Origin of the sequence: Streptomyces shaanxiensis, assembly GCF_039537145.1 — a bacterium.
Classification (GTDB): Bacteria; Actinomycetota; Actinomycetes; order Streptomycetales; family Streptomycetaceae; genus Streptomyces; species Streptomyces shaanxiensis.
This window is the reverse complement of sequence record NZ_BAAAZY010000022.1, coordinates 55,219-112,889: the sequence shown is the minus strand read 5'-3', so window position 1 is coordinate 112,889 and position 57,671 is coordinate 55,219. Positions and strand designations below refer to the sequence as shown.

At 70.7% G+C, this 57,671-nt stretch carries 47 protein-coding genes, 1 tRNA gene, 1 pseudogene and 1 riboswitch (2 of these 50 only partly in view); of the genes and pseudogenes, 31 read left to right on the top strand and 18 right to left on the bottom strand.

Translation table 11 applies throughout. The features are described from left to right. The 3 genes from ABD932_RS33350 to ABD932_RS44110 all read left to right on the top strand — a co-directional run. A protein-coding gene (locus ABD932_RS33350; protein WP_345018560.1) for an SUKH-4 family immunity protein crosses the window boundary here: on the top strand, nucleotides 1-631 show its 3' portion. 2,348 nt of this gene lie to the left of the window's left edge; only the last 631 of its 2,979 coding nucleotides appear in the window; the start codon falls outside the window, past its left edge; it ends in the stop codon at nucleotides 629-631. Nucleotides 632-1,233: 602 nt separating this feature from the next. Beyond that, a complete protein-coding gene (locus ABD932_RS33345; protein ID WP_345018559.1) occupies nucleotides 1,234-2,121 on the top strand; it encodes a cellulose-binding protein in 888 nt (295 codons plus the stop codon). A gap of 79 nt (nucleotides 2,122-2,200) precedes the next feature. Continuing rightward, nucleotides 2,201-3,322 carry a hypothetical protein gene (locus ABD932_RS44110; RefSeq protein WP_425587553.1) on the top strand — a complete coding sequence of 374 codons (1,122 nt, stop codon included), beginning with the start codon at nucleotides 2,201-2,203 and terminating at the stop codon, nucleotides 3,320-3,322. A 431-nt stretch (nucleotides 3,323-3,753) separates the two neighbouring features. On the opposite strand, the gene ABD932_RS33335 is transcribed toward ABD932_RS44110, so the two are convergent. The 3 genes from ABD932_RS33335 to ABD932_RS33325 all read right to left on the bottom strand — a co-directional run bounded on the left by ABD932_RS33335 (nucleotide 3,754) and on the right by ABD932_RS33325 (nucleotide 6,263). Then, on the bottom strand, nucleotides 3,754-5,364 hold the full coding sequence (locus ABD932_RS33335) for a sodium/solute symporter (protein ID WP_345018557.1): 1,611 nt from the start codon (nucleotides 5,362-5,364) through the stop codon (nucleotides 3,754-3,756). Beyond that, a complete protein-coding gene (locus ABD932_RS33330) occupies nucleotides 5,361-5,870 on the bottom strand; it encodes a DUF485 domain-containing protein (protein ID WP_345018555.1) in 510 nt (169 codons plus the stop codon). Before ABD932_RS33330 ends, ABD932_RS33335 begins: the two co-directional genes overlap by 4 nt. A gap of 228 nt (nucleotides 5,871-6,098) precedes the next feature. Beyond that, a complete protein-coding gene (locus ABD932_RS33325) occupies nucleotides 6,099-6,263 on the bottom strand; it encodes a hypothetical protein (RefSeq protein WP_345018552.1) in 165 nt (54 codons plus the stop codon). Nucleotides 6,264-6,407: 144 nt separating this feature from the next. Between ABD932_RS33325 and ABD932_RS33320 the strand changes: the two genes are divergently transcribed. Beyond that, the gene (locus ABD932_RS33320) at nucleotides 6,408-6,803 is read left to right on the top strand and encodes a hypothetical protein (RefSeq protein WP_345018550.1); all 396 of its coding nucleotides are present in this window, start codon (nucleotides 6,408-6,410) and stop codon (nucleotides 6,801-6,803) included. On the opposite strand, the gene ABD932_RS33315 is transcribed toward ABD932_RS33320, so the two are convergent. Beyond that, entirely contained in the window at nucleotides 6,784-8,292 is a 1,509-nt protein-coding gene (locus ABD932_RS33315) for an MFS transporter (protein ID WP_345018548.1), read from the bottom strand. The two genes, ABD932_RS33320 and ABD932_RS33315, sit on opposite strands and share 20 nt — an antisense overlap. Nucleotides 8,293-8,684: 392 nt before the next feature. Between ABD932_RS33315 and ABD932_RS33310 the strand changes: the two genes are divergently transcribed. Then, nucleotides 8,685-9,524, top strand: a complete 840-nt coding sequence (locus ABD932_RS33310; RefSeq protein WP_425587552.1) for an ABC transporter ATP-binding protein — start codon at nucleotides 8,685-8,687, stop codon at nucleotides 9,522-9,524. Continuing rightward, nucleotides 9,521-12,103 carry an ABC transporter permease gene (locus tag ABD932_RS33305; RefSeq protein WP_345018544.1) on the top strand — a complete coding sequence of 861 codons (2,583 nt, stop codon included), beginning with the start codon at nucleotides 9,521-9,523 and terminating at the stop codon, nucleotides 12,101-12,103. The genes ABD932_RS33310 and ABD932_RS33305 overlap by 4 nt, the downstream gene beginning before the upstream one ends. 106 nt (nucleotides 12,104-12,209) lie before the next feature. Here ABD932_RS33305 and ABD932_RS33300 read toward each other — a convergent pair whose 3' ends face one another. Beyond that, a complete protein-coding gene (locus ABD932_RS33300; protein ID WP_345018542.1) occupies nucleotides 12,210-13,670 on the bottom strand; it encodes a DUF2079 domain-containing protein in 1,461 nt (486 codons plus the stop codon). Between the two features lie 452 nt (nucleotides 13,671-14,122). Here ABD932_RS33300 and mfd point away from each other — a divergent pair, with 452 nt between their 5' ends. Next, nucleotides 14,123-17,653, top strand: coding sequence for a transcription-repair coupling factor (gene mfd / locus ABD932_RS33295; protein WP_345018540.1), 3,531 nt, complete (start codon nucleotides 14,123-14,125; stop codon nucleotides 17,651-17,653). A gap of 5 nt (nucleotides 17,654-17,658) precedes the next feature. Here the strand turns inward: mfd and ABD932_RS33290 are convergent, their stop codons facing one another. Next, nucleotides 17,659-18,075: an SgcJ/EcaC family oxidoreductase gene (locus ABD932_RS33290; RefSeq protein WP_345018538.1), complete on the bottom strand. Its 417-nt coding sequence runs from the start codon at nucleotides 18,073-18,075 to the stop codon at nucleotides 17,659-17,661. Between the two features lie 144 nt (nucleotides 18,076-18,219). Beyond that, a complete protein-coding gene (locus tag ABD932_RS33285) occupies nucleotides 18,220-18,402 on the bottom strand; it encodes an Rv0909 family putative TA system antitoxin (RefSeq protein WP_345018535.1) in 183 nt (60 codons plus the stop codon). Between the two features lie 205 nt (nucleotides 18,403-18,607). Here ABD932_RS33285 and ABD932_RS33280 point away from each other — a divergent pair, with 205 nt between their 5' ends. Next, complete coding sequence (locus tag ABD932_RS33280) at nucleotides 18,608-19,375, top strand: HNH endonuclease family protein (RefSeq protein ID WP_345018819.1); 768 nt, start codon at nucleotides 18,608-18,610, stop codon at nucleotides 19,373-19,375. A 101-nt stretch (nucleotides 19,376-19,476) separates the two neighbouring features. Then, the gene (locus ABD932_RS33275; protein WP_345018532.1) at nucleotides 19,477-20,220 is read left to right on the top strand and encodes an N-acetyltransferase; all 744 of its coding nucleotides are present in this window, start codon (nucleotides 19,477-19,479) and stop codon (nucleotides 20,218-20,220) included. Nucleotides 20,221-20,321: 101 nt separating this feature from the next. Here ABD932_RS33275 and ABD932_RS33270 read toward each other — a convergent pair whose 3' ends face one another. Further along, nucleotides 20,322-21,011: an Rv1352/Rv1906c domain-containing protein gene (locus ABD932_RS33270; protein ID WP_345018528.1), complete on the bottom strand. Its 690-nt coding sequence runs from the start codon at nucleotides 21,009-21,011 to the stop codon at nucleotides 20,322-20,324. Between the two features lie 155 nt (nucleotides 21,012-21,166). Here ABD932_RS33270 and ABD932_RS33265 point away from each other — a divergent pair, with 155 nt between their 5' ends. From ABD932_RS33265 to ABD932_RS33195, 15 genes and pseudogenes are all read left to right on the top strand, one after another. Continuing rightward, complete coding sequence (locus tag ABD932_RS33265) at nucleotides 21,167-23,329, top strand: N-6 DNA methylase (protein ID WP_345018526.1); 2,163 nt, start codon at nucleotides 21,167-21,169, stop codon at nucleotides 23,327-23,329. 191 nt (nucleotides 23,330-23,520) lie between these two features. Further along, nucleotides 23,521-24,174, top strand: a complete 654-nt coding sequence (locus ABD932_RS33260; RefSeq protein WP_345018524.1) for a hypothetical protein — start codon at nucleotides 23,521-23,523, stop codon at nucleotides 24,172-24,174. A gap of 38 nt (nucleotides 24,175-24,212) precedes the next feature. After that, nucleotides 24,213-25,709 carry a serine/threonine-protein kinase gene (locus ABD932_RS33255; RefSeq protein ID WP_345018817.1) on the top strand — a complete coding sequence of 499 codons (1,497 nt, stop codon included), beginning with the start codon at nucleotides 24,213-24,215 and terminating at the stop codon, nucleotides 25,707-25,709. A gap of 102 nt (nucleotides 25,710-25,811) precedes the next feature. Next, nucleotides 25,812-25,898 (top strand): annotated as a pseudogene (locus ABD932_RS33250) (glycoside hydrolase domain-containing protein); the annotation flags it as partial. A gap of 180 nt (nucleotides 25,899-26,078) precedes the next feature. Continuing rightward, entirely contained in the window at nucleotides 26,079-26,723 is a 645-nt protein-coding gene (locus ABD932_RS33245; RefSeq protein WP_345018522.1) for a SurA N-terminal domain-containing protein, read from the top strand. A gap of 151 nt (nucleotides 26,724-26,874) precedes the next feature. Then, a complete protein-coding gene (locus ABD932_RS33240) occupies nucleotides 26,875-27,867 on the top strand; it encodes a nucleoside triphosphate pyrophosphohydrolase (RefSeq protein WP_345018520.1) in 993 nt (330 codons plus the stop codon). Nucleotides 27,868-27,909: 42 nt separating this feature from the next. Next, complete coding sequence (locus ABD932_RS33235) at nucleotides 27,910-30,189, top strand: tetratricopeptide repeat protein (protein WP_345018518.1); 2,280 nt, start codon at nucleotides 27,910-27,912, stop codon at nucleotides 30,187-30,189. After that, the gene (locus tag ABD932_RS33230; RefSeq protein ID WP_345018516.1) at nucleotides 30,186-31,466 is read left to right on the top strand and encodes a cytochrome P450 family protein; all 1,281 of its coding nucleotides are present in this window, start codon (nucleotides 30,186-30,188) and stop codon (nucleotides 31,464-31,466) included. The genes ABD932_RS33235 and ABD932_RS33230 overlap by 4 nt, the downstream gene beginning before the upstream one ends. A 167-nt stretch (nucleotides 31,467-31,633) precedes the next feature. Continuing rightward, nucleotides 31,634-32,683: a transglycosylase family protein gene (locus ABD932_RS33225; protein WP_345018514.1), complete on the top strand. Its 1,050-nt coding sequence runs from the start codon at nucleotides 31,634-31,636 to the stop codon at nucleotides 32,681-32,683. Nucleotides 32,684-32,878: 195 nt separating this feature from the next. After that, nucleotides 32,879-33,071, top strand: a riboswitch (cyclic di-AMP (ydaO/yuaA leader). A 4-nt stretch (nucleotides 33,072-33,075) separates the two neighbouring features. Next, the gene (locus tag ABD932_RS33220; RefSeq protein ID WP_345018512.1) at nucleotides 33,076-33,765 is read left to right on the top strand and encodes a transglycosylase family protein; all 690 of its coding nucleotides are present in this window, start codon (nucleotides 33,076-33,078) and stop codon (nucleotides 33,763-33,765) included. 322 nt (nucleotides 33,766-34,087) lie between these two features. After that, entirely contained in the window at nucleotides 34,088-35,377 is a 1,290-nt protein-coding gene (gene eno / locus ABD932_RS33215; protein ID WP_345018510.1) for a phosphopyruvate hydratase, read from the top strand. Nucleotides 35,378-35,501: 124 nt separating this feature from the next. Beyond that, nucleotides 35,502-35,978, top strand: coding sequence for an FtsB family cell division protein (locus tag ABD932_RS33210; RefSeq protein ID WP_345018508.1), 477 nt, complete (start codon nucleotides 35,502-35,504; stop codon nucleotides 35,976-35,978). A gap of 46 nt (nucleotides 35,979-36,024) precedes the next feature. Then, on the top strand, nucleotides 36,025-36,624 hold the full coding sequence (locus ABD932_RS33205; protein WP_345018506.1) for a DUF501 domain-containing protein: 600 nt from the start codon (nucleotides 36,025-36,027) through the stop codon (nucleotides 36,622-36,624). Then, nucleotides 36,621-37,592: a Ppx/GppA phosphatase family protein gene (locus tag ABD932_RS33200; RefSeq protein ID WP_345018504.1), complete on the top strand. Its 972-nt coding sequence runs from the start codon at nucleotides 36,621-36,623 to the stop codon at nucleotides 37,590-37,592. Before ABD932_RS33205 ends, ABD932_RS33200 begins: the two co-directional genes overlap by 4 nt. 884 nt (nucleotides 37,593-38,476) lie before the next feature. Next, complete coding sequence (locus tag ABD932_RS33195; RefSeq protein WP_345018502.1) at nucleotides 38,477-39,880, top strand: NAD(P)/FAD-dependent oxidoreductase; 1,404 nt, start codon at nucleotides 38,477-38,479, stop codon at nucleotides 39,878-39,880. A gap of 7 nt (nucleotides 39,881-39,887) precedes the next feature. Here ABD932_RS33195 and ABD932_RS33190 read toward each other — a convergent pair whose 3' ends face one another. Then, a complete protein-coding gene (locus tag ABD932_RS33190; protein WP_345018500.1) occupies nucleotides 39,888-40,661 on the bottom strand; it encodes a hypothetical protein in 774 nt (257 codons plus the stop codon). 209 nt (nucleotides 40,662-40,870) lie between these two features. Here ABD932_RS33190 and ABD932_RS33185 point away from each other — a divergent pair, with 209 nt between their 5' ends. Continuing rightward, entirely contained in the window at nucleotides 40,871-42,181 is a 1,311-nt protein-coding gene (locus ABD932_RS33185; protein ID WP_345018498.1) for a class I SAM-dependent methyltransferase, read from the top strand. Between the two features lie 72 nt (nucleotides 42,182-42,253). Here the strand turns inward: ABD932_RS33185 and ABD932_RS33180 are convergent, their stop codons facing one another. Together ABD932_RS33180 and ABD932_RS33175 are read right to left on the bottom strand one after the other, a co-directional pair. Next, on the bottom strand, nucleotides 42,254-44,788 hold the full coding sequence (locus ABD932_RS33180) for an ABC transporter permease (protein ID WP_345018496.1): 2,535 nt from the start codon (nucleotides 44,786-44,788) through the stop codon (nucleotides 42,254-42,256). Continuing rightward, nucleotides 44,788-45,558, bottom strand: a complete 771-nt coding sequence (locus ABD932_RS33175; protein WP_345018494.1) for an ABC transporter ATP-binding protein — start codon at nucleotides 45,556-45,558, stop codon at nucleotides 44,788-44,790. Before ABD932_RS33175 ends, ABD932_RS33180 begins: the two co-directional genes overlap by 1 nt. Before the next feature lie 393 nt (nucleotides 45,559-45,951). Here ABD932_RS33175 and ABD932_RS33170 point away from each other — a divergent pair. The 3 genes from ABD932_RS33170 (at nucleotide 45,952) to ABD932_RS33160 (ending at nucleotide 48,435) form a co-directional block, all read left to right on the top strand. Further along, nucleotides 45,952-46,035, top strand: a tRNA-Leu gene (locus ABD932_RS33170). 115 nt (nucleotides 46,036-46,150) lie between these two features. After that, on the top strand, nucleotides 46,151-47,326 hold the full coding sequence (locus tag ABD932_RS33165; RefSeq protein WP_345018492.1) for a 4-hydroxybenzoate 3-monooxygenase: 1,176 nt from the start codon (nucleotides 46,151-46,153) through the stop codon (nucleotides 47,324-47,326). A 212-nt stretch (nucleotides 47,327-47,538) separates the two neighbouring features. After that, nucleotides 47,539-48,435, top strand: coding sequence for a Bax inhibitor-1/YccA family protein (locus ABD932_RS33160; protein ID WP_345018490.1), 897 nt, complete (start codon nucleotides 47,539-47,541; stop codon nucleotides 48,433-48,435). A 91-nt stretch (nucleotides 48,436-48,526) separates the two neighbouring features. Here the strand turns inward: ABD932_RS33160 and ABD932_RS33155 are convergent, their stop codons facing one another. After that, complete coding sequence (locus ABD932_RS33155) at nucleotides 48,527-48,757, bottom strand: DUF4287 domain-containing protein (protein WP_030049879.1); 231 nt, start codon at nucleotides 48,755-48,757, stop codon at nucleotides 48,527-48,529. Between the two features lie 94 nt (nucleotides 48,758-48,851). Between ABD932_RS33155 and ABD932_RS33150 the strand changes: the two genes are divergently transcribed. Then, a complete protein-coding gene (locus ABD932_RS33150) occupies nucleotides 48,852-49,163 on the top strand; it encodes a hypothetical protein (protein ID WP_345018485.1) in 312 nt (103 codons plus the stop codon). A 30-nt stretch (nucleotides 49,164-49,193) separates the two neighbouring features. Here the strand turns inward: ABD932_RS33150 and ABD932_RS33145 are convergent, their stop codons facing one another. From ABD932_RS33145 to ABD932_RS33135, 3 genes are all read right to left on the bottom strand, one after another. Then, complete coding sequence (locus ABD932_RS33145) at nucleotides 49,194-49,985, bottom strand: hypothetical protein (protein WP_345018815.1); 792 nt, start codon at nucleotides 49,983-49,985, stop codon at nucleotides 49,194-49,196. 295 nt (nucleotides 49,986-50,280) lie between these two features. Further along, complete coding sequence (locus tag ABD932_RS33140) at nucleotides 50,281-51,501, bottom strand: acetyl-CoA C-acetyltransferase (RefSeq protein ID WP_345018483.1); 1,221 nt, start codon at nucleotides 51,499-51,501, stop codon at nucleotides 50,281-50,283. A gap of 393 nt (nucleotides 51,502-51,894) precedes the next feature. After that, the gene (locus tag ABD932_RS33135; protein WP_345018480.1) at nucleotides 51,895-52,920 is read right to left on the bottom strand and encodes an SGNH/GDSL hydrolase family protein; all 1,026 of its coding nucleotides are present in this window, start codon (nucleotides 52,918-52,920) and stop codon (nucleotides 51,895-51,897) included. 166 nt (nucleotides 52,921-53,086) lie between these two features. Here ABD932_RS33135 and ABD932_RS33130 point away from each other — a divergent pair, with 166 nt between their 5' ends. Further along, nucleotides 53,087-54,475 carry a cystathionine beta-synthase gene (locus ABD932_RS33130; RefSeq protein WP_345018478.1) on the top strand — a complete coding sequence of 463 codons (1,389 nt, stop codon included), beginning with the start codon at nucleotides 53,087-53,089 and terminating at the stop codon, nucleotides 54,473-54,475. Nucleotides 54,476-54,818: 343 nt separating this feature from the next. Here ABD932_RS33130 and ABD932_RS33125 read toward each other — a convergent pair whose 3' ends face one another. Beyond that, nucleotides 54,819-55,646, bottom strand: coding sequence for a helix-turn-helix transcriptional regulator (locus ABD932_RS33125; protein ID WP_345018476.1), 828 nt, complete (start codon nucleotides 55,644-55,646; stop codon nucleotides 54,819-54,821). Nucleotides 55,647-55,803: 157 nt separating this feature from the next. Between ABD932_RS33125 and ABD932_RS33120 the strand changes: the two genes are divergently transcribed. Further along, the gene (locus tag ABD932_RS33120; RefSeq protein ID WP_345018474.1) at nucleotides 55,804-56,565 is read left to right on the top strand and encodes an SDR family oxidoreductase; all 762 of its coding nucleotides are present in this window, start codon (nucleotides 55,804-55,806) and stop codon (nucleotides 56,563-56,565) included. Between the two features lie 30 nt (nucleotides 56,566-56,595). Here ABD932_RS33120 and ABD932_RS33115 read toward each other — a convergent pair whose 3' ends face one another. Together ABD932_RS33115 and ABD932_RS33110 are read right to left on the bottom strand one after the other, a co-directional pair. Further along, on the bottom strand, nucleotides 56,596-57,027 hold the full coding sequence (locus ABD932_RS33115; RefSeq protein ID WP_425587558.1) for a hypothetical protein: 432 nt from the start codon (nucleotides 57,025-57,027) through the stop codon (nucleotides 56,596-56,598). Nucleotides 57,028-57,117: 90 nt separating this feature from the next. After that, on the bottom strand, nucleotides 57,118-57,671 hold the 3' portion of the coding sequence (locus tag ABD932_RS33110) for an ABC transporter substrate-binding protein (RefSeq protein WP_345018470.1). 379 nt of this gene lie beyond the right edge of the window; 554 of the gene's 933 nt are visible here — the last part of the coding sequence; its start codon lies beyond the right edge, outside the window; the stop codon is at nucleotides 57,118-57,120.

Sequence of the window (57,671 nt, the reverse complement as noted above, 5' to 3'; positions counted from 1 at the left end):
CGGGCCCGCCCGCCCGGCGCCGGTGCGCGCCCCGCTGCCGCAGGTGCAGCCGGCGCCGCCGATTCCGCCGGAGGGCGTGGCGCAGGAGCTGGCGGGGGCGTTCGGGCCGGGGATCTTCCGGTTCGAGCAGGCCGCCGTGTCCCGGCAGGGCGTGCCGCCGGTCGTGGCGCACAGTCTGGTCGTCGGCGGTCTGCCGATGGACGTCGGTCCGTTCTTCTGGGCGCAGGCCCAGCCGGGGCGGCCGGTTCCGACGCTGGCGGAGTTGGCGCAGGAGCGCGGGGTGCAGCCGGCCTCGGACGCGGGCTCGTACCTCGTCATGGGCAGCGACTTCGGCAAGGCGCTCTGTGTGCAGTACGGGACGGCGAACATCGTCGCCGTGCCGGTGGAGGCGGGGCCGGGCGGTGCGCCCGTACCGCCGCAGTTCGTGAACACGGGCCTGCCCGAGTTCCAGCGCTGCCTGGCGCTGCTCGGCCGCATGTGGCGTCTTCGCTTCGGCCTGACCCAGGAACAGGCGGGCCGCTGGACCGTCGACTTCCAGGCCCAGCTCGCCTCCCTCGACCCGGCGGCACTCGGCTCGCCGGAGAGCTGGTGGTCGGTGCTGTTGGAGCAGATGTGGGACGGGTTGCTGTGACAGCGCGGGGCTGCCGCGGCGGCTGGCCGTGAGGTGGCCCTGTCGGGTGGCTGTGGCGGCTGGCCGTGAGGTGGTCCCGTCGGGTCGCTGAGGCTGCTCGCCGCAAGGTGGCACGACTCGGCTGCCCCGACTGCTGGCTGTGAGGTGCCACTGTCGGGTGGCTGTGGCTGTGGCTGTGGATGCGGCTGGGCCTGTTGGCTGCGTGTGGGCGCTGCCTGGCTGCTGCGCTGCTTGCCGTGAGGGGCCACCGTCCGGTGGCCCCAGCTGCTCGCCGCAAGGCGACACCACCCGGCGACACCACCCGACGGCTCCGGCCGCTCGCCGGCGTGCTGACGTCACCCGGCCGCTCGTCGTGACGTGACGTGACGTGACATCACCCGGCTGCCGCTGACGGCGGCGTGCGGGGGTGAAAGGGCCGGCTCCCGGTTGTGCGACGGGGAGCCGGCCCCTTCGTATGCGCCCGTATGCGCTTTTCCTGCGGGGCTCAGTGCCTCCGCCCGTGTCCCCCGTGCGGAGTGTCGCGTTATGAACGCTTCCGCCCCATACATCAAGATGTGCGCTAAATCATCATTTTCGTATCCCCGGCGGAGAGGGGTTCCAGGATGAGCAGCGCACCCGGCTCGTTCCACGACTTCGTGGTCGTACGAGGGCGTGGCTACCGTCCCGACCAGGTCGATGCCTATGTCGACGCCCTTTTCCGGAACCGTGACGCCGCCTGGGAGCGGGCCGCCCGGCTCACCGTGCTCGCCAGGGAGATGGACGAGGAGGCGGAGCGGCTGCGGGAGACGGTGGCGCAGCTGGCCCCGCAGACGTACGAGACGCTCGGTGAGGGCGCGCGGCGGATCTTCGAGTTGGTGGAGGAGGAGGCCGCGGCCGTGCGGGAGGCGGCGCGGCAGGAGGCGCGGCGCATGGTGGAGGAGGCGCAGACGTACGCGGAGGGCGTGCGGGAGGCGGCGCAGGCGCACGCCGATGCCGTGGGCGCCGAGGCCGACGAATACGCCCGTCAGCGGTTGCTCGCGGCCCGAAGTGAGGCGGGGGAGATTCGTATCGCTGCCAAGCGCGCGCTGAAGGAGGGGCGCGGGGAGGTGCTCGGCCCGTTGCGGGAGACGCGGCAGCGCACCAACGGTCTGCTCACCGACCAGGCGAAGGAGCACGCCGAGCGGTGGGCCGACGCCGAGCGGGAGGCCGAGGAGCAGCTGGCCGCGCTGAGGGCGTCGGAGGTGGAGCGGGTGGCGCTGGCCGAGGCATCGGTGGCCGAGGCGGAGCTGGTGCTCGCGGACGCGGAGGCCTCGGCGAAACGGCTCCAGGAGGAGGCGCAGGCGCACGCGACCGAGGTGCTCGCGGCGGCCCACAAGCGCGCGGACGAGATCGCCCGGGAGACGGAGCAGGTACTCCACGAGCACGGCAAGAAGTGGGACGAGGTCCGCACGCACATGAACCAGTTGCGCAACAGTCTGACGACGCTGACCCGGCAGGCCGCCCTGGAGTGAGCGACGCCGGTTGCGGGCCGGTGCGTTCGGGCAGGGTGGGATCGGGAACCGCCCTGCATCGGACGTGAGTTGAGGCACCGTGGACTGGCTGAGCGCGCAGGATGTCGTAGCCGTGGTGGCGGTCGTCGTGGGTGTCGTCGCCTCGGTGGCCACGGTCTGGTACGACCGCCGGGTGCCGCGGCGCAAGCGGATCGGCTACCGGGTGCAGCTGGACAGCCCGATCGACGACGACGCGTGGCGCAGACCGGCCGGTGTCCGCCTGGGCCTGTTCGACGAGGCACCCGGCATGGACGACGCGACCCTCGTGCTGCTGCGCGTCGAGAACGACGGCACACAGAGCATCGGAGGCGACGACTACACGGGCCCCGAATCCCATGGCCTGACCGTGGTGTTCGCCGACCGCACCGTCCGGGGCGTCTCGGTCACCCAGCCGCCCTGCCTTGATCACCTGATGGACCACTTCACCTCGCCCCGGGGCTTTGGCTACCAGGCCGACCAGCTGCGCCTGCCGCGCGTGCCGCTCCACCAGGGCGACCATTTCAAGGTGCTGGTGCTGCTGTCGGGCGGCCGTGTGGGCAGCCCGGTACGGCTGCTCGGCGGCATCCGGGACGGCGAGGTGCACCCCAACCGCGCCGCGACGCCGGACGACAGGCCGCCGCTGTTCAACAACGCCGCCCGGCTGGTCGCCTTCGCGCTGACGTTCTGCGTCCTGGTTCTCGCCGGGGTGGTCCTCACCCGCGACGGCGTGTCCGGCGGCGGGGACGTGCCCGCGGCGCAGGTGGTCGGCGCCACCGTGGCGGCCGCCGCGCTGGGTGCCTTCGCGGGGGCGGTGCTGAGACACCGAGGACGCCACCATGTCCCCAGCGCCTCCGTGCAGGTCGCCGACCCCGTCCGGCGCTTCCGTGAGGTGATCCTCCTGGCCGCGGTGGCCCTGCTCGGATACGCCATCGCCTTCCTGGCCGGCCGGCCCCTGCTGGACGAGCCCCACCCCCTCGGCTTCGACGCCTCCGAGACCGCGCAGGTCATCGTGGCGATCGCGGGCCTCACCTCGGGCGTCACCGCGGGCGCGGCCGCGATCATCAAGGCGGTGGCTCATCTCACCTACGCCCGGGCGGACCTGCTGCGCGCCCGCGGCAATCAACCGCGGTCGGAGACGGGCGAGGACCCGGACGCCGAGATGCAGCCTGCCTCCGGCGAGTGACGCGAAGGTTGGGGTGCCGGGAGGTAGCCCGGTCCCGGTGAGTGGCCCGAAGGTCCGGACGCGAGGGTGTGGTTGGCCGCGTGGTGAGTGGTGCGAAGGTCGTCTGGCCGCTGGGAGGTAGTTGTCCGCCAGGTGAGCGGCGCGGGTTCGGACGCGGGGATGTCGTTGGCTGCCCGGTGAGTGGGGCGAAGGTCTGGCCGTCGGGATGTAGCTGTCGCCAGGTGAGCGGCGCGGGTCTCCGGCCGCCGGGATGCAGTTGGCCGCTCGGCGCGTGATCCGAAGGCCCGGACGCCGAAAAGTAGTCGCCCCCCCCGCGCGTGCCCCGAAGGCCCGGACGCCGAAATGCAGCCCGCCCCGGCGAGTGACTCGAAGCCCGGGTCACTCCCGCGGCTCCCGCCGCACCCAGCGCCCCCCCGCTCAATTCCCCCCGCTCAATTCCCCCTCCGCACCGCCCCCGCCAAAATCCACCCCTCCACGGCCTCGTACTGCCGCCGCTGCTCCTCCGTCTTGCCCCGTCCCGACATGACCGTCCCCAACCACCCGAAGAGGAAGCCGGCCGGTATCGACACGAGCCCGGGTGTCGTGAAGGGGAACCAGTTGAAGTCGGCGTCGGGGAAGGCGGAGATCGGTGAGCCGGACACCAGGTTGGTTCCCGGCATCAGGACCAGCACCACCGCCGAGCCGCCGATCAGGGTCCACAGCAGGCCGGCGCGGGTGTACCTGCGCCAGAAGAGGCTGTAGACGAGCGCCGGGGCGATGGCGGAGGCGCCGAGGGTGAAGGACAGGGTCACCAGCGGTTGCAGGCTGCGGTGCTGGACCATGGTCGCCAGCACGATCGCCGGGACGCCCACCGCCAGCGCCGACAGCCGGGCCAGCGCCATCTCTCGGCGGGCGGACAGCTCCCGCAGCCGGGTGGCGAACACGTCATGGGCGAGGGAGTTCGCGCAGGCGAGGATCATGCCGGCGACCGAGGCGAGCACGGTCAGGAAGATGGCCGTGGTGACCGCCGTGAAGACGAGCGTCTCCGTGGTGGAGACGTCGGCGCCGAACGCGGCCCTGGTACCCAGCAGATAGGCCGTGTTGCCCTGCGAGTCCGCCCCGGCGATCACCTCCCGCCCGATCAGCGCCGTCGCACCGAAGCCGACCACCGTGATCACCAGCACGAACACCGCCACGCTGGACACCGCCCAGGACATGGACCGCCGCACCTGACGCGCGCCGCTCGCCGTGTACATACGCATGGTGATGTGCGGCAGAACCGCACCGCCGAGGACGACGGCCATCTGGGAGCTGATCATGTCGAGGCTTGGATGCGGGCCGCCCGCGAACTGCAGCCCCGACTCCAGGAAGGCCGAGCCGACCCCGCTCTGCGCCGCCGCCGCGTCGAACAGCGCGCCCGGATCCCAGTCGAACCGCCGCAGCACCAGTACGGCCACCACGGCGCCCGATCCGAGCAGCATCACCATCTTCAGGATCTGGATGAGGGCCGTGCCCTTCATCCCGCCGATCGCCGCGTAGCTGATCATCAGCACGCCCAGCCCGACGATGCATCCCGTCTTCAGGGAGTCGCCCGAGAACCCCAGGATGAACGCCAGCAGCTGCCCGGTCCCTGCCAACTGCACCAGCATCAGCGGCATCAGTGCGGCCAGCGTCACCGCGCACGCCGCGACCCGCACGCCCCGACCCGGCATCCGGCGCGCCAGCGCGTCGCCCATCGTGAACCGGCCCGCGTTGCGCAGCGGTTCGGCCAGCAGGAACATCAGCAGCATCAGGGACAGGGCCGTGCTCAGCGCCAGCACGATGCCGTCGTAGCCGCACAGCGCGATCACGCCGGTCGTGCCCAGCACGGTCGCCGCGCTGATGTAGTCGCCCGCGATCGCCAGGCCGTTGCGCATGGGGGACAGCGAGCTGTAGCCGGTGTAGAACTCGTCGAGGTCGTCCCGGTCCGGGCCCATCATCACGCACAGCAGCAGCGTGATCGTGGCCACGGTGCAGAACGCGACGAGCGACCAGGCCTGCGCGTCCGAGCTGAAGTCCGTCATCGCCCGGCCTCCCTCTTGCCCGCCTCGCGCTTGGCGTCCACCGCGGCCTCCTTGCGGATACGGTCCGCGAGCGGGTCGACGTATCGGCTGGCCGTGTGCTCGTACAGCCATATCGCCAGCCAGGTGACCGGCAGTTGGAGCAGCGCGAGGAGCAGGCCGACGGGCAGCCCGTCGGTGACCGTGCTCGTCATGAACCCGGGCGCGCCGGCGGACAGGATCAGGAAGAGGGTGAAGTACCCGAGCGCGGTGAGCGTCGCCACGCGCCGCTGCCAGCGGTAGGCGGTGCGCAGGATCCGCAGGTCGCTGTGGTGCCCGAGGGGCGGGTGGTCCGGGGTCCGGTGGCGCGGGGGTGCGGTCGGTTCCGGCGGGATGGGGGGCTGCCAGGGGTAGGTGGCGTACGACGGGGACGGAGTCGCCGGGGGCGCCGGGTACCGCGGGGACGGCGAGAACGGGTCGTGCGGGTGGTGCCGGTCGTGCGGGTCGTACGGGTGGTACGGGGAGGACATCCCGGTGCTCCTTGCGTGGCTCGGGTCCGGTGCGGCGGACCGCAGGGAGTGTGTGGGGGGCGGGCGAGCCACGCACGTTACTGCGCAGTACCGGGAGTGGTCGAGGGTTTCACCAAACTGAGTGGTCGGTATGCGCTTACTACGCAGAATGCCCCCTGACCTGGGGTGTTACCCCGGTTAACTCAGACCTTTGAATCGGCTGTAGGGCTACCCGAGGCGACCGGGGCACTACTTGAGGTGAACGAGGGCCACACTGCCGGGCACCTCGCCGCCCCCACCGGCCTTGACGCCCCCACCGGCCTCGCCGCCCCCGCCGTCGAGCCGCGCCCGGAAAGCCAGCCGCCGATCCACCCGCCGCCGCACCGCACGCCCCGCCACGACCACGAACTCCACACCGACCCACCCCCCCGGCCGGCACCCACACCCGCCTGCCCGCCACCGGCCGCACCGACCACCCCGCACCCATCGCCTCCGCCACGACCGTCACGTACTGCCCCGAGCCACCGAAGTACGGCGTCCGTACCTGGGCGCACACCGATGCCCGCCCCGCGCGCGGACGGTTCCCGCTCGTCGTTGGACGGCACGTTCCCGGTCCCGGTCCCGGACACAGGCCTCGACGGCCGCCCCTTCCTCATGCTCGGGCAGCAGACCAGGACCGATGACGACGACTGGAACGAGGCCTGGGCCCGCCTGGACGGCTGGAAGCGCTGGCTGAGCTTCGCCGGAGCGGGCCACAGCTCCTTCACCGACGTACCTCTCCTCGCGGAGCCGGCCGGGATCCCGGGCCCCGCGACGCTGCCCTACGAGCGCTCGCAGGTCCTCACGCGCGCGTACGTCACCGCCTTCTTCGACCTGCACCTGAAGGGCGTCCCGCAGCCGCTGCTCGACGGCCCGTCACCGGCCGAACCCGAGGTCACCGTTCGTCTTCCTTGAGGACGGGGAACCGCCTCGGCGCCAGCAGCAACAGCACCAGGAAGGCCAGCGCCGCCGCGCACGACGCCCCCAGATACACGGCGTGCACCGCGTCGGCGATGGCCCGCCGGGTGGCCTCCGGGGCCGTTCCGCCGGAATCCAGCGCCCGCGTCACCGAGTCCAGGTCGCTCGCCCCGCCGAGCCGCGACGCCAGCACGCCGTTCGCCACGGCACCGAAGAGCGCGGCGCCCAAGGTCTGGCCCGTCTGCCGGCAGAACAGCACCGACGCCGTCGTCGTCCCGCGCTCCGACCAGCCGACCGTCGACTGCACGCCGACGATCAGCGGCAGTTGGAACAGGCCCAGCGCCGCTCCCAGCAACAGCATCAGCAGTGTCGGCTGCCAGGCCTGCCCGGGGTAGGGCAGGAACAGGAACGCCAGCAGGATCAGGGACGCTGTGCCGATCCCGAGCATCGCCGTGTTGCGGAAGCCGATCCTTCGGTACACGTGCTGACTGAGCGCTGCCGACACCGGCCAGCTCAACGTCCATACGGACAGCACGAATCCGGCCGCCACCGGAGCCAGGCCGAGGACCGACTGGGCATAGGTGGGGAGGAACACCGCCGGGGCCACCATCAGCAGGCCCAGCGCGCCCAGCGCCAGGTTCACCGCCGCGATCGTCCGCCGGCGCCACACCCAGCCCGGGATGATCGGGTCGGCCGCCCGGCGTTCCACCACCACGACGACCGCCGCGAGCGCGAGTCCCGTGCCGAACAAGGCGATCGACGGTCCCGACAGCCACGGCCACGCCACCCCGCCCTGCACCAGCGCCGTCAGCAGCACGCCCCCGCACGCGAACACCGCCAGCGCGCCCGCCCAGTCGACACGCGCGCGCGTGCCCGTCGTCTCGCGCTTCGGCTCGTGCAGATGACGCACGATCAGCCACAACGCCACCGCCCCTATCGGCAGGTTGATGAGAAAGATCCAGCGCCAGTCCGCGTACGCCGCCAGGACTCCGCCCACCCCCGGTCCGGCCACCGCCGAAACCGCCCACACCGTGGACAACTTGGACTGGATCTTCGGGCGCTCGTCGAGCGGGTACAGGTCGGCGGCCAGGGTCTGGACGGTTCCCTGAAGGGCGCCGCCGCCCAGCCCCTGCACGATCCGGAACGCGATCAGCGCGGCCATGTTCCAGGCCACCGCGCACAGCAGCGACCCCAGCAGGAACACCGCCGCACCCGCGATCAGCACCGGCTTGCGGCCGAAGGTGTCGGAGAGCTTGCCGTAGACCGGGAGGGTCACGGTCACGGCCAGCAGGTATCCGGAGAAGAGCCAGGAGAAGACGGAGAAGCCGCCCAGGTCGCCGACGATCTGCGGTACGGCCGTGGAGACGATGGTGGAGTCGAGGGCGGCCAGCGCCATCGCGAGCATCAGGGCCGCGACCACCGCCGCGCGCTTCTCGGTTCCGGTGCGCTGTGCGGTGTCGCGTATCGCGGGTGTCGTACGGCCCACCGGGTTCCTTCCCCTTTGGTTTCCCCTTGCATCTATCTGCCGCCGAACAGCTTCCCACTTGACCCTGACGTTGCGGGAGGGTGGAGCCTGGATGCGTCCGACGGGGGAGACGACCCCGAGAAGGGCTCCACCGGTGGGAGGACAGCCCCTAGGGGGATCTCCGTACTAGGTCTCGGGGAGGGTTCGTACCGCCGGAGGACGAGACGGGGCACGGCTCGTCCTTAACCTGGCTTTACGCCGCTGGGGGGCGGCTGACCGAACCCATGGGGGTGGGGTTTTCCCCCGCACAAGACGGGGCCGCGCACCAGCGCGCCGGACCCTCTCCCGCCACGAGACTGACTGCCGTAGCAAGTTCTCGCGATTCACCTGCTGACCGACTTAGGAGACATACCGTGACATCGGCTGTGACCATTCCCGGGCACGGAGGCGATTCAGAAGGTGTGGCGCGAAGCGCCTCGATGAGGGGTGGTGGTCGGGCGGCGGGAGGGAGTACGGCCGTTGCCGCGCGGGCGCGGCAGGTCGTCAAGGCGTACGGGTCGGGGGAGACCCGTGTCGTCGCTCTCGACCATGTCGACGTGGACATCGCGCGTGGCCAGTTCACCGCGATCATGGGCCCCTCGGGCTCCGGCAAGTCCACGCTCATGCACTGCCTCGCCGGGCTCGACACCGTCACCAGCGGCCAGATCCACCTCGACGACACCGAGATCACCGGCCTGAAGGACAAGAAGCTCACGCGACTGCGCCGGGACCGGATCGGCTTCATCTTCCAGGCGTTCAACCTGCTGCCGACGCTCAACGCCCTCGAGAACATCACGCTGCCCATGGACATAGCGGGCCGTAAGCCGGACAAGCAGTGGCTCGGGCGCGTGGTCGACACCGTCGGTCTGTCCGACCGGCTCAAGCACCGGCCCACCCAGCTCTCCGGCGGCCAGCAGCAGCGCGTCGCCGTCGCCCGCGCCCTCGCCGCCCGCCCGGAGATCATCTTCGGCGACGAGCCGACGGGAAACCTCGACTCGCGCGCGGGCGCCGAAGTGCTCGGCTTCCTGCGGCGGTCCGTGGACGAGCTCGGCCAGACCATCGTGATGGTCACCCACGACCCCGTCGCCGCCTCGTACGCGGACCGGGTGCTGTACCTCGCCGACGGGCGCATCGTCGACGAGATGTACAAGCCGACCGCCGACGCCGTCCTGGACCGCATGAAGGACTTCGACGCCCGGGGGCGTACGTCATGACCGTCCTGAAGACCTCCATGCGCAACTTCTTCGCGCACAAGGGGCGCATGGCCCTGTCGGCCGTGGCGGTGCTCCTTTCCGTCGCCTTCGTGTGCGGCACGCTCGTGTTCACCGACACGATGAACACCACCTTCGACAAGCTCTTCGCGGTCACGTCGTCCGACGTCACCGTCAGCTCCAAGGACGCCGAGGCCGAGGACGACGGCGCCGGCACCGGCAAGCCCGCCTCGGTGCCCGCCTCGACCGTCGAGCAGGTCGCGGCCGTCGACGGCGTCGAGAAGGCGGAGGGCGCGGTCGCCTCGATGAGCGTGACCGTCGTCAACTCCGAGAACAAGAACATGGGTTCCTCCACCGGCGCCCCCACCTTCGCCGGCAACTGGACCCAGAACGACCTGAAGTCCATGGAGATCACCTCCGGGCACGCCCCGCGCGGGCCCACCGAGGTCATGGTCGACGCGGACACCGCCGACAAGCACGACCTGAAGCTCGGTGACGAGCTGCGCACCATCGCCGCCACAGGCGACATCCGCGCGCGGATCGTCGGTATCGCCTCCTGGAAGGTCACCAACCCGGGCGCGGCCGTCGTCTACTTCGACACCGAGACCGCCCAGCGCGCCCTGCTCGGCGCCACCGGACGGTTCACGCAGGTCTCCGTCACGGCGGCGGACGGCGTGAGCGACGCGCAGCTCAAGAAGAACGTCGCCGAGGCGCTGAACGGCACGTCCAACGGCGCGTACAAGATCCAGACGGCCAAGGAGACCGCTGACGAGAACCGCAAGGACGTCGGCGAGTTCATGAACGTCATGAAGTACGCCATGCTCGGCTTCGCCGGGATCGCGTTCCTGGTCGGCATCTTCCTGATCATCAACACCTTCTCGATGCTGGTCGCCCAGCGCACCCGCGAGATCGGCCTCATGCGGGCGATCGGCTCCTCGCGCCGACAGGTCAACCGGTCGGTTCTGGTGGAGGCGCTGCTGCTCGGCTTCGTCGGATCGATCCTCGGCGTCGGCGCCGGTGTCGGCATCGCGATCGGCCTCATGAAGCTCATGTCGATGGCCGGCATGAACCTCTCCACCGACGACCTGACGGTCAAGGTGACGACCCCCGTCGTCGGCCTCGTCCTCGGCGTCGTGGTGACGGTGCTGGCGGCCTACCTGCCCGCCCGCCGGGCCGGCAAGGTCTCCCCGATGGCCGCCCTGCGCGACGCCGGCACGCCGGCCGACGGCAAGGCGGGCTGGATACGCGGCCTGATCGGTCTGACGCTGACGGGCGCGGGCGCCTTCGCCCTCTACGCGGCGGCCACGGCCGACAAGGCGCGCGACGGTTCGCTGATGCTGGGCGGCGGCGTGGTGCTGACCCTGATCGGCTTCGTGGTCATCGGCCCGCTGCTCGCGGGCGGCGTGGTCCGGGTGATCAGCGCGGTGCTCCTGCGTGCCTTCGGCCCGGTCGGCCGCATGGCCGAGCGCAACGCCCTGCGCAACCCGCGCCGCACCGGCGCCACGGGCGCCGCCCTCATGATCGGCCTCGCGCTGGTGGCCTGCCTGTCGGTGGTCGGCTCCTCGATGGTCGCCTCGGCGACGAGCGAGCTGGACAAGTCGGTGGGCGCGGACTTCATCGTCATGCGCGGCCAGCAGATGATCGTCGCGGACGCCGAGGAGGCGATGCGGCAGACCCCGGGCCTGGAGCACGTCAGCCGCTCCAAGGACGTCAGCGCCACGCTGACCTCGCCGGACGGCAAGACCGATGACACCGGCATCACGGCCGCCGACCCGACGTACGCCGAGGACCTGCGCCGTACGACCACGGAGGGCACCCTGTCCGCCGCCTACGGCAAGGACGCCATGTCGGTCGGCTCCGACTACGCCACCAAGCACGGCGTGCACGTCGGCGACACCATCAGCGTCGCCTTCAAGGGCGGCGAGACGGCGAAACTGAAGGTCGCGGCCATCACGGACGACGACACCTCCTTCGACCAGGGCGCGCGCTACATCAGCATCGAGACGCTGCAGAAGTACCTCCCCGCCGACCGGATCCCGCAGAGCCAGATGCTGCTCGGCAAGGCGAAGGAAGGCCAGGAGGCGGCGGCGTACGCGGCCCTGAAGAAGTCGCTGCACGACTACCCGCAGTACCCGGTCCGCGATCAGACCGACTACAAGCAGGAGCTCAAGGACCAGATGGGCCAGCTCCTGAACATGATCTACGGTCTGCTGGCCCTGGCGATCATCGTCGCGGTCCTGGGCGTCGTGAACACCCTGGCCCTGTCGGTGGTCGAGCGGACGAGAGAGATCGGCCTGCTGCGCGCGATCGGCCTCTCCCGCCGCCAGCTGCGCCGCATGATCCGCATGGAGTCGGTCGTGATCGCCCTGTTCGGCGCCCTGCTGGGCCTGGGGCTGGGCATGGGCTGGGGCGCCACGGCCCACAAGCTGCTGGCGCTGGAAGGGATGAACGTCCTCGACATCCCCTGGCCGACGATCATCGGGGTCTTCATCGGCTCGGCGTTCGTGGGGCTGTTCGCGGCACTGATCCCGGCGTTCCGGGCGGGCCGGATGAACGTACTGAACGCGATAGCGACCGAATAGCCACCGCACACGGGGGTTGCGGGGGACGGGCCCGGTCCGGAGGGAAGACCTTCCGGGCCGGGCCCCCAGTCATGACCGCTGTACACCGCCGGCTGTCGGCTGTCGGCTATGGGCTCTGCCGCTTGAGGAGTACGACCCCGTAGGCGGTGCCGTGGACGGTGTACAGGGCGTCGGGGTGCAGGGTTTTGGCGTAGGCCTCGACGTCGCGGTAGCGCTTGCGGGAGTTGTCGAGGGCGATGAAGTCGGGGTTGATGCCGCGCGTATTGGTGATCCAGAAGACGCGACAACGCGAGGTGAGCCGGCTGATCGGAGCGATGTTCGCCTCGACGGAGGCCCCGTCCGGCACCTCGGCCAGCAGCCGCTCGACGGCGCTCACGCGCGCGGGCTTGCGATAGATCTCGCTCTCGGTCAGGGCGGACAGCGGCAGCGAGGTGGTCAGCGCGAGGGACGCGGCGGCGACGGCGGCGGGCAGGTGATGGGCGTACGACCGCAGCCACGCGCGCGTGCTGTGCCGGGCGCTGTCGAGGGCGTCGACGAGGGCGAGCGCGACGACGGGCATCAGGACGGCGTTGTAGTGCCAGTCGGTGCCCCAGTACTCCGAGTAGGAGGAGACGAACCGCCACCCCAGGGTGGGCAGGGCGATGAGCAGGATCGGGGACCGGAGGGCGAGCAGTCCGGTGGTGGGTATGAGCAGCCAGCCGAGCGTGCGGAGCTTGGTGTCGAGGCCGTCGAAGGGTCCGCCGCCGTCGCCCGACTCGCTGACCTTGTTCCAGTAGTCGTAGGTGCCCGCCGTGTTGAAGCTCGGTATGACGAGCAGGAGGGTGACGGCGACGGCCACCACGCCGAGGACGGCGACGCCGATCGCGTACCGGGCGGCGCGCGGTGAGCTCTTTCGGGCCTTCAGGGCGACGACCAGGGCGAGGACGGCGAGCGTCATCCCCAGGTCCTCCTTCACGAGGACGAGGGGCAGTGCCCAGAGCAGGGCGGCATGCCAGCGCCGGGCGAGCAGCGCCTCCAGGCTGAAGGCGATGAGCGGTACGGCGAAACAGATCTCGTGGAAGTCGAAGTCGACGGCCTGCTGCAGCCCCCACGACAGCCCGTACGCGATGCCGATCGCGAGCCCCCGCGGGCGCCCGAGCAGGCGGCCGGCCGCGCGGGTCACCGGAACGGCGGACAGGGCGAACAGCGCGGCCTGGGCGAGGAGCAGCGTGACCGGTGAGGGGAAGAGGCGGTAGAGAGGCGCGAGGAGCGCGGTGACCGGGCTGAAGTGATCGCCCAGGATGTTGAAGCCCGGTGCCTTGAGGTCGGCCACGGGTGCCTGCAGGTGCGCGTACGAGCGGATGACCTGCTCGAAGATGCCGAGGTCCCAGGACCGCTGGCCCAGATGCCGATAGCGCCCGACGGAGACAACCGCGTAGCCGACGAAGAGCGCCGCAGCGAGCAGCCACGGATCACGCCGGGCCGCGTCGGGCCGCCGCTCGGTCTCCGAGGACGGGGGCGTCGCCGGCGCCGGTATGTGGGGGTCGGCGGACGTGTTCGGCGTCGCGGAGGGAGTGGGGGTGGGCATGAGGGGACCTTACGCGGTGTACATGTTTGGCCTTCAGTCGCCCGGAGGGCGGGCGGGGCGGTTCGGGGCACTTCTTTCTTCGCCCCCGCCGCCCCTACCCGTCCCGTCCTTCTGGGGCTCCGCCCCAGACCCCGCTCCTCAAACGCCGGAGGGGCTGATTTTGGCATTTCAGCCCGTCCGGCGTTTGAGGACGAGGCCCTTCGGGCCGAAGCGGGGGTCTGGGGGCGGCAGCCCCCAGGGACGGGACGGGTAGGGGCGGCGGGGGCGAGAAAAGGCGAGCCCGCAGCACAGCGCGCCCCGCATCCCGCAGCAACGCCGCCCCCTGTATCAGAGAAACCGACGTTGTCCACAGCCCCCGGCACCCGCCCGCGCAGCGACGTACGCTGGAACCCCCGGCCCGTACCACGCGTCGGGCCCTTCGTGTTGCCCACCCCGGACGGAAGCGCCCCCGAATGAGCCTGCACGGTCTGCTCGACGCCGTAGTCAAGGACACCGCCCTCGCGGAAGCGATCACGGCGGCCGCAGACGGCAACCGCATGCACGTCGACCTGGTCGGCCCCCCGGCGGCCCGCCCGTTCGCGATCGCCGCCCTCGCCCGCGAGACCGACCGCCCGCTCCTCGCGGTGACGGCGACGGGCCGGGAGGCCGAGGACCTGGCGGCGGCCCTGCGCTCCCTCCTCCCCCCGGAGGGCGTCGTGGAGTACCCGTCCTGGGAGACCCTCCCGCACGAGCGCCTCAGCCCCCGCAGCGACACCGTGGGACGACGGCTCGCGGTGCTCCGCCGCCTGGCCCACCCCCGCCCCGACGACCCCGAGACGGGCCCGGTCTCCGTCGTCGTGGCACCGGTCCGCTCCGTACTCCAGCCCCAGGTCAAGGGCCTCGGCGACCTCGAACCGGTGGCCCTGAAGACCGGTCAGACGGCCGACCTGAACACCATCGTCGAGGATCTCGCCGCCGCCGCGTACGCGCGCGTGGAGCTCGTCGAGAAGCGCGGTGAGTTCGCCGTACGAGGCGGCATCCTGGACGTCTTCCCGCCCACCGAGGAACACCCCCTGCGCGTCGAGTTCTGGGGCGACGACGTCGAGGAGATCCGCTACTTCAAGGTCGCCGACCAGCGCTCCCTGGAGGTCGCCGAGCACGGCCTGTGGGCCCCGCCCTGCCGCGAACTCCTCCTCACCGACGACGTACGCACACGCGCGCGTGCCCTCGCCGAACAGCACCCCGAGCTCGGCGAACTGCTCGGCAAGATCGCCGAGGGCATCGCGGTCGAGGGCATGGAGTCCCTCGCCCCCGTCCTCGTCGACGACATGGAGCTGCTGCTCGACGTCCTGCCCAAGGGCGCCATGGCCGTCGTGTGCGACCCGGAGCGGGTACGCACGCGTGCCGCCGATCTCGTGGCCACCTCGCAGGAGTTCCTGCAGGCCTCCTGGGCCGCCACGGCCGGCGGCGGCGAGGCGCCCATCGACGTCGGCGCGGCCTCGCTGTGGTCCATCGCGGACGTCCGCGACCGCGCCCGCGAGCTGGACATGATGTGGTGGTCGGTCTCGCCGTTCGCGGCCGACGAGACGCTCGACGCGGACACCCTCAAGCTCGGCATGCACGCCCCCGAGTCCTACCGTGGCGACACCGCGAAGGCCCTCGCCGACACCAAGGGCTGGCTCGCCGAGGGCTGGCGCACGGTGTTCGTGACCGAGGGCCACGGCCCGGCGGCCCGCACGGTCGAGGTGCTCGGCGGCGAGGGCGTCGCGGCGCGCCTGGAGGCGGACCTGGGCGAGATCTCCCCGTCCGTCGTGCACGTGGCGTGCGGCTCGATCGACTACGGCTTCGTGGACCCGCTGCTCAAGCTGGCCGTCCTGACCGAGACCGACCTCACCGGACAGAAGGCGGCCGGCAAGGACGGCGCCCGGATGCCGGCCCGCCGCCGCAAGACCATCGACCCGCTCACCCTGGAGACGGGCGACTACATCGTCCACGAGCAGCACGGCGTCGGCCGCTACATCGAGATGGTGCAGCGCACCGTCCAGGGCGCCACGCGCGAGTACCTCGTCGTCGAGTACGCCCCCGCCAAGCGCGGCCAGCCCGGCGACCGGCTGTACATCCCCACCGACCAGCTGGAGCAGATCACCAAGTACGTCGGCGGCGAAGCGCCCACCCTGCACCGCCTGGGCGGCGCCGACTGGACGAAGACCAAGGCGCGGGCCAAGAAGGCCGTCAAGGAGATCGCGGCGGACCTGATCAAGCTGTACAGCGCGCGTATGGCGGCCCCCGGGCACGCCTTCGGCTCGGACACGCCCTGGCAGCGCGAGCTGGAGGACGCCTTCCCGTACGCCGAGACGCCCGACCAGCTGACAACCATCGCCGAGGTCAAGGAGGACATGGAGAAGTCGGTCCCGATGGACCGCCTGATCTGCGGCGACGTCGGCTACGGCAAGACGGAGATCGCGGTCCGCGCCGCCTTCAAGGCGGTCCAGGACGGCAAGCAGGTGGCCGTACTCGTCCCCACGACCCTCCTGGTGCAGCAGCACTTCGGGACGTTCTCCGAGCGCTACTCGCAGTTCCCGGTGAACACCCGGGCCCTGTCCCGCTTCCAGACCGACACCGAGGCGAAGGCGGTCCTGGAGGGGCTGCGCGAAGGCTCCGTGGACATCGTCATCGGCACCCACCGCCTGTTCTCGTCGGAGACCAAGTTCAAGGACCTGGGCCTGGTCATCGTCGACGAGGAACAGCGCTTCGGCGTCGAGCACAAGGAGCAGCTGAAGAAGCTGCGCGCGAACGTCGACGTCCTGACGATGTCCGCGACCCCGATCCCGAGGACCCTGGAGATGGCGGTCACGGGCATCAGGGAGATGTCGACGATCACGACCCCGCCCGAGGAGCGCCACCCGGTCCTGACCTTCGTCGGCCCGTACGAGGAGAAGCAGATCGGCGCCGCGATCCGCCGCGAACTGCTGCGCGAGGGCCAGGTCTTCTACATCCACAACCGGGTCGAGTCGATCGACCGGGCGGCCGCGCGGCTGCGCGAGATCGTCCCCGAGGCACGCATCGCGACGGCCCACGGCCAGATGTCGGAGCAGTCCCTGGAGCAGGTGGTCGTCGACTTCTGGGAGAAGAAGTTCGACGTCCTCGTGTCGACGACGATCGTCGAGTCCGGCATCGACATCTCCAACGCCAACACCCTGATCGTGGAGCGCGGCGACAACTTCGGCCTGTCCCAGCTGCACCAGCTGCGCGGCCGGGTCGGCCGAGGCAGGGAGCGCGGCTACGCCTACTTCCTCTACCCCCCGGAGAAGCCCCTCACGGAGACGGCCCACGAGCGCCTGGCCACCATCGCCCAGCACACGGAGATGGGCGCGGGCATGTACGTCGCCATGAAGGACCTGGAGATCCGGGGCGCCGGTAACCTGCTGGGCGGCGAGCAGTCCGGCCACATCGCGGGCGTCGGCTTCGACCTGTACGTCCGTATGGTCGGCGAGGCGGTCGCGGACTACCGGGCGTCCCTGGAGGGCGGCGTCGAGGAGGAGCCGCCGCTCGAGGTCAAGATCGAGCTCCCCGTCGACGCGCACGTCCCGCACGACTACGCGCCGGGCGAGCGGCTCCGGCTCCAGGCCTACCGCTCCATCGCCTCCGCCAACACGGAGGAGGACGTCAAGGCCGTACGAGAGGAACTCACCGACCGCTACGGCAAGTTGCCGGAGCCCGTCGAGAACCTCCTCCTGGTGGCGGGCCTGCGCATGCTGGCACGCGCGTGCGGCGTCGGCGAGATCGTCCTGCAGGGCAACAACATCCGCTTCGCGCCGGTGGAGTTGCGGGAATCGCAGGAGCTCAGGCTCAAGCGCCTGTACCCGGGCACCGTCATCAAGCCGGCGGTGCACCAGGTGCTGGTGCCGCGTCCGAAGACCGCGAAGGTGGGCGGGAAGCCGCTGGTCGGGCGGGAGTTGCTCGGGTGGGTCGGGGAGTTCCTGGCGTCGATTCTGGGGTCCTGACCTCCCTACTCGCCCCGCACCTCGGTGTTCTGGCAGGCCTGCAGCAGCCACCTGCCGTCGTCCTGCTTCGTCATGACGTACAGCGGCGCGCCCTCCGTGTCGCCCTCCGGTGAGTGGTAGACCTGCCGGACCTTGACGGCCGCCACGTCGGGCCGCAGGAACTGCGTGTGCGTCACCTCGTAGGTGACCTCGCCGTCGAAGGTGGCGGTGGGCAGGACGGCACGGGTGAACTCGGCGATGGCGTCGAAGCCGATGAGGACCTTGCCGTGGCCGGTCGTCCACAGGGAGTCGGGGTGGAAGAGGGCGAGGAAGCCGTCGGGGTCCTTGGCGCGCTGGGTGCGTTCGACGTCGGCGACGACCTGGGCGATGGCCTTGAGGTCGGCCTCTTCGGGGGCGTTGATGTCCGCGGTTTCGGTGGTCATGGCGACCACTCTGGGACCTCAAGCGCACTTGAGGTCAAGCGCTGCGCGAGAAGCCGCCCGCGGGAGCTTGGTCTCCGCGGACGGCCTCTGTTCGCAAGGTGGTTCAGCGAAAGCGGGCTCGTGGTCCTCCGTGGGTCTTCGGTCCTACGGCTGGTCGGGCCTGTCGCGGTCCATGCCGAGTTCGCGCTCCATCCGCTGCTGCGCGTCGTCGACCTGGCTCTCGTACTTGCTGCCCGTCTTCTCGTTGGCCTTCCGCTCCCCGGCGTCGGACATGTCCCTGGCCTTGTCCTGCGCGTGGCGGTTCTTGAGCCTGTCGAAGATGCCCATCCAGAGCTCCTTCCGGAGGTGATTCACCACCGACGATACGCCCGGGTTGTGAAGTATGCGCGCTTGGCCCATGTGTGGTCTGGACCTCCGGTCCGAGCCGCCTGAATGCCGCCGTGCGCCGGGTCGCTACCGTGTTCGTGACGGCGTACCGGGGAAAACCGCCTGTGCGGGGCGGAACGGGCTGCAAGGGGAGGGGCGCATCGTGATGCGTCTGAGGGGCGGGGCGGCGAGCGCCGCGGCGATGCTCGGCATGGTGCTGGTACTGGCGGGGTGCGAGAACGTCGATCTGCCCGGGGACGGCGAGCCCTCCGGCTCCGTCCCCGCCACGGGTTCCGGCCGGGCCGCCAGCCCGCTCGACAACCCCGACGGCACGAAACCGGGGCTCGCGCCCCTCACCACGGACGCCGACCGGGCCGAGGCACGGGCCCTGATCGAGAAGGTGACGACGAAGGGCCGCGGTCCCAGGACGGGCTACGACCGGGACAAGTTCGGCTACGCCTGGATGGATTCCGCCCCGGGCGGCATCCCGTTCGCCCGCAATGGCTGCGACACCCGCAACGACCTCCTCAAGCGCGACGGCGAGGACCTCCGCTTCCGCTCCGGCTCGGACTGCGTCGTCAGCTCGATGATCCTGCGCGACCCGTACACGGGCCGGACGATCGACTGGGCCAAGTCCCGCGCCACGACCGTACAGATCGACCACGTGATGCCGTTGTCGTACGACTGGCAGATGGGCGCCTCCCGCTGGCCGAAGGGCAAACGCCAGGACATTGCCAACGACCCCCTCAACCTCATGCCGGTCGACGGCCCGACCAACGGCTCCAAGGGCGACTCCGGCCCCGCGTCCTGGCTGCCCCCGAACAAGGGGATCCGCTGCTCGTACGCGGTGCGCTTCGCCCAGGTGTCGCTGAAGTACGAACTGCCGGTGACGGCCGCCGACAAGGAGATGATGCTGCGCCAGTGCGGGGGATGACCCGCGGCCCGGCGCGTGACGGAGCGTCGGGGGCGTCGCGGGGCGCCGGGGGCGTCGAAAACGGCTTTCCGGCGCGGCGTCCCGTGTCTACGGTGACGGTCATGGAGCTGAAGGTATCGACCCTCGCCGAACGCCCCGAGATGCTCGAGCGCGTCGTCGGCATGGCGAACACCTGGCCGGAGTTCGTGGTCCAGGACCTGGTGGGCAACGCCCACTACGGCCGGATCGCCCACGAACTCCCGGAGTACGTGCAGTTCGCCGAGGACGAGCGGGGCGAGGTCGTCGCCCATGCCTACAGCGTGCCGTTCGCGCTCGCCGTCGAGGGCCGCGGCCGGCTGCCCGTGCGCGGTTGGGACCAGGTGCTGGTGTGGGCCTTCGCCGACCTGCGCGGCGGCACCCGTCCCGACACCGTCAGCGCCATCTCCGTCGTCATCGCCCCGCACGCCCAGGGCGGCGGCCTGTCCGCCCGGATGCTCTCCGCGATGCGCGACAACGCCCGGGCCCACGGCTTCGGCGAGGTCGTCGCCCCGGTCCGCCCCAGCGCCAAGCACCTCGAACCGCACACCCCCATCGAGGAGTACGCCCGTCGCGTACGCCCCGACGGCCTGCCCCACGACCCGTGGCTGCGCGTCCACGCCCGCGCCGGCGCCACCATCGACTCCGTCGCCCCGGCCTCCATGACCGTCGCCGGCTCCCTGGAGCAGTGGCGCGACTGGACCGGCCTGCCCTTCGACACCGCGGGCGACATCGAGGTCCCCGGCGCGCTGGTGCCGGTGCGCTGCGAGCCGGAGCGGGACCACGCGGTGTACGTCGAGCCCAACGTGTGGATGCGGCACCCGCTGTGAGCCGGCCCGGGGCGCGCGTCGAGTGGTTCGCGTCGCGCCCCGAGCCGTGAGATGCCGTACACCGATGCGGGTCTTCGGCCGTGCCGTGCGAGCCGGCCGGGTCAGCCGGACTTCTTCCAGTCCTGGCAGCCGGTCGTCTTGAAGTACGCGTCCGAGGCGTTGACGGTGACGACGGCCGTACCGGTCACGTTGTTGTTCGCGATGATCGAGTCGATGCCGTGCTCGGCGTCCTTGGTGCGCTCCCAGTAGCAGGAGTCGTCGGTGTTGCCGGTGGACTTGTAGGTGCCCGGGGCGATGTCGACGCCGACCTTGAACATGCCGCCCTCGCCGGCCATCGCCGAGGCGGGGGAGCCCTTCGCCTTGTCGTCGACGGCCTCCCAGTCCTTGCAGCCGCTCGACGTGAACAGTTTGTCGGTGGCCTTGACGGTGACGTAGCTCGTGCCGGTCACGTTGTCGTTGGTCAGCAGCGAGTCCATCTCGCCGGAGGAGTCCTTGGCCCGCTCCCAGTAGCACATGCCGTCGGTGTTGCCCGTGGTGCGGTAGGTGCCGGGCTTGACGTCCGTACCGACCTGGAAGTCGCCGTCCCCCGCGAACGCGGTCCTCTTCTCGGCGACTTCGGCCGTGTCCTCGTCCCCCCGCTCGCCGCCGTCCTTGCGCTCCGCGGACGCCGAAGAGCCCTGACCGCCGCTGCCGGAGTCGCTGTCGCCACCGCTTCCGGCGTTCGCCGACACGGCGCCGATGACCACGATCCCCACGACGGCACCCAGCGCGATCTTGCCCTTCATACCCATGGCTCTGTTCCCCTCCCCGAGCGCGGCGACGGCCGCCGATCGGCAGTCGCTCGTTCGCTGGGTCAATAAGAGCAGTGCGTGTGAACCGAGTCAACACGGTTCACGAAAAATCGCGTGTACACGGTCGTGAATGAATGGCTCTTGTGTGCGTCGGTATGCTCGGCGTCACACGCGAACGCGGGGACGACGAGGGGAGCGGGCGGGTGCGGCAGGACAACGCGACAGAGGTGACCGCGGCCGGGATCGCCCGGCTCGCCGGAGTGGGACGTGCCGCCGTGAGCAACTGGCGCCGCCGTCACGCCGATTTCCCCAAGCCGGTCGGCGGCACCGAGACCAGCCCCTCCTTCGCCCTCGCCGAGGTCGAGGCCTGGCTGCGCGACCAGGGCAAACTGGCCGAGGTGCCCCTGCGAGAACGCGTCTGGCAGCAGCTCGCCGGCCATCCCGAGGGCCCGGTCACCGCCCTGATCCACGCCGGCTGTGTCCTCCTGCTCATCCATGACCGGCCCACCGTCTGGCTGGAGGTCGGCGCCGGTTCCGACGAGCGGCTCGCCGCGACGCTGCCCGGTGCGCTGGAGCAGGTGCTCGTGCCGAGGCTGGGTGTGAACACCCTGGCCCATGTGAACACCCCGCCCGCCGCAGCCACGCCCCCGGCTGTTCACGGCACGCCCACCCCGCCGGTCACCCCCGCCGTCCGTCTCCCCACCGCCCCCGAACTCCTTCCCTCCGCCCCCCTCCTCCGCGGCACCGCCGAACTGGCCGCGGAACTCGGCGCTCGCCAGACCTTCGAGTTCCTGCTCGGCCGGCACCTCGACGCCAACCCGCGCCAGTACACGCTCACCCCCGCCGAACTCGCCGGTCTCATGGCCGACCTGGCCGAGCTGTCGGGCCCCGCCCGCACCGTCCTCGACCCGGCCTGCGGCACCGGCGCCCTGCTGCGCGCCGTCACCTCCCGTCCCGACCAGGAGCTCTACGCCCAGGACAGCACTCCTGAACTCGCCGCGCTCACCGCGCTCCGGCTCGCCCTGCAGACGGGGGCCGCGGTGAGCGGCGCCGTCGGCGACACCCTGCGCGCCGACGCCCACTCCGGGCTGCGCGCCGACGCCGTGCTGTGCCACCCGCCCTTCAACGAGCGCAACTGGGGGCACGACGAACTGGCCTACGACCCCCGTTGGGAGTTCGGCTTCCCGGCCCGCAACGAGTCCGAGCTGGCCTGGGTGCAGCACGCGCTCGCCCGCCTCAGGGACGGCGGCACCGCCGTCCTGCTCATGCCGCCCGCCGCCGCCTCCCGCCGCTCCGGCCGCCGTATCCGCGCCGACCTGCTGCGGCGCGGTGCGCTGCGTGCCGTCATCGCCCTGCCGGTCGGCGCGGCACCGCCGTACAACATCCCGCTCCACCTGTGGGTGCTGCGCCGGCCCGACCGGGCGCCGGGGCAGCCCGAGGTGCTGCTCGCCGACGTGGGACGGTTCGCCGGTGAGGGGCGGGGCGGGCCGGACTGGCAGGCGGTGCGGGATGCCGTCCTCGACGCCTGGCGCGTCCACGACCGCACCGGCTCGCTCGACGAACGCCCGGGCCTGGCCCGCTCGTTGCCCGTCATCGAACTTCTCGACGACGACGTGGACCTCGCCCCCGCCCGTCATCTCCCGCCCCCCACGGCCGCCGACGGCGCCGAGCAGCTCACGGCCGTGCGCGAGCGCCTCGGCGAGACCCTGCGGCTGACCGCCGACCTCACCCCGCCGCCCCCCGACGCCGCCCAGCCCGCCCGCTGGCCGCTCACCACCCTCGGTGAACTCGCGCGCGGGGGCGGCCTGACGGTGCGGACCGGCGGACACGGCGGCCACGCGCGCGTGCCCGTTCTCACCGACCATGACGTGCTCGCCGGAACGGCCCCCTCCGGGACGCTGCCCGAGAGCGACGAGGAAGCGGTGCTGACCGAACCCGGCGACGTCGTCGTGCCGGTCGTCGGCGGCGGCTCCATCGCGCGCGTGATCGACGACGCGACCGGCGGCGCCGCCCTGGGGCGCAACCTCGTGCTGCTGCGCCCCGATCCCACGGCGCTCGACCCCTGGTTCCTCGCCGGCTTCCTGCGCGGCACCGCCAACAACCGGCAGGCCAGCAGCTACGCCTCCACCGCCACCCGCCTCGACGTGCGCCGCCTCCAGCTGCCCCGGCTCCCGCTGGACGAACAACGGCGCTACGGCGCCCGTTTCCGCGCACTCGACGAGTTCGAACGGGCGCTCCGGCACGCGGGCCGACTCGGGGAGCAACTGGTGCGCGGCATGTACGACGGTCTGACGGACGGGACCGTCGCGCCCGACTGATCCGGCGGCCGAGCCGCTGATCCGGAGGCCGCGACTCCGCCTGACCTGCGCCGTCGTGCGACGTGATCAGCACGACAACGGTTCGGTACAACTGGTGACCGTATGTCGGTGTCCACCTATACGCTCGAAGCGACAATCGCATGACCGAGGTTGTCCCGCACGTGCGTCCACACCAGGCATCAGGAGCAGTCATGCAAGGCCACGGCCACACGCAGCCGGTGAAGCCGCCGCCGCCGACCGGGTGGCTGGTCTTCCTGCGCGTGTTCTTCGTCGTGCTCTCGGTGCTGAGCTTCGGCCTGCTGATGTGGGCGATGATGCTCCGCCTGGCCATCGTGACCCGCAAGGCGCTCGACTGGTACCTGTTCGTGGCGACGGTCGTGGTGCTGTTCCTCAGCTTCTACCTGCTGGGTTCCGAGCCCGGCGAGGAGATCCACACCGCGGGCGGCTGGACGGGCCTCGCCCTCCTGCTGGGCGGCATGGTGCTCTCGATCTCGTACTACCTCTCCGCGGACATACGCCACTTCCACCAGCTCCGCTTCCCCGGCTACTCCGGCCGGCAGCCCCCGGCTCCGGCCTACGGCTACCCGCAGCCCCAGTCGCCGTACACCACCGCGTCCGTGCCGCAGCCGCCCCCGATGCCCCACACACCGGTGCCCCGCACGCCGGTACCGCCGTCGCCGGCACCTCGCGACGCCGCCCCCCACAGCCCCGTACCGCCGCCTCCGGCCCCGCAGCGCCCCGCGCCCGCGCGCATCGACCAGGTGCGCGCCGAGCTCGACGAGCTCAGTGACTACCTGCGCCGGCACGACGGCCGGCCGGACGGCAACCACGAGGGCGGAAGGTGACCGTGGCGACAGGACGTGTCGTCGCCGGCCGCTATGAACTGTCCACGCTCATCGGCCAGGGCGGCATGGGGCAGGTCTGGACGGCGTACGACCAACGGCTCGACCGGCGCGTGGCGGTGAAGCTGCTGCGACCCGACAAGGTGGCCGGGCAGGAGGCGGACGAGCTGCGCCGCCGGTTCGTGCGCGAGTGCCGGGTGACCGCGCAGGTCGACCACCCCGGCCTGGTCACCGTGCACGACGCGGGCAGCGAGGGCGAGGAGTTGTTCCTCGTCATGCAATACGTCGACGGCGCCGACCTCGCCGACCACCTCGCCGAGCACGACCCGTACCCCTGGCAGTGGGCGGTCGCGGTCGCCGCGCAACTGTGCGCCGTACTGAGCGCCGTGCACGCCGTGCCGATCGTCCACCGCGACCTCAAGCCGCGCAACGTGATGGTGAAGCAGGACGGCACGGTCACCGTGCTCGACCTCGGTGTCGCCTCTGTCATGGACGCCGACACCACCCGCCTCACCCACACCGGCACCCCCATCGGCTCGCCCGCCTACATGGCCCCCGAGCAGGCGATGGGCGGCGCGGTCGGCCCCTACACCGACCTGTACGCACTCGGCGTGCTCCTGCACGAACTCCTCAGCGGCGACGTGCCGTTCTCCGGCTCGACGGCACTCGGCGTGCTGCACCGGCACCTGTACGAGCCGCCGCTGCCCGTGCGCCGTATCCGCCCCGAGGTTCCCGAGGCACTCGAGGCCCTGGTCCTGCGCCTGCTCGCGAAGGACCCGCAGCACCGGCCCGCCTCCGCACAGGAGGTGTACGAGCACCTGGCCCTGCTGCTGCCCGCGCGCGGGACGCCCACCGGAGCGCCCCTCGACCCCACCCGCCCGTTCCTGCGCCCGCACGCCCCCTGGCCGGACCGCGCCCGCACCCCCGCGCCCCAGCCCGCCCCGGTCGCGCCCGTCCCCGAGAAGGCCGAGAAACCGGACGTCGCACGCGCCGTCGACGAGGTCAAACGCCTCCTCGGCGAGGGCCGTATCACCCAGGCCGTCGACATCCTCGGCGCGATCCTGCCCGCCGCCGCCGAACAGCACGGCGAGCACTCCCCGGTCGTACGCACCCTGCGCAAGCAGTACGCGGCCACGCTCATGGACGACGGCCAGTACCGGCGCGCGCTGCCCGAACTGCGCCGCCTCGCCGACGAACGCGCCGCCGAGGCCGGCCAGGCCGACCCGCAGTCCCTGCGGTTCCGCTATGACGCCGCCCAGTGCCTGGAACAGCTCGGCGAACCGGCGGCGGCGCTCGCCGAGTACCGCGCGCTGCTGCCGTACTACGAGAACCAGTACGTCTCCGGCGGCGACACCGAACTCGCCCACGACGTCCGCCGCCGCATCGGCCACCTCCTGCTCGCCCTCGGCGACCGCCCCGCCGCCCACGACACCCTGGCCCGCCTGCTGCTCGACGTGGAACGCCTGCACGGACCGGGCCACCCGCTGGCGGGGGAGGTGCGGCGGACGCTGCACTGGCTGGGGCAGATGCGCGGCTAGGTCTTGTCGTGGGTTGACGGATCCTTGTGGCTCCCACGGGTCCGCGTTTCCCGAACACAGGCCGGCATCGCCGTGCAGACCTCCATGGCCGCCACCACTTCTATGGTCACCAGCAAGGAGACGCGCGGCGGCTACACGATCACCGTCGACCGCGACGCGTCGGACGCGCCGGTGGCCATCACCGGCTGAGCGGTTCCGAGCAGGCCGGACGGTCCGAGTGGGCCGGCCGGGGGTGCTTCGGCGGGCTTCGGTGCCCGAAGTCCTGGTGAATCGTTGGTCGAATGGGTTGGCCAGAGCTTGCCCACTGCCTACCATCGATCACCGCAAGACTTTGTGCACCGTCGCACAAGCTCTCCTCGGGAGGTCTCCTTGCACCGCCGCCGTCGCACCGCGCTCCTCCTCTCCGCCGCGATCGCCGCGGCGCCTGTCCTCACCGCCTGCGGAAACGACGCGCATCCCGGCGCCGCGGCCGTCGTCGGCGGCCAGCGGATCACCGTCGCGCAGCTGGAGAACAGGGTGGGCGAGGTACGCGCGGCACAGCGCGCGGCCGTACCGGACGAGAGCCAGTACGCGCAGGTCATCGCCAAGTCCGGCACCCTCCCGCGCGACGTGCTGCACACCTTGGTCCTCGACCGGGTGCTGCACCGCGCCGCCCAGGACGCGGGCGTGACCGTCACCCGCAAGGAGATCCAGGGCATGCGTGGCGACCTGGAGGAGCAGGTCGGCGGCGCCAAGGCGCTGGAGGCGGCCTGGCTCCAGCAGTACGGCATCCCCCCGCAGCGCCTCGACGAGAACCTCCGCCTCCAGCTCGAGGCCCAGAAACTCGCCACGTCACTCGGCACCGACACCGGCAAGCCCGCCTTCTGGAACGCCCTGTCCGACGCGTCCAAGAAGCTCGACATCGACCTCAACCCGCGCTACGGCACCTGGGACGTCCAGAAGAGCAGCCGGGCCGACGCGAAGACGCCGTGGGTGCGTGAGGTGACGGCGGCGGGGAGCCGGCCAACGGGGTGACGGCACGGGGGCTGTCCCCGGCCTGTGGACAACTGAGTGCCCTCGGAGCCCATGGACAACTCGGGGCGCATGGATAACTCGGAGCCCATGGATAACTCGGGGGCTGTGGATAACTCGGGGCGCCGTCGGCGACGTGGGTTACGTTCGGATCGTGAACGCAACCAGTCCCGAAGCCGCCGCCACCGGCCGCATCGTCCTGCTCACCACCAGCCACCGCGTCGCACCCGGCCTGCTGTCCTGGCCCGCGTGGCAGGCGCTGCACGGCGCCGACCGCGTACTGTGCGCGGACGGCGAGCATCCGCAGCTGCCGTATCTGCGTGAGGCCGGGATAACGGTCGACGAGGCCGCCCCGACCGCCGAGGAACTGATCGACGCATGCGCGGGCGGCCACACGGTCGTGGTCGTGGCCACGGGCGAGGGCGAGCCGACCCTGACCGACGGCCTGGCACGCCTCGCGGGCTCCGGACGCGTCAGCATGCCGGACCTGGAACTGCTCCCCGCCTCCTACGACCTGCCCGGCGCCCGCCTCCTCGACCTCGTCCAGGTCATGGACCGCATCCGCACCGAGTGCCCGTGGTCCTCCCAGCAGACCCACAAGGGGCTGGCGAAGTACGGCATCGAGGAGGCATACGAACTCGTCGAGGCGATCGAGGACGGCGATCGCGAGGAGCTGCGCGAGGAGCTGGGTGACGTCCTGTTGCAGGTCGTCTTCCACGCCCGTATCGCGGAGGAAGGCGGCGACGAGGACGGGGCGGCCCCCTTCTCCATCGACGACGTGGCCGGCGGCATCGTCACCAAGCTCATCCACCGCCACCCGCACGTCTTCGGCGACGAGACCGCGACGACCCCCGAGGAGGTCAAGGAGCACTGGCTGCGCACGAAGGCCGTCGAGAAGCAGCGGGAGTCCGTGACCGAGGGCATACCTCTGGGCCAGCCGGGCCTGGCGCTCGCGTCGAAGCTGGCGTCGCGGGTGCGCACGGCGGGACTGGAAGTACCGCTGCCGTCGGGGGAGGGCATCGGGTACGAGCTGCTCGCGATGGCGGTGCGGGCGGAGGCGGCGGGCGTGGATCCGGAGGCGGCGTTGCGGGTTGCCGCGCGGGCGTACCGGGATGCGGTGCGGGCTGCTGAAGGGGTGTCCTCTTAGTAGCGTTGGGGGAACGGGTGGGTGCGAGGGGTGGGGGCCGACTTGGCAACGGAGTTGGAGTGGCTCAGGGATGTGCTGCTGCGTGCGATCCGTGACTCGTCGGTCGCCGCCGAGCAGATTTCGGAGGTGCTGGCGCGGTCCGGCCTTCCCGGGCTCGTGGAAGCCTGGATCCTCCACCGGCCGGGGGAGGTGTCGGCCGGCGAGCGGCTCGCGTCGCTGGTGGTGCTGCGCACCACTCATCCGAAGGAGTTCGCCGACCTCTGGGCCATCGCGGCGATGTATGCCCCGGCGCGGCGGCCGACCGGCAGGACCTCCGGCGTAACGGCTCGTGGGTCTCGATCGGTCGCGGCGGGCGGAGACATCGGCGTCGCGGTGACCGGCGACGGCTCCACTCATGTCGCGGGCGATCACATCGACTTCCGCGACGCCACCTTCCACGACCCGGTGGTCGGCGTGCAGCACAACCACTACGGCACGGTCCCCGCTCCGGCGCAGTGGAGGCAGGTCGGTGAGGTGGGCCCGCGGGAGTTCGGCGTACGCCCCACCCGGCCCGTGCCAGGGCTGCCCGACGTGCCGCCGTACGTGCCGCGCGACTGCGACGAGGACCTGCGCGCCGAGCTGGCCGGCAACAGCCTGGTGCTGATCCTGGGCGAACCGTGCGCGGGCACGTCGTACACCGCGTGGAACGGTGTGCGTTCGCTGGAGGGCCACCGCCTGTACGCCCCGGCCGCCGGCGAGGACTTACGGCCTCTGGCCGCCGCGCTGCGGTCCAGCCCCGGCAAGTACGTCGTCTGGCTGGACGAGCTGACCGGCCACCTCGGCGCGCGCGGGCTGGACCCGTCGCTGCTGGGGAGCCTCAACGATCTCGGTGCTGTCGTGCTCGCCACGATGAGCCCCGCCGAGTACTACCGACGCCGCAAGGGGGCAGCCCCCGGCGACCTGGTCGTCGCCGCGGCCCGCAAGGTGGAGCTGGCGCGCGAATGGAGCGAGGCCGAGCTGGCGCGGCTGGCCGCGCTGGACGACCCGCGTGCGTACCCGGCGTACATGTGGAGCGGCCGGGAGGGGGTGGCCTCGTACTTCGCCGTCGGACACCACCTGTACGACGAATGGCGTCGAGTGGGCACCCAACTGGAGCACCCGCGCGGGCAGTTACTCGTCCGGGCCGCTGTCGATCTCGCCCGGTGCGGGGTCACGGGTGCGGTACCTGCCGAGCTGCTCAGGAGGGTCCAGGAGCAGTACCGGGCGGAGGACCGGGAGTCGTTCGAGGACGCCCTGGCCTGGGCGACGGCACCGATGTTCGGCGCGTCGGGGTTGCTCGTGGCGGGCGAGGAGGACGGCACCTGGCGGGCTTACGGGGCGCTGGTCACCGAGGCGCTGCGGTCGGACGACCTGGAGCCGGTGCCCGACGAGGTGTGGTGGACCCTGCTCGACGCCGCCCGGGACGAGGACGAGGACTGCAACCTCGACGGCGACGCCGTATATGACGCGGCCCGCACAGCGCTGCAACCCAGGATCGATGCGGGGGACCCGACGGTGGCGCTCGCCTTCGCGCTGCGCAGCGAGGGCGTCGAGCACGAGACGTGGCTGCGCCGGGCGGCGGACGCGGGGCACCCGGAGGGGGCGTGGGAGCTGGCTCAGCTTCTGCTGGACCGCGGGGATGCGGACGACGCCGTCCCCTATCTGGAAGTGGCCGCCAAGTCGGGGAACGGCGACGCCGCCACGGCGCTGGGGAAGCACTTGCGCGATCAGGCACAGTGGTGGCTGGAGAAAGCCGCCGGCGGAGGCAACCTGGAAGCCGAGCACCTGCTGGGGGATCTGTTCCTCGGCAGCGGGGATTACGAGGCGGCGCACTCCCACTACTCGGAGGCGGAGCTGCGCGGTTACGCGAAGGTCGCCCGCAGTATGGGCGCCTGGCTGCTTCTGGAGAACGCGGGCAAGGCGGCCGAGGTGTGGCTGGAGCGCGCCGTGGCCGCGGGAGACGCCAGTGCGGGTGGCCTCTTGAGCGACGCGCGACGCGGGCCGCAGACCGCCGGGGAAGCCGACACGTACTTCGACGACACCGGCCCCTACCCGCTGGACAGCACTCACCGCGGCGTCCTCCTGGAAAAGCAGGGCCAACTGGACGCGGCCCGGGAGAAGTACGAGAAGGGCTACGAGAAGGGCGACGCCTACGCCGCCTACCGCCTGGCAGCCCTCCTCGAGAAGCAGGAAAGAGCCGGCGACGCCAAGGCCTGGTACCGCAAGGCCGCCGACATGGGTCACTACGCCGCCCTGGGGGCCCTCGGCGAAATCCCCGACACGCCGGATACCGTCAAGGAGTGACCAACCAGCCCCACCCCCCGACCCCTACCCCCCAGGCCCCCGAACTCTTCACCTGGGAGTTCGCGACGGACCCCTACCCCGCCTACGCCTGGCTCCGCGAGCACGCCCCCGTGCACCGCACCCGCCTCCCCAGCGGCGTGGAGGCCTGGCTGGTCACCCGCTACGTCGACGCCAAGCAGGCCCTCGCCGACAGCCGTCTCTCCAAGAACCCGGCCCACCACGACGAACCCGCGCACGCCAAGGGCAAGACCGGTATCCCGGGAGAGCGCAAGGCCGAGTTGATGACGCACCTGCTCAACATCGACCCGCCGGACCACACCCGGCTCCGCCGACTCGTCTCCAAGGCCTTCACGCCCCGCAGGGTCGCCGAGTTCGCCCCACGCGTGCAGGAGCTCACCGACCAGCTCATCGACCGGTTCGCCGCCGAGGGGAGCGCCGATCTCATCCACGAGTTCGCCTTCCCGCTCCCCATCCACGCCATCTGCGACCTGCTCGGCGTCCCCCGCGAGGACCAGGACGACTTCCGGGACTGGGCGGGCATGATGATCCGCCACCAGGGCGGCCCCAGGGGCGGCGTCGCGCGGTCCGTGAAGAAGATGCGCGGCTATCTCGCCGACCTCATCCACCGCAAGCGCGAGGCACTCCCCGACGCCCCCACCCCCGGCGAGGACCTCATCTCCGGCCTCATCCGCGCCTCCGACCACGGTGAGCACCTCACCGAGAACGAGGCCGCCGCGATGGCCTTCATCCTGCTGTTCGCCGGCTTCGAGACGACCGTCAACCTCATCGGCAACGGCACCTACGCCCTGCTCACCCACCCCGAACAGCGCGCCCGGCTCCAGTCCTCCCTCGCCGCCCACGACACCGCCCTCCTCGAAACCGGCATCGAGGAACTCCTGCGCTACGACGGCCCCGTGGAGCTGGCCACCTGGCGTTTCGCCACCGAGGCGCTCACCATCGGCGGGCAGCACATCGCACCCGGCGACCCCGTCCTCGTCGTCCTGGCCGCCGCCGACCGGGACCCGGAGCGGTTCGCCGACCCCGACGTCCTCGACCTCGGCCGCCGCGACAACCAGCACCTCGGCTACGGCCACGGCATCCACTACTGCCTCGGCGCCCCACTCGCCCGCCTGGAGGGCCAGACCGCCCTCGCCACACTGCTCACCCGACTCCCGGATCTGGAACTCGCCGTCGACCCGGCCGAGTTGCGCTGGCGGGGCGGCCTCATCATGCGCGGACTGCGTACGCTTCCGGTGGAGTTCACCCCTGTTGGGTGAGTACGTCCACCGCCGCAAACGTGACACGCGCTCAAGTCTGTGATCTTCACGTGATCTGCGCGGCATTAACTTGTGACAAGTGATCGTCTGCCTATACGTTCACGGATCAACGACGGCGCCCAGGTTTCACGCGCCGCGGTCACCACTGTCTCGCGAAAGGTCCCCGCATGCTCTCCGGGAACGGTCGCCACCGACGCCCCCGTCAGGCTCCGGCTCTTCTCGTCGCGGCCGGAGTGACCGGCTCCGCCATCGCCATCCCGCTGCTCGGCGCCTCGGGCGCGAGCGCCGCCGAAGGTAACGTCTGGGACAAGGTGGCCGAGTGCGAGAGCGGCGGCTCCTGGAGCGCCGACGAAGGCAACGGGCGCTACGGCGGACTGCAGCTGACCCAGGACGACTGGGACGAGTACGGCGGCCTCGACTATGCCGCGAGCCCCGACCTGGCGAGCCGCTCCCAGCAGATCGCCGTGGCCCAGAACATCCTCGCGGACCAGGGCGTAGGCGCCTGGCGCACCTGTGGACTGCTCAGCGGGCTCACCGAGGAGTCCGGTTCGGTCGACCTGGACACCGGCGTCGAGGAGGACTCCCCGTCCGCCGTGTCGGGATCCTCCGGATTGCTTGATTCGGCTGGATTGTCCGGCTCGTCCGGATCGGCAGGATCATCCAACTCGTCGGGTTCGTCGCAGTCCGAGGGGGCGTCCGACGACTCCTCGACCGCCTCGAATTCCCCCGGCTCGTCGAGCGACTCCGCCGATGATTCGTCCGAATCGTCCAAGGATTCCTCCTCTTCGCCCTCTTCTTCCGGTACGACCGACAGCTCCGTCAAGTCCGGTACGTCATCCGACACAGAGGCCTCACAGTCGCCCGACGGTTCCCCGACAGGGACCCCCGAAGGCGACATTCGGGACAACTCGGAGCAGGGTGTGGGCTCCTGGGGCCTCGTCGACACCGGCGCCGCCGACGCGGTCGACGCCGCGGCCGGCTCCGGGCGCCATCGCGGTGCCACCGCCGACGAGAGCGAGACCGCCGACGGAGCCGTCAAGTCCCCCGGTCGCCACGCCTCGTACACCGTCCGCGCGGGCGACACTCTCGCCTCCATCGCCGACTCTCTTGACCTCGACGGCGGGTGGCGTGCGCTGTATCAGGCGAACAAGCAGGACATCGGTGCTGACGCGAACCACATCTTCCCCGGTCAGACCCTGGAAGTCCCTGCCGAATAGGGCGAAAAGCAGCGGGAGTTCACGTCCTGCTTCACACCTGAATGTCCGTTTTGGAAGTGCTGAGAGATAGATCTCAGAAGCCCTGATCGTCTTTGTCATTCCGCGAATCGCGTGTCTACGGTCGTGACCGCTCGTCACCACGAGCCCCGGCTGCCGCAACGCCGAATCCTGCCAGCGGCCGTACGGGAACAGTCGTCGCGTCAAGCGCCGTAGGCAGGAGCGGGGGACCCAAGGTTTGCGCCGGGTCCGGCAGTTGAGGCCCTTCGGGGCCGCACGGCCGGAGTCGGCTTGGGGTGAAGTCGCGCACTGGACACCATCGGTGCGCGGCCGGGCAACTCAACCGGCCCGAACCCGACAGCTCACCTCGCAGGCGTCGGTGAGGGGATCTCTCCATGCTGTTTTCCAGCAAGGGCAAGCACCGTCGTCCGTCCAAGGCCGCTCGCGCCATCGCCGTCGTCGGCGTCACCGGTGCCGCCGCCGTCGCCGCCCCGCTGATGGCCGCCGGCAGCGCCTCCGCCGCCACCGCCTCCGAGTGGGACGCCGTCGCCCAGTGCGAGTCGGGCGGCAACTGGTCGATCAACACCGGCAACGGCTACTACGGCGGTCTGCAGTTCTCCGCCTCCACCTGGGCCGCGTACGGCGGCACGCAGTTCGCCGCCACCGCCGACCAGGCCAGCAAGGACCAGCAGATCCAGATAGCCGAGAAGGTCCTCGCGGGCCAGGGCAAGGGTGCCTGGCCGCACTGCGGCACCGGCCTGTCGAGCGCCGCCTACTCCGGCTCCTCGTCGAGCGGTTCCTCGCAGAGCACCGAGACCACCACCCGCTCCAGCGAGCAGCAGTCGGCCTCCCGCTCCACCGAGCGCCCGGCCGCCAAGAAGTCGACCAAGACCGTCACCACCCCGACCGGCAAGAAGGTCAAGAAGGGTGACGGCGAGTACAAGGTCGCCAAGGGCGACACCCTCAGCACCATCGCCGCCGAGCACGACGTCAAGGGCGGCTGGGAGAAGCTGTTCAAGCTGAACAAGGACATCGTCGAGGACGCCGACCTGATCTACCCGGGTCAGCAGCTGCACCTGAAGTAACAGCGGGCAGGTAGCTGAACCACAGCGCCCTCACATACGTGGACCTCATAGTGAAGACCTCGTGAGGGTCACCCCCGTCCCCCACGGGCTCCCCGCTCCGGTGCGTGTTCCCCCGTACGCACCGGGGCGGGGTTTTCTTTTGCGCCCCGCGGTTGTGCATCGGTGTGTACCGTGGGTTTTTGTTCCGTTCGGAAACAATTCGCTCTCGGTTCTGTTCACGGAGCGGTCGACCGCTGGCCGATCGCCCGGAGCCGGTTAGGCTCATCTCGCAGCACCCACCGCGGTCTGCGTACCCGCGTCACATCCCAAGAAGGAGATGCTCGTGCCGTCCATCGACGTCGTCGTAGCCCGGGAAATCCTGGACTCCCGAGGCAACCCCACGGTCGAGGTCGAGGTTGGCCTCGACGACGGCAGCACGGGTCGTGCCGCCGTTCCGTCCGGCGCCTCGACGGGCGCCTTCGAGGCCATCGAGCTCCGCGACGGTGACCCCAACCGCTACCTGGGCAAGGGTGTCGAGAAGGCCGTCCTCGCCGTCATCGAGCAGATCGGCCCGGAGCTCGTCGGCTACGACGCCACCGAGCAGCGCCTGATCGACCAGGCCATGTTCGACCTGGACGCCACCGACAACAAGGGCTCCCTCGGCGCCAACGCCATCCTCGGCGTCTCCCTCGCCGTGGCCCACGCCGCCTCCGAGGCCTCCGACCTCCCCCTCTTCCGCTACCTGGGCGGCCCGAACGCGCACCTGCTGCCGGTGCCGATGATGAACATCCTGAACGGCGGCTCGCACGCCGACTCCAACGTGGACATCCAGGAGTTCATGATCGCCCCGATCGGCGCGGAGTCCTTCTCCGAGGCGCTGCGCTGGGGCACCGAGGTGTACCACACCCTCAAGAAGGTCCTGAAGAGCAAGGGCCTGGCCACCGGCCTCGGCGACGAGGGCGGCTTCGCCCCGAACCTCGGCTCCAACCGCGAGGCCCTCGACCTCATCCTCGAGGCGATCAAGGAGGCCGGTTACACCCCCGGCGAGCAGATCGCCCTGGCGCTCGACGTAGCCGCGTCCGAGTTCTACAAGGACGGCTCCTACACCTTCGAGGGCAAGTCCCGCTCCGCCGCCGAGATGACCGAGTACTACGCCGAGCTCGTCGAGGCGTACCCGCTCGTCTCCATCGAGGACCCGCTGTTCGAGGACGACTGGGAGGGCTGGAAGACCATCACCGCCAAGCTCGGTGACAAGGTCCAGCTCGTCGGCGACGACCTGTTCGTCACCAACCCCGAGCGCCTGGCCCGCGGCATCGACGAGAACGCCGCCAACGCGCTCCTGGTCAAGGTCAACCAGATCGGCTCCCTGACCGAGACCCTGGACGCCGTCGAGCTGGCCCAGCGCAGCGGCTTCAAGTGCATGATGTCCCACCGCTCCGGCGAGACCGAGGACGTCACCATCGCCGACCTGGCCGTCGCCACCAACTGCGGCCAGATCAAGACCGGCGCCCCGGCCCGCTCCGAGCGCGTCGCCAAGTACAACCAGCTGCTGCGCATCGAGGAGATCCTCGACGACGCGGCGGTGTACGCCGGCCGCTCCGCCTTCCCGCGGTTTCGCTCTGCGAACCACTGAGCACAGCAAGGGCTGACCCCGCTGACCCCACCTGGGTAAGGCTTAGCCAGTCATACGTACGTCCCCGTACTCGGTCCCGTACCGTGTGCGGGGACGTACGCATGTGAAACGGGAGGCGGGGAACATGGCCGTGAAGGACCGGGACCGGTTCTCCACCGCGACCAGGATCCGGTTGCTCGGCGAGCAGACGGCGGCCCGTGTCTACCGCTCCCAGACCAAGCGGCAGGCCCGGCGCTCCAGGCTCACCGGACGCGCCGCGCTGCTCGCGCTGGTCCTCTGCTCCATGGTCGTGGCGCTCGCCTACCCGATAAGGCAGTACGTCTCCCAGCGTGCCGAGATCGCGGACATGCGGCGGCAGAAGGAAGAGGCCGCCGAACGGGTCGAGGAACTGCGCGACACCAAGGCACGCTGGCAGGACGACGCGTACGCCGAGCAGGAGATCCGGCGGCGGCTGCACTATGTGATGCCGGGGGAGACCGGCTACATCGTGGTCGACCCGGACGCGGCCAGGCAGTCGCGGGCCGACGTGGCCGCGGCCGACCGCCCCTGGTACTCGAACATCTGGGACGGGATCGACAAGGCCGACGCCTCCGACCAGTGAGGCCGACCAGTGACCCCGGCCAGTGAACACCTATAGAAAGACAGGCATGGAAACGCCCCCGCCGCCCACCCCGCGCACCGAGCCCACCGACGCGGACGTCGAGGCCTTCAAGCAGCAGCTCGGACGTCCGCCGCGCGGACTGCGCGCGATCGCGCACCGGTGCCCGTGCGGGCAGCCGGACGTGGTCGAGACGGCCCCTCGGCTGCCCGACGGCACGCCCTTCCCGACGCTGTACTACCTGACGTGCCCGAAGGCGGCGTCGGCGATCGGCACGCTGGAGGCGAACGGCGTGATGAAGGAGATGACGGCGCGGCTGGAGACCGACCCGGAGCTGGCCGCCGCGTACCGTGCCGCGCACGAGGACTACATCCGGCGGCGCGACGAGATCGAGGAGCTGAAGGGCTTCCCGAGCGCGGGCGGCATGCCGGACCGGGTGAAGTGCCTGCACGTCCTGGTCGGCCACTCCCTGGCGGCCGGTCCCGGGGTCAACCCCCTCGGCGACGAGGCGATCGCGATGCTGCCGGAGTGGTGGGCCAAGGGCCCCTGCGTGTCTCCGTCGGCGACGCAGGAGGACATCAAGAAGCTCGGTGCGAACGGCGGCGGCTTCTTCGAGGCGACCCCGCTGGGCGAGGAGGACGACAAGTGACCCGCGTCGCCGCCATCGACTGCGGTACCAACTCCATCCGGCTCCTGGTCGCCGATGTGGACCCGGCGACCGGGGAACTCGTCGACCTGGACCGCCGTATGACCATCGTGCGGCTCGGCCAGGGCGTCGACCGAACGGGCCGGCTCGCCCCCGAGGCGCTGGAGCGGACCTTCGCCGCCTGCCGTGACTACGCGGCGATCATCAAGGAGCACGGCGCCGAGCGGCTGCGCTTCGTGGCCACGTCCGCCTCCCGGGACGCCGAGAACCGGGACGAGTTCGTGCGCGGGGTCATGGACATCCTGGGTGTCGAGCCCGAGGTCGTCACCGGCGACCAGGAGGCCGAGTTCTCCTTCACGGGCGCGACGAAGGAGCTGACGGGGCGGGAGGACGTGCACCGGCCCTACCTCGTCGTGGACATCGGCGGCGGGTCGACCGAGTTCGTCGTCGGCGAGGAGCACGTCCGCGCGGCACGCTCGGTGGACGTCGGCTGCGTGCGGATGACCGAGCGTCACCTGGTCCGCGACGGCGTCGTCTCCGACCCGCCCTCCGAGGAGCAGATCGCGGCGATGCGGGCCGACATCGAGGCGGCCCTCGACCTCGCCGAGGAGACGGTGCCGCTGCGCGAGGCCAGGACCCTGGTGGGGCTCGCCGGTTCGGTCACCACGGTGTCGGCGATCGCCCAGGACCTGCCCGAGTACGACTCGACCCGCATCCACCACTCCCGGATCGGCCACGACCGGGTCCGGGAGATCACCGACTGGCTTCTGCACTCCACGCACGCGGAGCGCGCGGCCGTACCGTCCATGCATCCGGGGCGAGTTGACGTCATCGCTGCGGGCGCCCTCGTGCTGCTCGCGATCATGGAGCGGATCGGCGCCGAGGAGGTCGTGGTGAGCGAGCACGACATCCTGGACGGCATCGCCTTCAAGGTGGCCGAGGACGCCGAGGACGGCAAGCGCGCCGACTGACGTGCGGTGACGTGGAACGGCCCCGGTCCTCTCGGGAGGAACCGGGGCCGTTTGCCGTGCCCTTGCGGGCTGTCCGTCAGTTGCAGAGGAGAACGATGAGGCCGCTGCACCCCCCATCGTCGCCGTGGTGGTGACCGTGGTGCCCGTGGTGCCCGTGGTGGTGACCGTGGTGGTGGCCACCATGTGCGGACGCCTTTACGGCGGCGTGGTGGGCGGGTGCCGCGGCCGCAGGGGATGCGGCCGACGCTGCCCCCAACGCAAGGGCGATGCCCAGGGCAGCGCCGACAGAGACTATTCGCGCGGTGGCCCGCTTGAGGGCCTTCTGTGTAGTGATCATGGCTGCACGCTATGCACACTTCTGACCGTTCGCGCGCGGAGTGCGGCCGACGGGTGAACGGTGATCCAGGTCGCTGCCGGAGGGTGGTCCGGGTCTCGTTCGTTACTGCGCGGTAGCCGTCGGCTGAGCAGGTCGGCTAGCGTATGAGCGCCTCCTGGAGGTGCTTCCAGGCCCCTTCGCGGCCCCTTGCGCGCGCCCGCCGAAGAAACTTCGTGAAGTTCTTCACAAGGAATTCGGCCCTGTAGAAGCACGGACGGGGGCCGGTTGACCCTTCCGAGGGGTGAACAGGCCCTTGAACATGTTCAGATGGGCGGTGTAAAGAGGCTCCAGGGAGCCGGCGGCGGAGGGTGTTTCGGTCCGCTCACAGGAGGCCCGGCGGGACAGAGAGCCAGCTCACGCGGCATTGACAACGGGTCGTAACGCAACCGGGTTCCCGATCGTGACCATGACCTGCGTCACGCGGGCCGGGGAGTGTAGCACAGGGCCTGCAAGAGCTTGTGAAGGGGCGCACGAGCGACCCCCCTGGGGCGGGTGGATACTCGATGGCATGAGCACCACGGAGCGTCCCAGGATCCTCGTAGTAGGCGGTGGGTACGTAGGCCTGTACGCAGCTCGGCGCATCCTCAAGAAGATGCGCTACGGCGAGGCGACCGTCACGGTCGTCGACCCCCGGTCGTACATGACCTACCAGCCCTTCCTCCCCGAAGCCGCCGCCGGCAGCATCTCCCCGCGCCACGTCGTCGTCCCGCTGCGACGCGTGCTGCCCAAGGCGGAGGTCCTCACCGGTCGGGTCACCACCATCGACCAGGACCGCAAGGTCGCAACGATCGCCCCGCTGGTCGGCGAGGCGTACGAGCTGCCCTTCGACTACCTGGTCATCGCGATGGGCGCGGTCTCCCGCACCTTCCCGATCCCCGGCCTCGCCGAGCAGGGCATCGGTATGAAGGGCATCGAGGAGGCCATCGGCCTGCGCAACCACGTCCTCGAGCAGCTGGACAAGGCCGACTCCACGACCGACGAGGAGATCCGCCGCAAGGCGCTCACCTTCGTCTTCGTCGGCGGTGGCTTCGCGGGTGCGGAGACCATCGGCGAGGTCGAGGACATGGCCCGCGACGCGGCGAAGTACTACACCAGCGTGTCCCGTGAGGACATGCGGTTCATCCTCGTCGACGCCGCCGACAAGATCCTGCCCGAGGTCGGCCCCAAGCTCGGCCAGTACGGCAAGCAGCACCTCGAGGCCCGCGGGGTCGAGGTCTACCTCTCCACCTCCATGGACTCCTGCGTCGACGGCCACGTCGTGCTGAAGAACGGACTCGAGGTCGACTCCAACACGATCGTGTGGACGGCCGGCGTCAAGCCGAACCCGGCCCTCGGCCGCTTCGGTCTGCCCCTCGGCCCCCGTGGCCACGTGGACTGTGAGACCACGCTCCAGGTCAAGGGCACCGACTACATCTGGGCCGCCGGCGACAACGCCCAGGTCCCGGACCTCGTCGGCCGCAAGGCGGGCAACGAGAACGCCTGGTGCCCGCCGAACGCGCAGCACGCGCTGCGTCAGGCGCGCATCCTCGGCGACAACGTGATCTCCGGTATGCGGGGCTTCCCGCAGAAGGACTACGAGCACGCCAACAAGGGTGCGGTGGCCGGTCTCGGCCTGCACAAGGGCGTCGCGATGATCGTCATGGGCAAGATGAAGATCAAGCTCAAGGGCCGTCTCGCCTGGTACATGCACCGCGGCTACCACGGCCTGGCGATGCCGACCTGGAACCGCAAGGTCCGCGTCTTCGCCGACTGGACCCTCGGCATGTTCCTCAAGCGCGAGGTCGTCTCCCTCGGCGCGATGGAGCACCCGCGTGAGGAGTTCTACGAGGCCGCCAAGCCGGCCCCGGCTCCGGCCGTGAAGGCGGAGGCCCCGGCCGCCGCCAAGACCGAGGAGAAGGCCAAGGCCTCCTGACCTCCGGTCACTTGAACGCCCCGAAGGGGGCCGCCCGCCATCCGTGGTGCGGGCGGCCCCCTTCGGCGTGTCCGGGCCGGCCCTGGCCTTCGCTCCCGCCTTGGCCCTGCCGCGAGGGCCCGAGGGGCTCCGGCTCCAGGTTGTAGCCGGACAGGATGTCGCCGGACTCCTCCTCGGGGGCGTAGGCGCAGGGCACGGTCGCGTCGCCGGTGAAGTGGCCGCGGTCCGGGTACCAGGCGAAGGACATCCGTTCGTCCCCGTCGTCCCGCTGGACGCTCAGTTGCCAGCCAGGGTCCTTGTCGTCCTCACGGTAGGTCGTGACCTCCCAGCCCTCGTCCTTCAGGTGCCGGTGCAGTCGGCGCAGGCCGGAGGCGGCCTGGCTCGCGCGCACCTCGTCCAGCGCCCAGCCGTGGCTCATCTGGTACGCGCCGTCGACCGTGCTGTCCTCCAGCCCCAGCGGGCCGTTGTCATAGCAGTGGTCGGCGCTGAAGGAGTTGTCCGTGCCGGAGCCGGCCTCCCCGTCCACCGGCTCCACGGTCCGCTCGAACCCCAGGACGTCGTACGCCTCCTGGGATCGCTGAAAGGCCCGGTCCGCCATGGCCTCGGGCGCGACGTGCGGGAAATCCGTCGCCTGCGACGACCGCCAAGAGAGTACGGCGATCGTGATGATCAGGGCGAGCAGCCCGACGCCCGCGCAGCCGAGAGCCCCGCGGACGCAGGACGGGGCGGCGTACGGGTCCCGGGCGGGGGCGGTGTTCACGGGCGGGGTGTTCTCGGGCATACGGGGACGCTATGACGGCGGGGGAGCACGGCGGATGGGTGCGACGACCGGCACCGAGTAGGTACCCGTACTCAATTGATCAACTGCGGCCGCGTACGCCCTCCAAGGGTTTGCCCAGCCGTAACGCGCGTGGGGGACTGCGCCGGGGGCCCGCAGGTGTTTACGTGGTGTTGGACATTCCGGGATCGCTTATCACGGAGGTGTGCGCCATGGCAGACGCCGCGGTGCGGCTGAAGGGCCTTCTCGAACAGTTGCTGGGAGTTCCGCTCCCGGTGCGCATCCGCACCTGGGACGGTTCACAGTCGGGGCCGCCGGGCGCGCCGACACTCGTCGTACGCAACCGCCGTGCCGTACGCCGACTGCTGTGGAAGCCGGGCGAACTGGGCCTGGCCCGGGCCTGGGTCGCCGGGGACCTCGACATCGAGGGGGATCTGTACGCCGCCCTCGATCTGCTCGCCGGGCTGGTCTGGGAGCGGGACGAGGACGCCCGGAGCACGGCTCAGGCGCTTCGGGACCCCGAGGTGCGCGCCGCCGTCCTCGGGCTGGTCAGGCTCGGCGGGCTTCCGCTGCCGCCCGCGCCGCCTCCCGAGGAGGTCCGCCGGCAAGGCCACCTGCACACCAAGCGCACCGACAAACGCGCCATCAGCCACCACTACGACGTCGGCAACGACTTCTACGAGATCGTCCTCGGGCCGTCCATGGTGTACTCCTGCGCCTACTGGCCGGCCCCGCCCCCGGACGGCACCCTCGAAATCGCCCAGCGCGACAAGCTCGACCTCATCTGCCGCAAGCTCGACCTGCGGCCCGGCCTGCGGCTGCTCGACGTCGGCTGCGGCTGGGGCTCGATGGCGGTGCACGCGGCCCGCGAGTACGGCGTGAGCGTCGTCGGCGTCACCCTCTCCCAGGAGCAGGCGACGTACGCCCGCAAGCGTGTCGCCGACGAGGGGCTCACCGACAAGGTGGAGATCCGGGTACAGGACTACCGGGACGTCGCCGACGGCCCGTACGACGCCATCTCCTCCATCGGCATGGCCGAACACGTCGGCGCCGAGCGGTACCTGGAGTACGCCGATGTGCTGTACCGGCTCCTGAAGCCCGGGGGGCGGCTGCTGAACCACCAGATCGGGCGGCGGCCCGAGCGGGACGAAGCCTCGTACCAGGTCGACGAGTTCATCGACGCCTACGTCTTCCCCGACGGCGAGCTCCAGCCCATCGGGACCACCGTGACCCAGCTCGAACGCGCCGGCTTCGAGGTGCGCGACGTGGAGTCGATCCGCGAGCACTACGCGCTGACCCTGCGCCGCTGGGTCGCCAACCTGGAGGCCGAGTGGGCCCGGGCCGTCCAGCTCACCAGCCCCGGTCGCGCCCGTGTCTGGCGGCTGTACATGGCCGCCTGCGCGCTCGCCTTCGAGCGCAACCGCATCGGCGTCAACCAGGTGCTGGCGGTGCGGACGCCGGACGCGGGTGACTCCGGGATGCCGCTGCGGGCCCGCGAGTGGACCGAGCCCGAGCGCCGTTGACCCGGGCACGAGCGAAAGGGCCGGGCTCCCCAGTTCTGGGGAAGCCCGGCCCTCCGGTCTGTCAGGGTCCGGTCACTCGGCCTTGATCGCGTTCAGCATGTTCAGCCTCGCGGCGTTGCGGGCCGGCCACAGCGCGGCCAGGACGCCCACCAGGCCGGCCAGCACCAGGAAGATCCCGATCCGGTCCCAGGGCAGGACCAGCGCGTAGCCCGGGATCTGGTCCGCGAAGGTCTCGCCGATCGCCCAGCCGAGGAACGAGCCGAGACCGATGCCGACCACCGCGCCGAACACCGAGATGACCACGGCCTCCAGCCGGACCATCCGCTTCACCCGGCGCCGGTCGAGACCGATCGCCCGCAGCATGCCGATCTCCTGCTGCCGCTCGAACACCGACATCGCGAGGGTGTTGACGACACCCAGCACGGCGATGATCAGGGCCATCGCCAGCAGGCCGTACATGATGTTCAGCAGGGTGTTGATGGCGCCGCCGAACTCGTTGCGGATGTCCTGCCGGTCCATGACCGTCATCGCGGGGTTGTCGCCCAGCGCGTCGATGAGGACCTTCTCGTTCGACGCGGACTGGCCGCCGTCCACCTTCACGAAGATCTGCTGGATGCTGGGCTGCGCCTCGTGCGGGTTCACGACCTTCGTGTCGACGAGGACGGGGGAGAGGAACTCGCTGTCCTTGAAGACGGCGCCGACCTTCAGCGTGCCCTTCTTCTCGTCGTTGAAGGTGACGGGAATGCTGTCGCCGGGCTTCCAGCCCTTGCTCTTGGCCGTCTTCTCGGCGACCGCGATCTGTCCGTCGGCGAGCGAACCGATGTCGCCGCTGACGACGTCGACGTTCAGGACCTGCTCGATGTCGCCCGGCGTGACCGCCGAGGCGGACACGAAGTCCTCGCCACCGAGCACGAAGTAGGTGCTCTGCTGCGGCGAGACCGCGGAGACGCCCTTGGCCTTCTCCAGCGCCGTCAGCGCGGACTGGTCGAGGTCCCCGCCGTTCGCCATCGAGACCATGTAGTCGGCCTTGATGTTGTCCGTGGTCATCTTGTCGATGGCCGTGCCGACCGTGATGCCGAGCACCGACAGGCCGGTCACCAGCGTCAGTCCGATCGCCAGTGCCGAGGCGGTGGCGCCGGTACGGCGCGGATTGCGGACCGCGTTCTGGCCGGCCAGCTTGCCGGCCACCCCGAAGGGGCCGACGAGCAGCGGACGGACGAGCGCGATCACGGGCCGGGACAGCAGCGGGATCAGGATGATCACACCGATCAGCGCGAGGAACGCGCCCGCCCCGATGTACATCCGGCCGTCGTCGCCGCCGGTCGAGGCACCCAGCACGATCCCGGCCGCGCCGATCGCGGTGATGACCGCGCCGATGGTGTTGCGCACCACCAGCGACTTGGTGGTGGCCACCGCGTGGACGCTGTTCATGGCCGCCACCGGCGGGATCTTCGCGGCCCGGCGGCCGGGCAGCCAGGCGGCGAACATCGTGATCAGGACGCCGACGGCGATCGCGGCGATCACCGGCGTGGCGGACAGGATCAGCGGGCCGTCCGGGATCTTCATCTCGAACGCGGCCATCCCGGACCGCAGACCGACGGCCAGCCCGATGCCGAGGACGAAGCCGATCACCGAGGCGACCAGGCCCACCACCGCGGCCTCGGCGAGCACCGAGCGGGTGATCTGCTTGCGCGAGGCACCGACGGCGCGCATCAGCGCGATCTCCTTGGTGCGCTGGGCGACCAGCATGGTGAAGGTGTTGGAGATCAGGAAGATCCCGACGAACAGCGCGATGCCCGCGAAGCCGAGCAGGACCTGCTTGAGGTTGCCCAGACCCTGCTCGATCTGCTCGGCCTGCTCGTCCGCGAGGGCCTGGCCGGTCCGGGCCTCGGCGGTGTCCGGCAGCAGCGGCTCGACCGCGTCCAGGATCTTCTTGTCGTCCGCGCCGGAGGCGGCGGTGACGGTGACGCTCTCGAAGTAGCCCGGCTCGAGGTACTGCTTCTGGGCGACCGCGGTGTCGAAGAGGACGAGGCTGCCGCCGGCGTTCACGGCGCCGTCCTCGGTGGTGAACACGCCGCTGAGGGTGTACTCCTTCACCGGCCCGTTCGTGGCGACCCGGACCCGGTCGCCGACCTGGTACTCGCCCTTGGTCGCGGACTCCTTGTCGAGGGCGATCTGATCGTCCTTCACCGGGCCCGAGCCGTCGGTGAACGTGTAGGCGGAGTCCTTGCCGTCCTTGCCGGGGGCGAAGTTGGAGCCCTTGTTGGACCAGCCGACGCCGATCAGCTTCCCGTCGGGGTCGGCGACCCCGGCGAAGCCCTCGACACGGCCGTACACGGCGTCGACGCCGTCCACCGCGGAGATCTTGTCGAGGGTCTTCCGGGAGAGGCCGGGCTCCTCCTCGGGGTTGTCCGGGTCGGCGTGCGAGGTGACGGAGACGGCGACGTCGTCGTAGCTCTTCGCCGACTGGTTGCGGAAGGCGTTGGAGAGGGTGTCGGCGAAGACCAGGGTGCCGGAGACGAACGCGACGCCGAGCATCACGGCGAGCACGGTCATCAGGAGCCGGGCCTTGTGCGCGAGTACGTTGCGCAGGGCGGTGCGGAACATCAGCTGGTGCGGCCCTTCGCGTCGAACTGCTTCATGAAGTCGAGGACCGTCTCGGCCGTCGGCCGGTACATCTCGTCGACGATCCGCCCGTCGGCCAGGAACACCACGCGGTCCGCGTACGCCGCGGCGACCGGGTCGTGGGTCACCATCACGACCGTCTGCCCCAACTCCCGTACAGAGTTGCGAAGAAAGCCCAGCACCTCGGCGCCCGAGCGCGAGTCGAGGTTTCCGGTCGGCTCGTCGCCGAAGATGATCTCGGGCTTGGAGGCCAGCGCGCGGGCGACGGCGACGCGCTGCTGCTGGCCGCCGGAGAGCTGAGTGGGGCGGTGGCTCAGCCGGTCGGCGAGGCCGACCATGCGGATGACCGAATCCAGCCACTGCTTGTCGGCCTTGCGGCCCGCGATGTCCATCGGAAGGGTGATGTTCTCCAGCGCGGTCAGCGTCGGCAGCAGATTGAATGCCTGGAAGATGAAGCCGATCTTGTCCCGGCGCAGCTTGGTCAGCTGCTTGTCCTTGAGGGAGCCGAGCTCGGTGTCGCCGATGCGCACCGAGCCGGAGGAGAACGTGTCCAGACCGGCGACACAGTGCATCAGCGTGGACTTGCCGGAGCCGGAGGGGCCCATGATCGCGGTGAACTCGGCCTGCCGGAAGTCGACGGAGACCCGGTCGAGGGCGACCACCTGGGTCTCGCCCTGTCCGTAGATCTTCGACAGATCCGTGGCACGCGCGGCCACGGCGGTGGCCCGGCCGGCGATGGATGCGGTGGTCACGAGAGGAACGCTCCTGAAGGACGACGGTGTGTTCGATGGACGTCATCCATCGTCCTGGCCGAGGGCCGCCGTGTAGTCAGTCGCTGTTCCGGTTCCGAAGGCAGACTGCGGATGGACCGGGCACGGCTGTGTCATACCTGAGGATGACGAGGGACCCTGACGGGTGTTCGCGTCGGGAACAGGTGGAGCGTCCTCGTTTGGACGGTGAAATTCCGTCATTCCGTATGCGCCGTCTACCGCCGCACGTAAGGCTATTGGCAAGTGCGGATGGCGTGTTCCGTGGGCTGATGCACCCTCAGACGTCAATAAAATAAGACAACATCGGTCCGCCCGTCCGCTGTTCGGGGGATGTATCCCGATAGGCTCTGACCCTCGATGCGGAGCCCATGGCCTGCCCAGATGGTGGAATGCAGACACGGCGAGCTTAAACCTCGCTGCCCCTTCGCGGGCGTGCCGGTTCAAGTCCGGCTCTGGGCACTTCCGACGTTCGTCGATCACTGCAGCATTCATTGACACCTCATGGCGAGGGGAGCACACTCCTGTTCGGAAGTTGGTGAATGAAATTTCACCACGCGAACAGAGAGGTTCGGCGATGCGCACCACCGTCGGCATCATCGGAGCGGGCCCCGCCGGCCTCCTCCTCGCCCGGCTGCTCCACAACGCCGGCATCGACTCGGTCGTCCTGGAGAGCCGCGACCGTGCCTACGTCGAGCACCGCCAGCGCGCCGGAATCCTGGAGCAGGGCACGGTGGACGTGCTGCGCGCGGCAGGCGCCGGGGAGCGGATGGACCGCGAAGGGCTGCGGCACGACGGCATAGAGCTGCGGTACGACCGCAAACGCCACCGCGTCGACTTCCCCGCCCTCACCGGCGGCCGGTCGGTGACGGTCTACGCCCAGACCGAGGTCTGCAAGGACCTCATCGCCCTCCAGCTCAAGGAGGGCGGCCCGCTGCTGTTCGAGGCGGAGGCCCTGGCGGTCGAGGGCGCGGACACCGGCAGCCCACGCGTCCGCTTCCGGTACCAGGGGAGCGAGGACGTTCTCGAATGTGACTACGTCGTCGGCTGCGACGGCTTCTGGGGCGTGTCCCGCAAGGCGATCCCCGCGGAGCTGACCCGCGTCTTCGAGCGGACGTACCCCTTCGGCTGGCTCGGCATCCTCGCCGACGTCGCCCCCTCGCACGACGAGTTGGTCTACGCCCGCCACGACCGCGGCTTCGCCCTCCTCTCCATGCGCTCCCCGTCCGTCTCCCGCCTCTACCTCCAGGTGCCCGAGGGCACGGACGCCGAGGACTGGGGCGACGACGAGATCTGGACGGAACTGGAGCGCCGCTTCGAGACCGCCGACGACTGGCGGCTGGAGCGCGGCCCCATCACCCAGAAGTCGGTCACCCCCATGCGGTCCTACGTCCACGAACCCATGCGCCACGGCCGCCTCTTCCTGGCCGGCGACGCGGCGCACATCGTGCCGCCGACGGGCGCGAAGGGGCTGAATCTGGCCGTAGGTGACGTCGTCACCTTCGCGCGGGCGCTGACGCACGAGAAGGAGACCGGGTCGGCGGAGCTGCTCGACACCTACTCCGAGACCTGTCTGCGCCGGGTCTGGCAGGCCGAGCGGTTCTCGTACGACATGACGACGCTGCTGCACCGCGCCCCCGACGCCACGCCCTTCGAGGACCGGCTCCAGCTGGCGCGGCTGGAGCGGATCGCGGGGTCGAGGGCGGCCGAGACAGACCTCGCCGAGGGCTACACCGGGTTCCCGTTCGGGTGACCGGACACGGGCCAGGGGAGTGATCTCCGATCGATTCCGGCCACGTACCAGGTTCGTCATGAATGACCCCCTCCGTGGCCGGGAATCACCCGGCCGCGTAGCGTGTTGCGCAGCACGACGAGGGAAAGATCCTCCCCAAGCACTAGGGTCAATCCTTTGCCTACCTATTACTCTTGAGCCAAGGCCGCGCACGGTGGCCATGGAGGAGTGAAATGAGGAGCAGCAACCCGGTCTTCTCGCGACGGGGGTTCAGCCGCGACAACGGCTACGCGGGCTTCAACACCGCGCCGCAGGCCGGGGGCGCCGCTGTCGGCACGCAGGGCAACCCGTACGCCCAGCCGCAGGCCGGCAACCCGTACGCGCAGAACCCTTACGCCCAGCAGGACCTCCAGCACGGCGCGCCGCCGCAGGCCCCGGCCACCACCGGCCGGATGACGATCGACGACGTCATCCTGCGCACCGGCACGACGCTCGGCACGCTGATCGTCACGGCCGCGCTCGCCTGGTTCCTGCTGCCGGTCGACGCCGCGAACATCAACCGGTCCTACGGCATCGCCATCGGTGCCGGTCTGGTCGGCATGGTGCTGGCGCTCGTGCAGTCCTTCAAGCGCAAGGCCTCGCCGGCGCTGATCCTGTCCTACGCCGCGCTCGAGGGTGTCTTCCTCGGCGTCGTCTCCAGCGTCGTCGACGAGCACATCGCCAGCGGTGCGGCCATGCAGGCGGTGCTCGGCACGATGGCGGTCTTCGCCTCCGTGCTGGTGGCGTACAAGGCGGGCTGGATCCGCGTCAACCGCCGCTTCGTCGGCTTCGTGATGGCGGCCGCGCTCGGCTTCATCCTGCTGATGGCGGTCAACCTGCTGTTCGCCGTCTTCGGCGGCGGTGACGGCCTCGGCTTCCGCAGCGGCCCGCTCGGCATCGTCTTCGGCATCGTCGGCATCCTGCTCGGCGCCTGCTTCCTCGCCCTGGACTTCAAGCAGGTCGAGGACGGCATCGCCTACGGCGCGCCGCGCGAGGAGGCCTGGCTGGCGGCCTTCGGCCTCACCATGACGCTGGTGTGGATCTACATGGAGTTCCTGAGGCTCATCTCGATCCTCAACAGCAGCGACTGATCTGAGACGGTTGCGCAGCGAAGGGCCCCGGCGCTCACATCATGCGGCTGACGCCGCGTGGGTCCCGGGGCCCTTCGTCGTCTGTGCGCGCCTAGAGGAATTTGCGCGCCGCCCTCCTCAGGTCGTACTCATGGACGATCGCCTTCGCGTGGCCGTACGCGAGGTCGTATTCGTGCCGAAGCCAGCTGACCTTCTCCTCGAAGCGAACGAGAGCCGGGCCTTCTTCTACGGTGCGGAGCCAGTCGGAGACTTCACGACCGGTGCAGTGGGGGATGCGGGCGAGCATGTTGCGGTGGGTCTCCTCGGAGAGGACGTGGGACATCGGCGCCTCCGGACGCAAAGGGGATGTAAGCCGGTCCTTCAGGTCACCGTGCCTGAGCGTTCGCCCGTTGGCAACAGTCGCGTACGCTCACGGCGTGGTTGATACGACGCGTCTGACCCGAGCCGTTGATCACTTCGCCGACCGGTTGAGGGCGGCGCCGCAGAGCCGGCTGCAGAGAAACGGGGCTGCGGAGGCGCTGGCGCTGGCCAGAGAGTTGGCACGTCGGGCACAGCTTCTGGAGGCGCCCGGGGTCGAACCTCGGGAGATGCCCGACGCCGGGATGTTCGCTGCCGCCGACCAAATCACCGTCGCTGTCCATGACTTGGCCCTCGTGCTGGTGGACGAGGGCCAGGTGGCCGATGCTGTTCGGTTGGTCGAGGAGGCGCAGAAGAGGGCAGGGGTGTGAGGGCAGGGGTGTGATCCCTGGGGGTGATCCCTAGAGGGACGCTATGACCCTGTCCGCCAGGATGTAGACGTTCTCCTCGCCGCACCCGAACGTCAGGGTGTACGCGCCCGACACTCCCGAGCCACCCAGCAGTACCGGCGTCTCGCCTGCCCGCAGTGCTGTCGCCAGGCGCTCCGCCGTCTCGCGGTGGCCCGGGGTCATGCAGAGGGTGGTGCCGTCGGCGAAGACGTAGACGTCGAGGGTGCCGAGCGGGCCGGGGCGGACGTCGGTCAGTTCGGTGGCGGACGCGGCCAGGTCCTCGAGGGTGGCCACCGTGCGCTCGTGATCGTTCACGGTCGGTGAGGAGACCGGGACGAAGTCCGGGTGGGAGGGGTGACGGCGGCGGGCCGCGGCCAGTTCGGGGGAGTCCCCGGCGAACTCGTCGGCGTCGGCGGTCGGCTCGGTCACCGGCTCCAGGTGCTCCAGGCCCGCGAAATCGGCCTGGCGGGGCAGGAACAGCTCGCTGTCGGACAGGCCCAGCAGGGTGGGAGCGTCCGAGGCGTCACGGGCCTCCTGGGCGGCCCAGAAGGCGCGCGCCTCGGCGAGCTCCCGCTCGCGCTCCTCGGCCAGGGCCTCGGCCACCGCGGCGCGTATCTCATCGGCGTCGGCGGAGAGACGGGCCGACGGGACGAGACCGCGGGTCCTGTCAGCGTTGTTCTGGTTGCTCTGTGCCAGCTCGGTGTGCAGGGCCGCGACCTGCCGGCGCAGCACCATGAGGGTGCGCAGGACGGCGACGCCCACGGCGCCGGTGGCGGCCGTGGTGAGCAGCAAGGCGATCGGCATGGCGCTCACTGACGTACTCCCGGTTCAAAGTCGACCCCCGACTTCCTACATCAGCTTGAAGGGCGGACTATCCAGCTGTCAGTGCGTAACGTCACGAAACGGACAGGACTTTGGGCCTGGGGTTTGGTGGTGCAACGGCTCTGAGCTGCGTAAATCCCTCCGCGGAGGGAGATAGGTCACATCCTGGGGGAGATTGGATCACAAAACGGCCCAGAACCTTGGAGTTTCCCGGGTTCTGGGCCGAAGGCTCACGGTGGGTCGTGAGTTGACTACTCAGGGGTTTGTGTCGAGGGCTTCAGCTGAGGCGCTCGATGACCATCGCCATGCCCTGGCCGCCGCCGACGCACATCGTCTCCAGGCCGAACTGCTTGTCGTGGTGCTGGAGGGAGTTGATGAGCGTGGTGGTGATGCGGGCGCCGGTCATGCCGAAGGGGTGGCCGACGGCAATGGCGCCGCCGTTGACGTTCAGCTTGTCGATGTCGATGCCCAGGTCGCGGTAGGAGGGGATCACCTGGGCGGCGAACGCCTCGTTGATCTCGACCAGGTCGATGTCGTCGATGGTGAGGCCGGCGCGGCGCAGGGCCTGCTGGCTCGCCTCGACCGGGCCGAGGCCCATGATCTCGGGGGACAGGCCGGAGACGCCGGTGGACACGATGCGGGCGAGCGGGGTGAGGCCGAGTTCGCGGGCCTTGGTGTCCGACATGATGACGAGGGCTGCGGCGCCGTCGTTCAGGGGGCAGCAGTTGCCGGCGGTGACGAGGCCGTCGGGGCGGAAGACCGGCTTGAGGCCGCCGACGGCCTCCATGGTGACGCCGGCGCGCGGGCCGTCGTCCTTGGAGACGACCGTGCCGTCGGGGAGGGTCACCGGGGTGATCTCGCGCTCCCAGAAGCCGTTCTTGATGGCTTCCTCGGCGAGGTTCTGCGAGCGGACGCCGAACTCGTCCAGTTCCTGGCGGGTGATGCCCTTCATCCGGGCGAGGTTCTCGGCGGTCTGGCCCATGGCGATGTAGGCGTCCGGGACGAGCCCGTCCTCGCGCGGGTCGTGCCAGGTCGTGCCCTCCTGCTGGGCGACCTCGGCGGTGCGGGCCTCGGCCTCGGCGAAGAGGGGGTTGTGCGTGTCGGGGAGGCTGTCGGAGTTGCCCTTGGTGAAGCGGGAGACCGTCTCGACGCCGGCCGAGATGAAGACGTCGCCCTCGCCGGCCTTGATGGCGTGCAGGGCCATGCGGGAGGTCTGGAGGGACGAGGAGCAGTAGCGGGTGATGGTGCAGCCCGGGAGGTGGTCCATGCCCATCTGCACGGCGACGATGCGGCCGAGGTTGTTGCCCTGCTCGCCGCCGGGGAGGCCACAGCCGAGCATCAGGTCGTCGATGTCGCGCGGGTCCAGCTCGGGGACCTTGGCGAGGGCGGCCTGGATGATCGTGGCGGTGAGGTCGTCGGGGCGCAGGTCTTTCAGGGAGCCCTTGAAGGCGCGGCCGATGGGGGAGCGGGCGGTCGAGACGATCACGGCTTCGGGCATCACGGCTCCAGTGGCATACCGGGGGGTCGGGCAGGGCTGTGAGGGAAGTTACCCGTACGTACGTACCGGGTCACGGGGGTGGGGGTGTGACCCTGGCCGCAATTTTCTAAGCGCTTGCTTTTCTCGCCCCCGCCGCCCCTACCCGTCCCGTCCTCCAGGGGCTCCGCCCCTTCGACCCTGCCAGGGGGTTCTGCCCCCTGGACCCCCGCTCCTCAAACGCCGGAGGGGCTGGATTTTGCTGGCGGCGCTGGATCTTGCCGGTCCGCACAATTCAGCCCGTCCGGCGTTTGAGGACGAGGCCCTTCGGGCCGAAGCGGGGGGGCTGGGGGCCGCAGGCCCCCAGGGACGGGACGGGACGGGTAGGGGCGGCGGGGGCGAGATCCTCCCCGGCGCTCAGGGTGACGGTGTCACCGGCGCACGGTCCGGCTCGGGGACGCGCCGACGGCGGCGGCGCTTCAGCAGGGCCCACGGCCCCTTCGGTCCCGTCGGCATCGCGGCCGTGACCTCCGTGCCCGCCTCCGACGCGGCCTCGGCCGCAGCGCGGGCCACCGGCAGGAAGCCCTCGCGGCGGGTGACGTCGGGACGCTCCTCCTCGGCCGGCCACAGACCGAGGGCCGCGCAGACAGTCGGGAGCACCGCCATCGCCGCCGTGGCGTACCCCTCCGCCGAGGGGTGGTAGTTGTCGGGGCCGAAGAGCTCACGCGGGTTCGCCGCGAACTCGGGCCCCAGCAGGTCGCCCAGCGACACCGTACGGCCGCCCTGTTCGACGACGCCGATCGTCTGGGCGGCCGCCAACTGGCGTGAGGCCCTTCTGGCCAGCCAGCGCAGGGGCTGCTGCACCGGCTCGATCGTGCCGAGGTCGGGGCACGTGCCGACCACCACCTCCGCGCCGGCCGTGCGCAGGCGCCGTACCGCCGAAGACAGGTGACGCACCGAGCGCGTCGGCGGCATGCGGTTCGTGACGTCGTTCGCGCCGATCATGATCACGCAGACGTCGGGCGCCAGGGCAGGGTCGGCGAGCACCAGGGCCACCTGGCGGTCCAGGTCGTCCGAACGGGCGCCCGGCAGGGCCACGTTGCGCAGCACCACCGGCCGTTCCGCCACCGCCGCAAGCCCGGACGCCAGCAACGCCCCCGGCGTCTGCCCGGCCCGGTGCACACCCTGGCCCGCGGCCGTCGAGTCACCCAGGATCGTCAGACGCAGCGGCGGTTCGCCCACGGTGTCGTACGAGTGGCCGTACCCGCCGTCGGCGTTCGGTACGTGGTTGTTGGTGCCGTTGCCCACGTGGCGCCTGGCCAGCCGCACCTCGGCGAGGAGCAGACCGACGGCCGCCGCGCCGACGAGGCCGATCCCGCCTCCGCCGTACGCGGCGCCGGCCGCGATCCGCCGGGCCACCCGCGCCCTCGACATGCTCGTCATGCGTCGCCGCCACCTCCTCATAGCCGTACATCCACTGCTTGCCCCGCACGGACCGTGGCCCAATCCCAACGGCGAGTGAACGACCTTCACGGGCCCGTGCAGGCCACAGGGCCTTAGGCTGGCGGAACCACTACGACCACCCCTTTTGCAGCATCCGGAGACAACGGTGCATTTTCACGACTCGATGATCAGTCTCGTCGGCAACACCCCGCTGGTGAGGCTCAACAACGTGACCCAGGGAATCCAGGCCACCGTCCTGGCCAAGGTCGAGTACTTCAACCCGGGCGGCTCCGTGAAGGACCGCATCGCGCTGCGCATGATCGAGGCGGCGGAGGAGAGCGGGGCGCTGAAGCCCGGGGGCACCATCGTCGAGCCGACCAGCGGGAACACCGGTGTCGGACTCGCGATCGTGGCTCAGCAGAAGGGGTACAAGTGCATCTTCGTCTGCCCTGACAAGGTCAGCACCGACAAGATCAACGTGCTGCGTGCCTACGGCGCCGAGGTGGTCGTCTGCCCGACCGCCGTGGACCCCGAGCACCCGGACTCGTACTACAACGTCTCCGACCGGCTCGTGCGCGAGACGCCGGGAGCCTGGAAGCCGGACCAGTACTCCAACCCCAACAACCCCCTCTCCCACTACCACTCCACCGGCCCCGAGCTCTGGGAGCAGACGGCGGGGAAGATCACCCACTTCGTGGCGGGGGTCGGTACGGGTGGCACCATCTCCGGCACCGGGCGCTATCTGAAGGACGTCAGCGACGGCAAGGTGCAGGTCGTCGGCGCCGACCCCGAGGGCTCCGTGTACTCCGGCGGATCCGGGCGGCCGTACCTCGTCGAGGGCGTCGGTGAGGACTTCTGGCCGACCGCCTACGACCGCACCGTCGCCGACGAGATCGTCGCCGTGTCCGACAAGGACTCCTTCCAGATGACCCGGCGACTGGCCCGTGAGGAAGGGCTGCTGGTCGGTGGCTCGTGCGGTATGGCCGTCGTGGCGGCGCTGCGGGTCGCCGAGCGGCTGGGCCCGGACGACGTGGTGGTCGTGCTGCTGCCCGACAGCGGCCGTGGCTACCTCAGCAAGATCTTCAACGACGAGTGGATGGCCGACTACGGCTTCCTGGAGGACGAGGGCCCGAGCGCGCGCGTCGGTGACGTCCTCAGCGACAAGGAGCACGGCGCCATCCCGTCCCTCGTCCACATGCACCCGGACGAGACCGTCGGTCAGGCCATCGAGGTGCTGCGCGAGTACGGCGTCTCGCAGATGCCGATCGTGAAGCCCGGCGCAGGCCACCCCGATGTCATGGCGGCGGAGGTCGTCGGGTCCGTCGTCGAACGGGAACTGCTCGACGCGCTGTTCACCAAGCGGGCCTCGCTCGACGACCCGCTGGAGAAGCACATGTCGGCGCCGCTGCCGCAGGTCGGCTCCGGTGAGCCGGTCGCGGACCTGATGTCGGTGCTGGGCGCGGCGGACGCGGCGATCGTGCTCGTCGAGGGCAAGCCGACCGGTGTGGTCAGCCGGCAGGACCTGCTGGCCTTCCTCGCCAAGGGCGGGAAGTAGCGGCAAACCTGCGGTGAACGGGCCGTGGCCGCGGCGAACTTGCGGTGACCTGCGCCGCTCGGGCCGTCGTGGAACTGGTACGCACGCGTCACGTCCACGCAGCACCCGCTTAACACGGGTCCGGCACATTAGTGGGTGTCGGCAGGGCGGGAGCGGCTCCCCGCCCAGCCGGCACAGAAACGGCGTCACGGACCTCCGGAGCGGCTCCCGGACCTCCACAGACGCCTAGGACGCGCAAGCCCGGCCCTGACCCGGCCCGCGTCCCTCGCGGGGACCGCCGTCGTCCCGCCCCCCGGCAACGGGGGTGCGGCGGTCCCCGCGCATAGCTTTCCGGGCCTCCGGTTCAGTGGGCAGCTGCCCAACTCCCCAGCAGCGCCAGCCTCTCCGCTGTTTCCGAGCCCGCCTCCGGCGTGTACACCACCATCGTCTGGTCCGGTTCCGTCTGGATCGTCATCGTCTCGTACGGGAAGGTCAGCGTGCCCGTGAGCGGGTGGTGGACGCGTTTGGTACCGGACATGCAGGCCTTGACCTGGTGGTCCGCCCACAGGCGGCGGAAGTCCGGGCTCTTGACGGACAGTTCGCCTACCAGGGCGTTCAGCTGGGGGTCGTCCGGACGGTGGCCCGCGTTCAGGCGGAGGTGGGCCACCGCCTGGGCGGCGATGGCCGGCCAGTCCGGGTAGAGGGTGTGGGCTGCGGGGTCCAGGAAGACGTGCCGGGGGATGTTGCGGTCCGCGGGGGCCGCACGGCCGTAGCCGCTGATCGCGTCGGCGAGGGAGTTCCACGCCAGGACGTCCATGCGGGGGCCGATGACGAAGGCCGGTGTGCGGTCCATGCTGTCCAGCAGAGCCTGGACGCCGGGTCGGACACCGGCCGCTTCCGGCCTGTGCTCACCCCGACCGCGGCGGGGCCGGGCCACCGTACGCAGATAGGCGTGCTCCGTCTCGTCCAGCCGCAGGACCCGTGCCACGGCGTCCAGCACGGCGTCCGAGACCTGCTGTCCCCGCCCCTGTTCGAGGCGGACGTAGTAGTCGACGCTCACCCCGGCCAGCTGCGCCACCTCCTCCCGGCGCAGCCCCGGAACGCGGCGCCGCCCGTACGAGGGCAGCCCCACCTCCTCCGGCTGGATCCGGCCACGGCGTGAGCGCAGGAAGTCTCCCAGGTCCCCGTCCATGGGTTCGAGCGTAGACGCGCGGAGCGCCGTGAGCCTGGTACTGCCAGACACAGGAACAACGCATCCCTGGGTAGGGCGGGCGCGGCGGCCGAGGGTGAGGGGTGTTCGCCCGTCGCCGGGAAGACGCCCGGCGGCCCCCTCACCTGGAGGAACCCTCATGTCGTACGAGAACCTGACCGGCCGTACCGCCGTCGTGACCGGCGCGGCGAGTGGGATCGGCGAGGCCGTCGCCGTGCAGCTCGCCGAGCGGGGAGCGCGGGTCGCGCTGCTGGCCCGGCGCGGGCAGCGGCTGGACGAGCTCGCCGGGAAGATCACGGCGGGCGGCGGTGCGGCGCTGGCCGTCGTCGCCGACGTCACCGACGACGCGTCCGTGAGCGCGGCCGTGCAGCGGATTCACGAGGCGTACGGGGCCGTCGACCTCGTCGTCAACAACGCGGGTGTCATGCTGGGCAACCCCGTCGACGCCGGGCGGATCGACGAGTGGCAGCGGATGATCGACACCAATGTGACCGGAGTGCTGCGCGTCATCCGGGCGTTCACCGGCGATCTGGTCGCCGCGGCCGCGGACGGCCGTACCGCGGACCTGGTCAACATCTCGTCGGTCGCCGCGCACCTCACCTTCCCCAACTACGCGGTGTACGGCGCGACCAAGGCCGCGGTCACGTATCTCTCCCAGTGCCTGCGCACCGAGTTCGGGCCGCGTGATGTGCGGGTCACCAACATCGAGCCGGGGTTCGTGGAGAGCGAGCTGCGGTTGCACAACGACAACGCCGAGCTGTCGGAGCAGGTCGACGGCATGCTCGAGGCGGTGGGCGCGCTGTCGGCGGGCGAACTCGCCGACGTGCTGGCGTACGCGGTGAGCCGGCCCCGGCATGTGAACCTGCGGCAGATCATGGCGATGCCGACCCGGCAGGCGTGAGGGCCGTAGACCCTGGGTCCTCGGGGAGGCTCAGTCCTCCCAGCGGTCCTCGCCCTTGCCCGACTTGCGGCGCCAGCCCCGGAACAGCCCGGGGTTGGTGCGCGCCGCCTGGACGACGTTCACGCCGACGATGCCGACCCAGGTGACCAGCAGACCGGAGAGGTTGGCGATGCCACCGCCGATGGCGGACAGCGGAATCGCCACGACCAGCGTGACGATGCCGAAGCCGAAGCGCTCGCCGAAGGAGTCCGTCGGCTTCGGCGACCGCGCCCCGCGGGCCACCACCATCTGCTGCTCGGCCATCTGCCGCCGCATCCGGCGCTCGACCGCCCCGTCGATGCGCTGGTCGACCTTCTCCATGAACGAGTCGACCAGCGCGGTCTCGTACTCCTCGCCCAGCTCCCTGCGGGCCTGCAGGGTGGCGTTGAGTTCCTTCTTGAGCTCGGTGTCCCGCGCTTCCATTCCGGTCATACGCCCACGTTAGGCAGCGGGGGAGGCGGTCGCACTGGGGTTAGCCCCCCTGTTCGGCTGGGGGCGTACGGCAGGGTGCCGTCACTTCACCAGCCCGTGCTGCTTCGCGTACGCGTTCGCCACGTCCTCCGGATCCTTCTTGTCCTTGTCCACCTGCCGGTTCAGCTCGGTGAGCTGGGCGGTGGTCAGGGTGTTGCCGAGTTCGGCGAGGGCCTTGCGGACGGTGGAGTCGGCCTTGCGGTCGGCGATGAGGGGGACGACGTGCTGGCCGGGGATGAGGTTCTTGGGGTCGGTCAGCACCACCCAGTCGTTGGCCTGGATGTCCGTGTCCGTGGTGAAGAGGTTCGCCACGTCCACGTCGCCCTTCTTCAGGGCGCCCTTGACCAGCGGACCGGAGGAGTCGAGGGACTTGAACTCCTTGAACTCGACCCCGTACACCTCCTTCAGGCCCACGGCCCCGACCTCCCGCTTCTTCACCTCGGGCGCCGCGCCGATGACCAGCTTGCCGTTCTGCTTCCTCAGGTCGGCGAGGGAGGTCAGGCCGTACTTCCGGGCCGTCTCGCGGGTGACGACGAAGGCGTCCGAGTCCTCGGCCATGCCGTACGGCAGCACCTGGAGGCCGCTCGGGAGGGCGA

Coding starts and splice junctions, on each gene's coding strand:
- ABD932_RS33345 (WP_345018559.1), top strand. CDS start 1,234: ATGAGCAGCGCACCCGGCTCGTTCCACGACTTCGTGGTCGTACGAGGG.
- ABD932_RS33335 (WP_345018557.1), bottom strand. CDS start 5,364: ATGACGGACTTCAGCTCGGACGCGCAGGCCTGGTCGCTCGTCGCGTTC.
- ABD932_RS33330 (WP_345018555.1), bottom strand. CDS start 5,870: ATGTCCTCCCCGTACCACCCGTACGACCCGCACGACCGGCACCACCCG.
- ABD932_RS33320 (WP_345018550.1), top strand. CDS start 6,408: ATGCCCGCCCCGCGCGCGGACGGTTCCCGCTCGTCGTTGGACGGCACG.
- ABD932_RS33305 (WP_345018544.1), top strand. CDS start 9,521: ATGACCGTCCTGAAGACCTCCATGCGCAACTTCTTCGCGCACAAGGGG.
- ABD932_RS33300 (WP_345018542.1), bottom strand. CDS start 13,670: ATGCCCACCCCCACTCCCTCCGCGACGCCGAACACGTCCGCCGACCCC.
- mfd (WP_345018540.1), top strand. CDS start 14,123: ATGAGCCTGCACGGTCTGCTCGACGCCGTAGTCAAGGACACCGCCCTC.
- ABD932_RS33290 (WP_345018538.1), bottom strand. CDS start 18,075: ATGACCACCGAAACCGCGGACATCAACGCCCCCGAAGAGGCCGACCTC.
- ABD932_RS33285 (WP_345018535.1), bottom strand. CDS start 18,402: ATGGGCATCTTCGACAGGCTCAAGAACCGCCACGCGCAGGACAAGGCC.
- ABD932_RS33280 (WP_345018819.1), top strand. CDS start 18,608: ATGCGTCTGAGGGGCGGGGCGGCGAGCGCCGCGGCGATGCTCGGCATG.
- ABD932_RS33275 (WP_345018532.1), top strand. CDS start 19,477: ATGGAGCTGAAGGTATCGACCCTCGCCGAACGCCCCGAGATGCTCGAG.
- ABD932_RS33270 (WP_345018528.1), bottom strand. CDS start 21,011: ATGGGTATGAAGGGCAAGATCGCGCTGGGTGCCGTCGTGGGGATCGTG.
- ABD932_RS33265 (WP_345018526.1), top strand. CDS start 21,167: ATGCTCGGCGTCACACGCGAACGCGGGGACGACGAGGGGAGCGGGCGG.
- ABD932_RS33260 (WP_345018524.1), top strand. CDS start 23,521: ATGCAAGGCCACGGCCACACGCAGCCGGTGAAGCCGCCGCCGCCGACC.
- ABD932_RS33225 (WP_345018514.1), top strand. CDS start 31,634: ATGCTCTCCGGGAACGGTCGCCACCGACGCCCCCGTCAGGCTCCGGCT.
- ABD932_RS33220 (WP_345018512.1), top strand. CDS start 33,076: ATGCTGTTTTCCAGCAAGGGCAAGCACCGTCGTCCGTCCAAGGCCGCT.
- ABD932_RS33210 (WP_345018508.1), top strand. CDS start 35,502: ATGGCCGTGAAGGACCGGGACCGGTTCTCCACCGCGACCAGGATCCGG.
- ABD932_RS33205 (WP_345018506.1), top strand. CDS start 36,025: ATGGAAACGCCCCCGCCGCCCACCCCGCGCACCGAGCCCACCGACGCG.
- ABD932_RS33195 (WP_345018502.1), top strand. CDS start 38,477: ATGAGCACCACGGAGCGTCCCAGGATCCTCGTAGTAGGCGGTGGGTAC.
- ABD932_RS33190 (WP_345018500.1), bottom strand. CDS start 40,661: ATGCCCGAGAACACCCCGCCCGTGAACACCGCCCCCGCCCGGGACCCG.
- ABD932_RS33185 (WP_345018498.1), top strand. CDS start 40,871: ATGGCAGACGCCGCGGTGCGGCTGAAGGGCCTTCTCGAACAGTTGCTG.
- ABD932_RS33180 (WP_345018496.1), bottom strand. CDS start 44,788: ATGTTCCGCACCGCCCTGCGCAACGTACTCGCGCACAAGGCCCGGCTC.
- ABD932_RS33165 (WP_345018492.1), top strand. CDS start 46,151: ATGCGCACCACCGTCGGCATCATCGGAGCGGGCCCCGCCGGCCTCCTC.
- ABD932_RS33160 (WP_345018490.1), top strand. CDS start 47,539: ATGAGGAGCAGCAACCCGGTCTTCTCGCGACGGGGGTTCAGCCGCGAC.
- ABD932_RS33155 (WP_030049879.1), bottom strand. CDS start 48,757: ATGTCCCACGTCCTCTCCGAGGAGACCCACCGCAACATGCTCGCCCGC.
- ABD932_RS33145 (WP_345018815.1), bottom strand. CDS start 49,985: ATGCCGATCGCCTTGCTGCTCACCACGGCCGCCACCGGCGCCGTGGGC.
- ABD932_RS33140 (WP_345018483.1), bottom strand. CDS start 51,501: ATGCCCGAAGCCGTGATCGTCTCGACCGCCCGCTCCCCCATCGGCCGC.
- ABD932_RS33135 (WP_345018480.1), bottom strand. CDS start 52,920: ATGACGAGCATGTCGAGGGCGCGGGTGGCCCGGCGGATCGCGGCCGGC.
- ABD932_RS33125 (WP_345018476.1), bottom strand. CDS start 55,646: ATGGACGGGGACCTGGGAGACTTCCTGCGCTCACGCCGTGGCCGGATC.
- ABD932_RS33120 (WP_345018474.1), top strand. CDS start 55,804: ATGTCGTACGAGAACCTGACCGGCCGTACCGCCGTCGTGACCGGCGCG.
- ABD932_RS33115 (WP_425587558.1), bottom strand. CDS start 57,027: ATGGAAGCGCGGGACACCGAGCTCAAGAAGGAACTCAACGCCACCCTG.